Annotated in this window: 51 protein-coding genes and 1 pseudogene (1 of these 52 cut by a window edge); 26 read left to right on the top strand and 26 right to left on the bottom strand. The window is 65.1% G+C overall.

The features are described 5' to 3' along the window. A protein-coding gene (locus BLV07_RS10750; protein WP_091884088.1) for a glycosyltransferase crosses the window boundary here: on the top strand, positions 1–235 show its 3' end. The gene continues 854 nt to the left of window position 1, outside the view; the window shows 235 of its 1,089 coding nt (coding positions 855–1,089); the start codon falls outside the window, past its left edge; the stop codon is at positions 233–235. Further along, a complete protein-coding gene (locus BLV07_RS10745) occupies positions 232–1,299 on the top strand; it encodes an endo-1,4-beta-xylanase (protein ID WP_091884085.1) in 1,068 nt (355 codons plus the stop codon). The genes BLV07_RS10750 and BLV07_RS10745 overlap by 4 nt, the downstream gene beginning before the upstream one ends. 83 nt (positions 1,300–1,382) lie before the next feature. Here the strand turns inward: BLV07_RS10745 and BLV07_RS10740 are convergent, their stop codons facing one another. The 3 genes from BLV07_RS10740 to BLV07_RS10730 all read right to left on the bottom strand — a co-directional run bounded on the left by BLV07_RS10740 (position 1,383) and on the right by BLV07_RS10730 (position 6,688). Further along, positions 1,383–2,333: a DUF6492 family protein gene (locus tag BLV07_RS10740; protein ID WP_091884080.1), complete on the bottom strand. Its 951-nt coding sequence runs from the start codon at positions 2,331–2,333 to the stop codon at positions 1,383–1,385. A gap of 94 nt (positions 2,334–2,427) precedes the next feature. Beyond that, positions 2,428–3,222, bottom strand: a complete 795-nt coding sequence (locus BLV07_RS10735; protein ID WP_091884076.1) for a protein-L-isoaspartate O-methyltransferase family protein — start codon at positions 3,220–3,222, stop codon at positions 2,428–2,430. 1 nt (position 3,223) lies between these two features. Beyond that, on the bottom strand, positions 3,224–6,688 hold the full coding sequence (locus BLV07_RS10730; RefSeq protein ID WP_091884071.1) for an ATP-binding protein: 3,465 nt from the start codon (positions 6,686–6,688) through the stop codon (positions 3,224–3,226). Between the two features lie 136 nt (positions 6,689–6,824). On the opposite strand from BLV07_RS10730, the gene BLV07_RS10725 reads away from it, so the two are divergent. The 3 genes from BLV07_RS10725 (at position 6,825) to BLV07_RS10720 (ending at position 14,523) form a co-directional block, all read left to right on the top strand. Continuing rightward, positions 6,825–13,283, top strand: a complete 6,459-nt coding sequence (locus BLV07_RS10725; protein WP_091884065.1) for a non-ribosomal peptide synthetase — start codon at positions 6,825–6,827, stop codon at positions 13,281–13,283. 132 nt (positions 13,284–13,415) lie between these two features. Then, positions 13,416–13,589, top strand: coding sequence for a hypothetical protein (locus BLV07_RS47450; RefSeq protein WP_176945470.1), 174 nt, complete (start codon positions 13,416–13,418; stop codon positions 13,587–13,589). A 202-nt stretch (positions 13,590–13,791) separates the two neighbouring features. After that, positions 13,792–14,523, top strand: a complete 732-nt coding sequence (locus tag BLV07_RS10720; protein ID WP_091884061.1) for a 4'-phosphopantetheinyl transferase family protein — start codon at positions 13,792–13,794, stop codon at positions 14,521–14,523. Between the two features lie 103 nt (positions 14,524–14,626). Here BLV07_RS10720 and BLV07_RS10715 read toward each other — a convergent pair whose 3' ends face one another. From BLV07_RS10715 to BLV07_RS10705, 3 genes are all read right to left on the bottom strand, one after another. Beyond that, positions 14,627–15,652, bottom strand: a complete 1,026-nt coding sequence (locus BLV07_RS10715) for a histone deacetylase family protein (protein WP_091884056.1) — start codon at positions 15,650–15,652, stop codon at positions 14,627–14,629. 130 nt (positions 15,653–15,782) lie between these two features. Next, a complete protein-coding gene (locus BLV07_RS10710; RefSeq protein WP_091884051.1) occupies positions 15,783–16,721 on the bottom strand; it encodes an SMP-30/gluconolactonase/LRE family protein in 939 nt (312 codons plus the stop codon). Beyond that, positions 16,678–18,753 carry a PQQ-dependent sugar dehydrogenase gene (locus tag BLV07_RS10705; protein ID WP_091884046.1) on the bottom strand — a complete coding sequence of 692 codons (2,076 nt, stop codon included), beginning with the start codon at positions 18,751–18,753 and terminating at the stop codon, positions 16,678–16,680. Before BLV07_RS10705 ends, BLV07_RS10710 begins: the two co-directional genes overlap by 44 nt. A gap of 207 nt (positions 18,754–18,960) precedes the next feature. Between BLV07_RS10705 and BLV07_RS10700 the strand changes: the two genes are divergently transcribed. The 4 genes from BLV07_RS10700 to BLV07_RS47440 all read left to right on the top strand — a co-directional run bounded on the left by BLV07_RS10700 (position 18,961) and on the right by BLV07_RS47440 (position 21,641). Further along, complete coding sequence (locus BLV07_RS10700; RefSeq protein ID WP_091884042.1) at positions 18,961–19,194, top strand: DUF6894 family protein; 234 nt, start codon at positions 18,961–18,963, stop codon at positions 19,192–19,194. A gap of 9 nt (positions 19,195–19,203) precedes the next feature. Further along, entirely contained in the window at positions 19,204–19,380 is a 177-nt protein-coding gene (locus BLV07_RS47445; RefSeq protein ID WP_164934414.1) for a hypothetical protein, read from the top strand. A 287-nt stretch (positions 19,381–19,667) separates the two neighbouring features. Next, positions 19,668–21,257: a gamma-glutamyltransferase gene (locus tag BLV07_RS10695; protein ID WP_091884668.1), complete on the top strand. Its 1,590-nt coding sequence runs from the start codon at positions 19,668–19,670 to the stop codon at positions 21,255–21,257. Between the two features lie 159 nt (positions 21,258–21,416). Next, on the top strand, positions 21,417–21,641 hold the full coding sequence (locus BLV07_RS47440) for a hypothetical protein (protein WP_176945469.1): 225 nt from the start codon (positions 21,417–21,419) through the stop codon (positions 21,639–21,641). Positions 21,642–21,681: 40 nt separating this feature from the next. Here the strand turns inward: BLV07_RS47440 and BLV07_RS10685 are convergent, their stop codons facing one another. From BLV07_RS10685 to BLV07_RS10670, 4 genes are read right to left on the bottom strand one after another with little or no spacing between them, the layout of a single operon-like run. Then, the gene (locus tag BLV07_RS10685; RefSeq protein WP_091884039.1) at positions 21,682–22,968 is read right to left on the bottom strand and encodes an NAD(P)/FAD-dependent oxidoreductase; all 1,287 of its coding nucleotides are present in this window, start codon (positions 22,966–22,968) and stop codon (positions 21,682–21,684) included. Positions 22,969–22,980: 12 nt separating this feature from the next. Then, positions 22,981–23,712, bottom strand: a complete 732-nt coding sequence (locus BLV07_RS10680) for an amino acid ABC transporter ATP-binding protein (protein ID WP_091884032.1) — start codon at positions 23,710–23,712, stop codon at positions 22,981–22,983. Beyond that, entirely contained in the window at positions 23,709–24,362 is a 654-nt protein-coding gene (locus BLV07_RS10675) for an amino acid ABC transporter permease (RefSeq protein WP_091884027.1), read from the bottom strand. Before BLV07_RS10675 ends, BLV07_RS10680 begins: the two co-directional genes overlap by 4 nt. A gap of 34 nt (positions 24,363–24,396) precedes the next feature. Beyond that, positions 24,397–25,155, bottom strand: coding sequence for an ABC transporter substrate-binding protein (locus BLV07_RS10670; protein WP_091884022.1), 759 nt, complete (start codon positions 25,153–25,155; stop codon positions 24,397–24,399). A 24-nt stretch (positions 25,156–25,179) separates the two neighbouring features. Between BLV07_RS10670 and BLV07_RS47435 the strand changes: the two genes are divergently transcribed. Together BLV07_RS47435 and BLV07_RS10665 are read left to right on the top strand one after the other, a co-directional pair. Beyond that, on the top strand, positions 25,180–25,317 hold the full coding sequence (locus BLV07_RS47435) for a hypothetical protein (protein ID WP_176945468.1): 138 nt from the start codon (positions 25,180–25,182) through the stop codon (positions 25,315–25,317). Between the two features lie 19 nt (positions 25,318–25,336). Next, the gene (locus tag BLV07_RS10665) at positions 25,337–25,987 is read left to right on the top strand and encodes a helix-turn-helix domain-containing protein (RefSeq protein ID WP_176945467.1); all 651 of its coding nucleotides are present in this window, start codon (positions 25,337–25,339) and stop codon (positions 25,985–25,987) included. A gap of 311 nt (positions 25,988–26,298) precedes the next feature. Here BLV07_RS10665 and BLV07_RS10660 read toward each other — a convergent pair whose 3' ends face one another. Next, complete coding sequence (locus BLV07_RS10660) at positions 26,299–27,564, bottom strand: D-amino acid dehydrogenase (protein ID WP_091884015.1); 1,266 nt, start codon at positions 27,562–27,564, stop codon at positions 26,299–26,301. A 71-nt stretch (positions 27,565–27,635) separates the two neighbouring features. After that, the gene (gene aptA, locus BLV07_RS10655; RefSeq protein WP_176945466.1) at positions 27,636–28,964 is read right to left on the bottom strand and encodes an omega-aminotransferase AptA; all 1,329 of its coding nucleotides are present in this window, start codon (positions 28,962–28,964) and stop codon (positions 27,636–27,638) included. A gap of 148 nt (positions 28,965–29,112) precedes the next feature. Between aptA and BLV07_RS10650 the strand changes: the two genes are divergently transcribed. After that, positions 29,113–29,661 (top strand): cupin domain-containing protein, encoded by a 549-nt coding sequence (locus tag BLV07_RS10650; RefSeq protein WP_038972074.1) that lies wholly within the window; start codon positions 29,113–29,115, stop codon positions 29,659–29,661. Between the two features lie 211 nt (positions 29,662–29,872). Here BLV07_RS10650 and BLV07_RS10645 read toward each other — a convergent pair whose 3' ends face one another. From BLV07_RS10645 to BLV07_RS10635, 3 genes are read right to left on the bottom strand one after another with little or no spacing between them, the layout of a single operon-like run. Next, entirely contained in the window at positions 29,873–32,134 is a 2,262-nt protein-coding gene (locus tag BLV07_RS10645; protein WP_091884005.1) for a xanthine dehydrogenase family protein molybdopterin-binding subunit, read from the bottom strand. Further along, entirely contained in the window at positions 32,127–33,182 is a 1,056-nt protein-coding gene (locus BLV07_RS10640) for an FAD binding domain-containing protein (RefSeq protein WP_091884000.1), read from the bottom strand. Before BLV07_RS10640 ends, BLV07_RS10645 begins: the two co-directional genes overlap by 8 nt. Further along, a complete protein-coding gene (locus BLV07_RS10635; protein WP_091883996.1) occupies positions 33,179–33,676 on the bottom strand; it encodes a (2Fe-2S)-binding protein in 498 nt (165 codons plus the stop codon). The genes BLV07_RS10640 and BLV07_RS10635 overlap by 4 nt, the downstream gene beginning before the upstream one ends. A 251-nt stretch (positions 33,677–33,927) precedes the next feature. On the opposite strand from BLV07_RS10635, the gene BLV07_RS10630 reads away from it, so the two are divergent. Continuing rightward, the gene (locus BLV07_RS10630; RefSeq protein ID WP_176945476.1) at positions 33,928–34,569 is read left to right on the top strand and encodes a TetR/AcrR family transcriptional regulator; all 642 of its coding nucleotides are present in this window, start codon (positions 33,928–33,930) and stop codon (positions 34,567–34,569) included. A 55-nt stretch (positions 34,570–34,624) separates the two neighbouring features. Here the strand turns inward: BLV07_RS10630 and BLV07_RS10625 are convergent, their stop codons facing one another. Next, a complete protein-coding gene (locus tag BLV07_RS10625; protein WP_091883987.1) occupies positions 34,625–35,890 on the bottom strand; it encodes an MFS transporter in 1,266 nt (421 codons plus the stop codon). 150 nt (positions 35,891–36,040) lie between these two features. Here BLV07_RS10625 and BLV07_RS10620 point away from each other — a divergent pair, with 150 nt between their 5' ends. The 8 genes from BLV07_RS10620 to BLV07_RS10585 all read left to right on the top strand — a co-directional run bounded on the left by BLV07_RS10620 (position 36,041) and on the right by BLV07_RS10585 (position 43,457). Then, entirely contained in the window at positions 36,041–36,487 is a 447-nt protein-coding gene (locus BLV07_RS10620; RefSeq protein WP_176945465.1) for a hypothetical protein, read from the top strand. Positions 36,488–36,566: 79 nt separating this feature from the next. After that, the gene (locus tag BLV07_RS10615; protein WP_091883977.1) at positions 36,567–36,851 is read left to right on the top strand and encodes a hypothetical protein; all 285 of its coding nucleotides are present in this window, start codon (positions 36,567–36,569) and stop codon (positions 36,849–36,851) included. Between the two features lie 9 nt (positions 36,852–36,860). After that, complete coding sequence (locus BLV07_RS10610; protein ID WP_091883970.1) at positions 36,861–38,285, top strand: TolC family protein; 1,425 nt, start codon at positions 36,861–36,863, stop codon at positions 38,283–38,285. Between the two features lie 13 nt (positions 38,286–38,298). Beyond that, positions 38,299–39,636: a copper oxidase gene (locus BLV07_RS10605; protein WP_091884664.1), complete on the top strand. Its 1,338-nt coding sequence runs from the start codon at positions 38,299–38,301 to the stop codon at positions 39,634–39,636. 35 nt (positions 39,637–39,671) lie between these two features. After that, entirely contained in the window at positions 39,672–40,127 is a 456-nt protein-coding gene (locus BLV07_RS10600; protein WP_176945464.1) for a cupredoxin domain-containing protein, read from the top strand. A 16-nt stretch (positions 40,128–40,143) separates the two neighbouring features. Then, positions 40,144–40,446 carry a copper-binding protein gene (locus BLV07_RS10595; protein WP_091883961.1) on the top strand — a complete coding sequence of 101 codons (303 nt, stop codon included), beginning with the start codon at positions 40,144–40,146 and terminating at the stop codon, positions 40,444–40,446. Positions 40,447–40,820: 374 nt separating this feature from the next. Continuing rightward, positions 40,821–42,962 carry a flagellar biosynthesis protein FlhA gene (gene flhA, locus BLV07_RS10590; RefSeq protein WP_176945463.1) on the top strand — a complete coding sequence of 714 codons (2,142 nt, stop codon included), beginning with the start codon at positions 40,821–40,823 and terminating at the stop codon, positions 42,960–42,962. Between the two features lie 294 nt (positions 42,963–43,256). After that, positions 43,257–43,457 carry a hypothetical protein gene (locus tag BLV07_RS10585; RefSeq protein WP_091883951.1) on the top strand — a complete coding sequence of 67 codons (201 nt, stop codon included), beginning with the start codon at positions 43,257–43,259 and terminating at the stop codon, positions 43,455–43,457. A gap of 302 nt (positions 43,458–43,759) precedes the next feature. Here BLV07_RS10585 and BLV07_RS10580 read toward each other — a convergent pair whose 3' ends face one another. The 6 genes from BLV07_RS10580 to fliI form a co-directional block, all read right to left on the bottom strand. Beyond that, positions 43,760–44,980: an NAD(P)/FAD-dependent oxidoreductase gene (locus BLV07_RS10580; protein ID WP_091883947.1), complete on the bottom strand. Its 1,221-nt coding sequence runs from the start codon at positions 44,978–44,980 to the stop codon at positions 43,760–43,762. 116 nt (positions 44,981–45,096) lie between these two features. Continuing rightward, entirely contained in the window at positions 45,097–46,056 is a 960-nt protein-coding gene (locus BLV07_RS10575) for a helix-turn-helix transcriptional regulator (RefSeq protein WP_091883942.1), read from the bottom strand. 333 nt (positions 46,057–46,389) lie between these two features. Next, positions 46,390–47,451 (bottom strand): anti-sigma factor, encoded by a 1,062-nt coding sequence (locus BLV07_RS10565; protein WP_091883933.1) that lies wholly within the window; start codon positions 47,449–47,451, stop codon positions 46,390–46,392. Between the two features lie 37 nt (positions 47,452–47,488). Beyond that, positions 47,489–48,034: a sigma-70 family RNA polymerase sigma factor gene (locus tag BLV07_RS10560; protein WP_091883929.1), complete on the bottom strand. Its 546-nt coding sequence runs from the start codon at positions 48,032–48,034 to the stop codon at positions 47,489–47,491. A 318-nt stretch (positions 48,035–48,352) separates the two neighbouring features. Further along, positions 48,353–48,772: a flagellar export protein FliJ gene (gene fliJ / locus BLV07_RS10555; protein WP_091883925.1), complete on the bottom strand. Its 420-nt coding sequence runs from the start codon at positions 48,770–48,772 to the stop codon at positions 48,353–48,355. 121 nt (positions 48,773–48,893) lie between these two features. Then, positions 48,894–50,219, bottom strand: coding sequence for a flagellar protein export ATPase FliI (gene fliI, locus BLV07_RS10550; RefSeq protein ID WP_091883920.1), 1,326 nt, complete (start codon positions 50,217–50,219; stop codon positions 48,894–48,896). A 424-nt stretch (positions 50,220–50,643) separates the two neighbouring features. Between fliI and ctrA the strand changes: the two genes are divergently transcribed. The 5 genes from ctrA to BLV07_RS10520 all read left to right on the top strand — a co-directional run bounded on the left by ctrA (position 50,644) and on the right by BLV07_RS10520 (position 54,109). Continuing rightward, positions 50,644–51,345: a response regulator transcription factor CtrA gene (gene ctrA, locus BLV07_RS10545; protein ID WP_016848562.1), complete on the top strand. Its 702-nt coding sequence runs from the start codon at positions 50,644–50,646 to the stop codon at positions 51,343–51,345. A gap of 304 nt (positions 51,346–51,649) precedes the next feature. Continuing rightward, positions 51,650–52,054: a DUF350 domain-containing protein gene (locus BLV07_RS10535; protein ID WP_091883916.1), complete on the top strand. Its 405-nt coding sequence runs from the start codon at positions 51,650–51,652 to the stop codon at positions 52,052–52,054. A gap of 1 nt (position 52,055) precedes the next feature. After that, positions 52,056–52,466 (top strand): hypothetical protein, encoded by a 411-nt coding sequence (locus BLV07_RS10530; RefSeq protein WP_091883911.1) that lies wholly within the window; start codon positions 52,056–52,058, stop codon positions 52,464–52,466. An 85-nt stretch (positions 52,467–52,551) separates the two neighbouring features. Continuing rightward, the gene (locus tag BLV07_RS10525) at positions 52,552–53,712 is read left to right on the top strand and encodes a glutathionylspermidine synthase family protein (protein ID WP_091883907.1); all 1,161 of its coding nucleotides are present in this window, start codon (positions 52,552–52,554) and stop codon (positions 53,710–53,712) included. A gap of 13 nt (positions 53,713–53,725) precedes the next feature. Beyond that, positions 53,726–54,109 (top strand): DUF2750 domain-containing protein, encoded by a 384-nt coding sequence (locus BLV07_RS10520; protein WP_091883902.1) that lies wholly within the window; start codon positions 53,726–53,728, stop codon positions 54,107–54,109. A 50-nt stretch (positions 54,110–54,159) separates the two neighbouring features. Here the strand turns inward: BLV07_RS10520 and BLV07_RS10515 are convergent, their stop codons facing one another. From BLV07_RS10515 to BLV07_RS48750, 4 genes and pseudogenes are all read right to left on the bottom strand, one after another. Further along, on the bottom strand, positions 54,160–55,032 hold the full coding sequence (locus tag BLV07_RS10515; protein ID WP_091883898.1) for a CheR family methyltransferase: 873 nt from the start codon (positions 55,030–55,032) through the stop codon (positions 54,160–54,162). Continuing rightward, a complete protein-coding gene (locus BLV07_RS10510; RefSeq protein ID WP_091883894.1) occupies positions 55,029–56,222 on the bottom strand; it encodes a protein-glutamate methylesterase/protein-glutamine glutaminase in 1,194 nt (397 codons plus the stop codon). The genes BLV07_RS10515 and BLV07_RS10510 overlap by 4 nt, the downstream gene beginning before the upstream one ends. 75 nt (positions 56,223–56,297) lie before the next feature. Next, complete coding sequence (locus BLV07_RS10505; RefSeq protein WP_007600538.1) at positions 56,298–56,663, bottom strand: response regulator; 366 nt, start codon at positions 56,661–56,663, stop codon at positions 56,298–56,300. A 70-nt stretch (positions 56,664–56,733) separates the two neighbouring features. After that, positions 56,734–56,851 (bottom strand): annotated as a pseudogene (locus tag BLV07_RS48750) (chemotaxis protein CheW); the annotation flags it as partial.

Genomic DNA, 56,851 nt, shown 5'->3' with positions numbered 1-56,851 from the left:
CCCGAACAAAGTGAGGTTCGAGGGCGGCGTATCCTCGGTGCCCTATTTCGACGCACGCTGTGGCATGACCTTCACCGATGCGGACGGCTTCAGATCCGGCTGGAACGGCTTCTGGTCGCAGGCTAGCGCCGGCGACTTCGCGCCGCGCGACTATGTGCTGGACAATCTGACACTCGAGAAGGGCGCGCTCCACTATTACGAGATCGCCGAAGCTGCGATGCAGAACCACGCGTGACGAGGCTCGACAGACGCGAATTCCTGCTCGGTAGCGCCGCAACGCTCGCAGCGGGCGCATCCGCGTCAGCAGTGCCGGCCGCGAAACGTGCCCAGCGCCGTCCGGGCTATGGCGCTGCGGCCACGCTATGGGACCTGCAAGCCGATCCGCGGCTTGGGGACGCCATCAGCACCTATTGCACGCAGGTGGTGCCGGTGCTCGAGCTGAAATGGCCGATGCTGCGGCCGGACGCGCACACCTTCGCCTTCGAGCGCGCCGACGCGATCCTGGATTTCGCACAGGCGAACGATCTGACGATGCGCGGCCACGCGCTCGCCTGGTATCACGACATTCCGGACTGGACCAAGCAGATCAAGGACGGCAAGGGAGTCGAGCGCGCCTTCGTCGACCACATCGGCACCGTGGTTTCCTACTACAAGAACAAGCTGACGTCGTGGGACGTCGTCAACGAGCCGATCCCCGACAATCCGAAGAAGATCACCGATCGGCGCGACACGTTCTGGACGCAACATCTTGGTAGTGGCTGGATTCCGCTGGCCTTCCGCACGGCCGCCGCGGCCGACCCCTACGTGAAGCTCGCGATCAACGAATACGACATCGAGTCGGCCAAGGACTCCTTCATCGCCAAGCGCGCGGCCTACCGCAACCTGATCATGGACCTGCTCGATCAGGGCGTTCCGCTTCACGCCGTGGGCTTGCAGTCGCATCTGCATGCCGAGCTCGAGATCGACAGCCACGGGCTCGCCGAGTTCGTCACCGAGCTGCGTTCCTGGGGTCTCGAGGTGCTCGTCACCGAGCTCGACGTCGACGATCAGAAGCTGACGGGGAGCCCGGCCGAGCGCGACGCCATCGTCGCCAAGCGCGTCGACGATCTGCTGACGGCCATTTCAGCCAGCGGACCGGTGCGCTCGATCCTGACCTGGGGCATCTCGGATCGCTACAGCTGGATCAACGGCACCTTCGCCCGCAAGGACAAGCAGCCGAACCGTCCCCTGCCGCTCGACGGCGAGTTCAAGCCGAAGCCGTTCATGGACGTGATCAGCAAATTCACGAAGGATGCTTGAGCGCGCTATTGTTTGAGCATGATCTTTCCGGAAAACCGCTGCACACTTTGCGCGAACGCGGCCCTTCGGGTCCGGATCATGCTCTAGCGCGCCTTCGGCACCTCGAATGCGGCCACCTCTCCCATATGGTCGGGGGACAGGCTCGGACTGCGCCGGTCGCGCGAGCTGAGGCGGAACACATCCCGGATGTCGTCGATCGAGGTCGACGAATAGGACTGGATGCAGAGCGCGACCTGTTCGGGTGAGGCGGCGCACATCATCGCTTCGATGGCCGGACGGTCGAGGCGCGTGTCGTCCCAGTGCGAGACCGCGATGCTGTCTTCCGTGACCTGGTGAGTGGCCAGGTGCGCGGGCGAGCTCGCGACGAAATGGCCATAGAGCAGGTACTCGGAAAACTTCTTCTTCCGGCACAGCGCCAGGACCCAGTTCAGCCCCGTCGCCGCCTTGATGGCGCCGGTCATCGCGCGCGCGGTATCTCTGTCCCACACCAGCGCGTTGCCGACATAGTCGTCCGCGGGGAAGGACCGGTCCTTCACGCCGAGGAGCTGATCGATCGTGCGCAGCCACAGGCTGTGCAGCGGCGCATCGGCAGCGATGGCCTTCGGCGTGACGAAGAGCGGCGTCTTCTCACGGCCGGCGTATTGGCCGACGTCGAATTCGCGAAAGAACAGATTGTCGGAATCCAGGATGCAGACGCGCTGCTCCGGCGCGTTGAGGACGCCGGCGATCTTCAGGATCTGCTGGATGTGCCAGCCGTGCACCGGTGACGAGAGCAGCGAGAGCCAGACGCGGCGGCTGCTGATGAACTTGAGGGCCGGCGGCAGCGCGAAGAGCCATTTCGGCAGGTAACGCGAGGCCGGGACGATGACGCGCTTGTCGGAACCGAAGCGCTCGAACAGCGGCACGTCCTCATCGTTAACGAGAACATAATGCCGCGTGTATCCCGAGAGCCAGGTGTCGATGCTCTCGCTGAGCAGCGAAAAGCGCTCGATATCCTTGGCGTAGCTGGCGGTCAGCAGGGCAACGGAATGCATGGGCGCGCTCGAATGGCAGTCAGGCCGCAGTCATAGCCGCGTCAGGACGCGTTGGATACGTCCATTCGCAATCAAGGTAAAATGAAACGAAGTATTAGCCATCGGCCGGCAGCCCCTGTTCGAGCCTGCGAAAGCGCAGCGGCGCCAATGCGGAGGCGCGCTGCCACCAGTCGGCGACGCGGTCGTCGAGGGCGGACACGCGGCGGCCCTGACCGGGAAAGATCCGGATCTGCTGCACCGCCTCGGCCTCAAAACCCCTGCCCTTGCGCGTGATCTTGAGGGCGGCACCTTCGCGGTCCCGCTGCGTCAGCGGCACCAGGAGCCGCCCGCGCGGACGGAGCTGCTCGAGCCAGAGCGGGTGCGGGTGCGCGAAACCAGCGTGGACGATGATGACGTCGGCGGGTTCGCTGATCTTCTCACATCCATCGCCATGGACCACCTCGACATTGCGATAAGCGCGGAGGTGACCCGCAGCGCGCTCCGCAAGCCGCTCGTCGCATTCGATTGCAAGCACCCTGCCCTTTGGGCCGACGATCTTCGACAGCACCGCAGAAAAATAGCCGAGCCCACAGCCGATCTGGACCACCCGGTCCTTCTCCCCGATCTCGAGCACGTCGATGAAGTGCGCCCACAGGCTCGGCAGCCCGGTATCCAGCTTGCGGCGCGCGTCGATCGCGACCAGCACATTGTCGTAGAGATGTATGGGATCGGCGCCCGGCGTCAGCCGATAGCTGCGCGCCGTCGCGCTCTTGATGCGCCAGGGTCCCCTTGGCAGAAAACCCTCGCGCGGGACGGTGGCGAGCGCTTCGAGCAGGCGCTTTGAGGCAATCCGCTCGCGCTTTGCGATTGTCTCGGCGTAACGCGCACGCGCTGCGGCAAGATCGCTCATGTCAAGGGTCGACCTGCTCGCGGACGAGCGCGTCCGCACCGAGCTCGTTGACCAGCTGCATCGCCTGCTTCAGGTCCGGCGTGTAGAAACCTTCGCTGAACCTGCCGACGATGGGCACGAGCAGGAGCCTTGCGTGCTCGCGCCTGCCGGCCTGGTGCGACAGCCGCGCGAGGCTGACGGCGGTACGAAGCTCCCAGGACAATGCGCCCTGCTTGCGTGCGGTCTCCAGCGACAGGGCGAACATATCCTCGGCCTCCCGCACTGATGCCGGGTCGCCGTCCGACAGCGTGATCTCGCCTTGCAGGCGATAGACTTCGGCGAGGTAGGAGTGATCGCCGGTTCGTCTTGCGGTCGCGAGCGCACCATCCAGCGCGCGCAAGGCGGCATCGCGCATCCCGACCTTGGCATAGGCCTCCGCGAGCAGGCAGCGAAACCAGCAGCCGGCGAGCCAGGAATCCATCGCCTCATACTCGTCGAGGCCAAAGCGCATCTGGCTGAGGCCTTCGTCGGCTTCGCCGAGCTGAGCCAGCGCCCAGCCGCGCAGGATCGCCGCCTGCTGCTTCCAGTGCAGGAAATTGTGCTCGGTGGCGATGATCATGGCGCGGTTGGCGTGATCACGTGTGCCCTCGACGTCGCGCAGATGCTGGCAGAGATAGGCGCTGAACACGAGCGCGAAAGCGAGCGTGAAGGGATGGCGGATCTTCTCGGCGTTCGCGATCGCCTGCTCGCTGTGCTGGCGCGCCGCGTCGGGATGGCCGAGGAACCAGAGGAGATAACCGAGATAGGAGAGCGAGACGACGCCGGGATCGATGCCGTGGCGCTCCATCAGATCGGAGTGCAGATCGGGGCTGTAGAGGTTGATGCAGCGGTGCAAGTGATGCTGGGCGGCAGCAAAGCGGCCGCGATAGAGCATGGTCATTGCGATCGCGCGGTGCGCCTCGATCAGATAACCGGTTTGCTGCGACGGCTGCGCCCGCTGGTTCAGCCGCTCGCGCTTGGCGAATCTCAACAATTCGACGCTGAGATCGTGCGCACGCGTGAGATCGGCGCGGATGAAATGGCACACCCAGAGCCCGCGCGTGGCGGCGAAGGTCTTTTCGTCGTCGTCGAGCTGGTGGCCGAGCTCGAGCGCGCGGATGTAGTTCTCCTCGACCTCCTGCACGGCATAGCCCTTGGCGGCGATCAGCGCGTTGCCAAGTGCGATCCGCAGCTCGAGCTCCATCTCGTCGGCGCCCTGCATGCGCGCATTGGCCTGCACGACGCTGAGGCCGCGCCGCAAATGTCCGATCGCTTCCAGATTGGCGCCGCTCTTGGCCGCCTGCTTGCCGGCCTTGAGCCAGAAGCTGGCGGCGCCCTCGCTCTGCCCGGATTCGGTCAGGTGATGAGCGAGCAGCTCCGGTTCGCGCTCGGTCTTCTCGGGATACATCTCGGCGAGCACCTGGGCGATCCGGGAATGCAGCTTGCGGCGCTCGCTGTGCAGCAGACTCGCATGCGCGGCGTTCTGGATCATCACGTGCTTGAAGGAGTAGAGCGCGTCCGGCGGATGGCCGCGGCGCATGATCAGGCCCGCCTGCTCCAGATGATTGAGCGCGGCTTCGATCTGCTCGGCGGGCGTGTTGGCGACTGTGTGCAGCGTCTCGTAGGAAAACTCGCGACCGATTGTGGCGCCGATCTGTGCGATCCGCTTGAACGGTCCCATCCGGTCCAACCGCGCCATCAGCGAGTCCGTCAGGGTCGCCGGGATCGCGAGCTGCCGCCACGGGCCCGACAGCACGTAACGCCCGTGCCGCTCGGTCAGGAGGTTGGATTCCAGAACCGTCTTGGTCAGCTCTTCCAGGAACAGCGGCACGCCGTCGGTCTTGACGATGATCTCCTCGACGACTTCCTTGGGCAGCTCTCGCCCGGCGACGCGTTCGACCAGCGTCGTGCGCAACTGCCGGCTCAGACGGTTCAGCACCAAAGTCGTGACATGCGAATGCGCGTTCCAGCTCGGCTGGAATTCGGATCGCGCGGTAATGATGACCAGCATCGGCCGGTTCTGCACCCGGTCGACCAGGAGGTCGATCACCTCGCGCGAGGTCGGGTCGATCCAGTGCAGGTCCTCGAACACAATCACCAGCGGCATCTCGCGCGCAAGGCCGAGGAAGTGATTGACCAGCGCCGCGACGGTCGCATCCTTCTGCTGCTGCGGCGAAAGGTCGAGCCGCGGATAGCGGTCGCCGGTCGGTATCGACAGCAGCGCGGCAAACAGCGGCGCGACCTGATCGACGTCGCCATGCGCGGCGGCGATCGCGGTTTCCAGACTCGCCAGCGACTGCGTGGACGCATCCTCGCGGTCGAGACCGAGGGAGAATTTGAGCTGCTCGACGAACGGATGGAACGCCGTGGAGGTGTAGTAAGGCGAGCACTGGAGCGAGACTTGTCCATGCCGATCGCCGGATATCCGCTCGAAGATTTCCTGGATGATGCGTGACTTGCCGATGCCGGGCTCGCCGAACTTGACGACGACCTGGCCGTCGCCGTCCTTGGCCTGCTGCCAGCGCCCCATCAGCAGCGCGATCTCCTCCTCGCGGTTGACGAGCGGCGTCAGCCGCGTGCCCATGGCAGCGGCGAAGCGGGTCTCCACCCGCGAGGCGCGCATCACGTGCCAAGCTTGCGTCTTTTCGGAGATGCCCTTCAAGTCATGGACGCCGAGATTGCGGTAGTCGAACTTCCCCTTCAGCAGCGCTTGGGTCGAGGCGGAGATCACGACGCCGTTGGGCGGCGCCAGGCCTTGCAGGCGCGCGGCGAGATTGACGGTTTCTCCGACCGCGGAATCGCGCTCTTCGGTGCCCTGTCCGACGAGATCGCCGACCACGACGAGACCGGTCGCGATCCCGATGCGGACGGCGGGCGAGTGGCTCAGCGCACCACGTGGCTCGGTCGCGCGCGCGCTCGACAGCACTCGCACGATCTCGAGCCCGGCGCGCACCGCGCGCTCGGCGTCGTCCTCATGAGCGGTCGGATAACCGAAATAGACCAGGATACCGTCGCCGACGAAACGGGCGGCAAAGCCCTCGTAATGCTTGACCACGCGGACACAGGTTTCGCGGAAGCCCGCGATCATGTCGCGCACATCTTCCGGATCGAATTGAACCGAGAGCGAGGTGGAATCCACCATGTCGCAGAACATGGTGGTGAGCTGACGCCGTTCCGCGCCAACCTCCGCCCGCGCTTGCGGAGGCGCCACTGCCGCCGACGGCTCCGTCGTTTCAGCCTGGAATAGCGCCGACATGGCTCGCTGAAGCCGCTTGCGATCACCGAGCGGCAATCCGAGCTCGACTAGATCCGACTCGGTCAGGTCCGCCACGACGTCGAGATCGAGACGGTGCTGCGCGAACAGATCAGCGTAGTGGCCGAGACCGATGCCCTCGAGCCAGCGCTTCAGCCCGCCCTCCGTTCCCGTACCCGGCTCGTTCTCCAGCATGGTGATTTCTGCCCGACCATCACTCCGTCCTAGGGCTTTGGACCCCTCAACCACAGATTTTGGGGCCCGAACTTCACCTCAGACTGGACGCGTTCCCTAACTCCTGGAAAGAATAGCTCAATCAGATCAAAAGGGAATGGCGTTGTCGGACATTGCATCCGGAGCGAAACGGGAATCGGAAGGCGTAGGCGCCGAAATCAGGTCCTTTGCCCATATCGGCGGCCTTCTCGATTTCCATGCGCGGAAGATGCCGGCGGCACCCTCCCTCCTCGCCCCGGGCCGGCCGGCCCTCAGCTACAGCGCACTGGGCGAATTGATCCAGCAACTTGTCCGTACCTTACGTGGGCTCGGCATTGGTCCCGCAGACCGCATCGCCGTCGCGCTGCCGCGCGGCGCCGACAGCGCGCTGGCATTGATCGCAGTCGCCTCGAGCGGTGCCTGCGTCCCCATCAATCCCGATCTGACCGCGGACGAGCTGCAGCGCTATTTCAGCGAACTGAAGCTGACGGCGCTCGTGACCCGGGCCGACATGAACTCGGCGAGCCGCGACGTCGCCAGGACGCTCGACATCGCGGTCATCGATTTCGTGGCGGGGCCGGTGAACGATCTCGCTGGCTGCGCGTTCATCGGGCCGACGATCGGGCCGGCAAATTCCAGCGGCACCTCGCGCGGCGACGACCATGCGTTTATCCTGCTGACGTCAGGCACGGCGGCGCGGCCGAAAATGGTGCCGCTGACGCATCGCAATGTGTGCCTGTCCGCCCACAATGCCGGCCGCGTGCTGTCGCTCGCGTCCCACGATCGCCTGCTCAACGTCCTGCCGCTGTTTCACGCCCATGGTCTGATCTCCGGCCTGCTGACGGCGCTGGCCGCAGGCTCCAGCGTGATCTGCACCGAGGGTTTCGACGCGTCGTCCTTCTTCAGTTGGATGCGGGAGCTGCAACCGACCTGGTACACGGCGGTGCCGACCATTCATCGCGCGCTGTTGACGGCGGCGGAAGCTGATCCGGACCGCGTCCGGGCATCGTCGCTGCGCGTGATCCGCTCGGCCTCAGCTTCGCTGGCGCCGGCGATCCTCGAAGGGCTGGAAGCGACGTTCGGCGTTCCCGTGCTCGAGACCTACGGCATGACCGAGGCGGCCTCGCAGATCGCGGCCAACCCGTTCGAGCTGCGCAAGGTCGGATCGGTCGGCCGCGCGGCGGGCCCGGAGATCACGATCATGGACGAGACGGGCCGCGCAGTCGCGAGCGGCACGCATGGCGAGATCATGCTGCGCGGCCCCAACATGAGCCGCGGCTACTACAATGACGCGGCGGCGACAGAGGCCGCGTTCCGCAACGGCTGGTTCCGGACCGGAGATCTCGGCTATCTCGACGCCGACGGTTATCTCTTCATCGTTGGCCGCATCAAGGACGTCATCAACCGCGGCGGGCAGAAGATCTCACCGCTGGAGGTGGAAGAGGTCCTGCTCAGCCATCCGGCGGTGCTGGAGGCCGGCGTGTTCGCCGTCCCGCACGACAAGCTCGGCGAGAACGTTGCGGCCGTCGTGGTGCTGCGGCCGAATTCCGCGATGACCTCGGACCAGTTGCGCCAGTTCGCGCGAAAGCGGCTCGCTGCCTACAAGGTGCCGAGCCTGATCCGCAGCGTCACCGCGCTACCGAAAGGCGCCAGCGGCAAGGTCAAGCGCAATGCGCTGGCCGCGCTGATCGCAACATTGGACGGCTGCGACGAGGCCCGGCTACCGCGCAATGCGCTGGAGACCCAGCTCGCCGCGATCTGGGCCGGTCTATTGGAGCTGCCGCAGGTCGGCGCCGATCAGGACGTCTTCGCGCTCGGCGCGGATTCGCTCGCGGTGACGCAGATGCGCTCGCGCCTGCGCGAACGCTTCAACGTCGATTTCTCGTTCGAGGACATTTTCGACTGTGCCACGGTCACGGCTCTTGCGGCCCGGCTCGAGACCGCCGCAAGCCACCGCGAGGCGGCGCTGCCGGCATGGCGCAAGGCCATAGACGCGGACGCACCGCTGTCGTTCCAGCAGCAGCGGATGTATTTGCTCTCGCGGCTCGATCCGACCCGCTACAATTACAACGTCGCCGAAGTCGCGCTTCTCAAGGGCCCGGTCGACGTCGCGGCGCTTTCTGCGGGCCTCGCGGCGATCTGCGTGCGCCACGAGGCGCTGCGCTCGGTTTTCATCGAACGGCAGGGCGAGCCGGCGCAGCTTGTGCTGCAATCGCCACCGCAGTTCGAGCGGATCAAGCTCAAGCCGTGCCCTGCGGACAAGCGGATCGCAGTGATCCGGCGCGAGGCGCTCAAGCTCGCGCAACATCCGTTCGATCTTTCGCACGAACCGCCGCTCAAGGTGACGCTGCTGTCATTCGACAAGACGAGCCACGCGCTGGTGGTCAACGTCCATCACCTCGTGACCGACGGCTGGTCGCAACGGCTGTTCTGGGAAGAGCTTGCCGCCCATTATGCGGCCGCGCACAAGAGGAGCGCCGCCGCGCTGCCGCCACCCGCCTTCCAATATCGCGACTTTGCGCTGTGGCAGCAGAGCTGGGCGCAGACGCCAGCGGCAAAGGAACAGCTCGACTATTGGCGAACCCAGCTCGACGGCGTCACCATGCTGCCACTGCGAACCGACCGGCCGAGGCCGGAGATCTGGAGCGGGCACGGCGCCCGTCGCTATCTCGAATTCTCAAAGACTCTGTCGGCCGACCTGCGCACGCTGAGCCAGAACCAGGGCGTCACGCCGTTCATGACGCTGCTCGCCGTGTTCCAATGCCTGCTTTTCCGCCACACCTCGCATGAGGATGTCGCGACGGGATCGCTGATCGCCAATCGCAACCAGATCGAAAGCGAGCGCCTGATCGGGCTGTTCGCCAACACCCTGATCCTGCGCAACGATTTCAGCGGCGATCCGAGCTTCGGCGAGATGCTGCGGCGGGTGCGGCAGGTTACGTTGGACGCCTACCGCAACCAGGATCTTCCGATCGAGGAGGTGTTGCGCGCGCTCCAGGTCGCGCGCCGCAGCGACGGCAATCCGCTGTTCCGCATCATGTTCATCCTCCAGAACGCCTCGATCGAGGCGGCGCGCTTCCCGGGCCTCTCGACGCGGCGGCTGGAAGTCGATCCGAAAGTCGCGCGCTTCGACATCACGCTCGAACTGGTCGAGGCCGACGGCCGTTTCACCGGCTTCTTCGAATACGCGACCGATCTGTTCGACGCGGCGACGATCGACGGCATGGCCGCCCAGTTCAAGACCCTGCTCAAGGCGGCCATCGCCAATCCGGAGCAGCGCATCTCGCGCCTGCCGCTCCTGACCGAGGCCGAACGCCGGCAATTGCTGGCGAAAGGCCGGGGCGTGCCGGCCAATTTCACCACGCGCGGCAATTTGAGCGAACGCTTCGATCGTCAGGTCAGGACGACACCGAACGCTATCGCGGTGTCGGACGGACGCACGTCCCTGAGCTATCGCGAGCTGGCGCGCCGCAGCCAGGCGGTCGCGCGCTGGCTGACCCGCGAGGGCGTTGGTGCCGAGAGCGTGGTCGCCTTGCTGGCGGAGCGCGGGCCCGACCTGCTCGCCGCTATGATCGCGGTGCAGCGCGTGGGCGCGGCCTTCCTCAATCTCGATCCCGACCAGCCGACGGCACGGCTCGCGACCATACTCGGATCGAGCTGCGCCCGCGTGCTGCTGACCGGGCGGGCTCAGTCCGCCATGGTCGAGACGCTGATCGATCCGCTGGTCGAGCGCATCCATGTGGCCGAGCTCGAAGACGCGATAGCGCCAGGGACGACCAAGCCGGCCCGCGCCGCACCGCGCGCCGCCGGGAGCCTCGCTTATCTCGTCTATACCTCCGGGTCCTCCGGCACACCGAAAGGCGTCATGATCGAGCAGCGCGGCCTGTCGAACCATCTGGCCTCGCTCATCTCCGAGCTCGGGCTCACGGCCAGTGACGTGATCGCCCAGACCGCGCCGCAGAGTTTCGTCATCTCGGTCTGGCAGTTCCTGGCCGGGCCGATGGTCGGCGCACGCGTGCATATCTGCGGCAACGCGACCGTGCGGGACCCGATCCTGCTGGCGCAGAAGATCGAGCGCGAAGGCGTCACGGTGCTCGAGATCGTTCCCTCGCTGTTGCGGGTCGTCGTCGAACGGATGAACGAGGCGCAGATCCAACGCGCCTTCTCCAAGTTGCGGCTGCTGATCTCGACCGGAGAGCCGCTGCCCGTCGATCTCTGCCACGCCTGGTTCGCCCGCTGCCCGAAAGTGCCGCTGATCAACGCCTATGGCGCGTCGGAATGTTCTGACGACGTCTCCCTGCATCGCCTGACCAAGGCGCCGGCAATCGCGACCGGCAACGTTCCGGTCGGCGCGCCGCTGCCGAACACCCAGCTCTACGTGCTCGATGCAAACCTCCAAACGCTGCCGGTCGGCGTGACCGGCGAGCTCTGCATCGGCGGCGCCGGCGTCGGCCGCGGCTATATCAACGATCCCGCCCAGAGCCGCCACCGCTTCATGCCCGATCCGTTCACGCGCCGGGCGGGCGCGCGGCTTTACCGGACCGGCGATCTCGCCCGCCGCCGCGCTGACGGCACGATCGAATGCCTCGGCCGCGCCGACCATCAGGTCAAGATCCGTGGCTACCGAATCGAACTCAAGGAGATCGAGAGCGTACTTGCCGAGCATCCGAATGTGCGCGCCGGCATCGTCGAGCCGCGTCGCGAGGCGAGCGGCGATGTCAGACTGATCGCTCATATCGTCGCAAGGCCCGGCAGCACGAGCAGCGCCAGCGAGCTGCGCGAATTCCTGAAGGGCCGGCTGCCGGGCCAAGCCATCCCGTCCGCATTCCTGTTCCTCGATCAGGTGCCGCTCAATGCCCATGGCAAGCTCGACCGGTCGGCACTACTGGCGCCGGCGCAGCAGGACGTGTCCGGACCGGATGCGGCCGTGCCGGCGCGGCGCTTCACCGAGAAGGTGCTCGCCGACATCTGGATCGACCTATTGAAGGTCGAGAGCATCAGTGTGACCGACAATTTCTTCGATCTCGGCGGCCATTCGCTGCTCGCGGGACAGGTGATGGCGCGCGTCGCCCGTGCGCTCGGCGTGTCGCTGCCGATCAAGATCATCTTCGAGGCCCCGACGATCGAAGAGCTGGCCCGGCAGGTCGACGCGGCGGTGGCGGCGAAGCCGCGCAAGCCTGCCGCAAGCGGGATAAGGCAGACTGAAACGAGGCTGGCCGGCAGCAGTCCTCCGGCGCTCTCGATCGCGCAGGATCAGATGCTGCGGATCGAGCAGAACCTGCCGGGGCTGCCGCTGTTCAACCTGCCCTTCGCCTTCCGCCTCAAGGGCCCACTCGATCGGGACGCTCTGGCGCAGGCGATCGATGATATCGTCCGCCGGCACGAAGCGCTGCGGACCAGTTTCGACTGGAACGGCGAGGAGCCCGTCAGCCACATCGTCGCGCCCGGCGCCCTCGGCCGCGTCCTGGCCAATGAGGTCATCGGCGATGGTCTTCCCCACAACAACAAGCGGCGCAGGGCTCTGGAGCTCAGGAAGATCGATCTCCTGATCGAGCAGGAAACCTATACCCCGATCGACATCACGCGCGCGCCGCTGTTGCGCGCCCGGTTGTTGCGGCTCCACGATAATGATCATGTGCTGCTGCTGACGCTGCATCACGCCGTCGTCGACGGCTGGTCGATCGGCGTGGTGTTCGAGGAATTGTCGAACCGCTATGCGGCGCTGGCCGGATATCCGTCGGTGCCGCTGCCGAAACTGCCGCCGGCCTTTTCGGACGTCGCGCGCTGGCAGCGCTGGTGGTGCGGCACCGACGCGGCCCGCCGCCAACTCGCCGACTGGACCGAGAATTTGCGCGGCGCGGCGCCGCTCTTCGATGGCGAATCACGGCCGGGTGCGTCCACCGGGCATCATCCGGTGAGCCTCGAGCGTGAGCTGATCGGCCGGCTCACGGCTTTCGCCGGCCGGCATAACGCTACGTTGTTCATGTGTCTCCTCACCGGGCTGAAGGCGCTGCTGCTATCGCGGGCGGGCCGCACCGACATCTCGGTCGCCACCGCCATGGCCAATCGCGCCCAGCCGGACACTGACCGAATCATCGGCCCGTTCGAGAACACGGTGATCGTCCGCACCAAAATCACGCCGGAGCTGTCGTTCGTGCAAGCCTTGGCGCGGGTGCGCCAGAGCGTGCTGGACGCGCATGCCCGGCAGGAGCTGCCGTTCAACATCCTGGCCGACCATCTCGAGCAGGAGGGGGTAGATCCGGCCTCGCTGTTCCAGGTCTATTTCACCTTGCAAAATCCGCTGCGCCAGCCGCTCGATCTGCCCGATCTCGCGACAGAATCGATCGGCAACATCGCTCGCGAAGGCCAGCCGGTGCTGCCGATCGACCAGACCTGGCTGTCACTGATGCTCAAGGAACGCCCGACCGGAATCACCGGTTCATGCAATTACAAGCGGGAGCTGTTAGACGGCCGCATGGTCGGCGCCTGGATGGAGGATCTCGTCGCGTTGCTGGCGGCGGCGATCGCCGAGCCCAGCGCGCCTCTCGGCAAATTGCTCGACCGCAGAGCAGCCTGATTTCAAGCCGGAGGAAAACGCCGGCTCGTCGAAGCTGTGAATGATCCAGTTGCATCTTGATTATTTGGCGCCACCGCGCAAGATTGTTCGCGGGCTTTGATTTGCACGATTATTTTCAACCGGGGAAATGTTATGGGTTTCATCAAATTTACGAAGAAGACCTCGCTCAGCGAGGAGGACCGCAAGGCACTGCGAGAGCTGCTCAACTTCGAGAAAGACAAGCTCAAGCTCGCGCTGAAGGATGTCGACGACAGCCTTAAGGCTCTGCGCGGGGCCAAGAAGAAATCCAGGAAGAAGAAAAAGTAAGCGTCGGCCGGGGACGCGGCACGATTGTTTAAAAATCGACCACTCGCCTGTCGAGTTGGGGTCTCGCACAAGCTTGCGTCTGTAAACCGGCCAGCAATCGACAAGAATTCGCCCGAGTGGACCGCTAGAAGCGGTCTGCTCAATTGATTCTTGCGTCCCGCGCCGGGGGATTCCCTCCCGCCTGACGCCAAAGGCCTCATTGATGGCAGACGACGGAATTGAACTGTTTGTCGGACTGATCGAGACCATCGACGCGCCGGGGGCGGTCGATGCGTGCCGACGCCTGCTCTCGGTCGACGAACAGATCCGCGCCGACCGTTTCATGTTCGAGCGGCATCGACGGCAGTATATTTTCGCGCACGCCATGCTGCGCATGGCGCTCTCGCAGGTCGCCTCCAATGTCGCGCCCACCGACTGGTCCTTTGCGGCCGGCCGCTATGGGCGGCCGTTTGTCGCATCGCCCAAGACCTCGACCGCGCTGCATTTCAGCCTGTCGCATGCCGACGGCTGCGTCGCCTGCGTCGTGTCGCGGCATGAGGCCGTCGGCGTCGACGTCGAAACCGTGTCCCGGCGCGTCGCGCCGTTATCCACCGCGCTTCGCTTCTTTGCGCCAGAGGAAGTCGAAACCTTGCGCGGATTGCCGGAGCCCGCCGCGATCGACCGCTTCTTCGACTATTGGACGCTCAAGGAGGCCTACCTGAAAGCCAGAGGCTTTGGGCTCAACTTGCCGCTGGACGCCTTTGCGATGCAGGTATCGCGCGAGGGCATCGAGATCAGCTTCAAGCCCGATATCGCCGACGATCCGCATGGCTGGCGCTTCTCGCTGTGCTCGCCATCGCCCTCACATCGCCTCGCGATCGCCGACGGCTCCCGTGCGCACGGCGGCCTTCCCATCAGCCGCAATGCCTGGCCGCTCCAGGAAGCGGCTGAATGACGACCTCGCGGCCGCGCGTCTGTCGAGGCAATGACGTGTTTTCCGGCCTCTGCCCTAATCCGCCTTCGCCAAGGCTTCGGGCAAGGGCGGCAAGAGGCGGAGATCACCGCGCCTCTTCGAATCCTGCCAGCACAGAAGTCAGGTTCGCGCCCAAAATATCCGAGAGATAGCCGCCCTCCTGCACGAATACAGTCGGCAGGCCCATTTTCGCGATGGCCTGGCCGATGCGGCGGAAGCCCGGCGTGGTGACGGCCAGTCCCTTCAGCGGGTCGTGCTCGGAGGCATCGAGACCGAGCGCGATGACGAGGGCGCCAGGCGCAAAGGACTCGATCGCCTTGCGCGCGACGTCCAGCGCCTGGATGTAGCCGTCATCGCCGGTGCCGATGGCCAAGGGAATGTTGAGATTGGTGCCGAGGCCGGGGCCCTCGCCCCGCTCATGAGCATAGCCCCACACGAACGGATAATACGCAATCGGATCGGCATGGATCGAGATCGTGTAGACGTCCGGTCGCGCGTAGAAGATGCCCTGCGTGCCGTTGCCGTGATGGACGTCGACGTCGAGGATGACGACACGCTCATGCTTCTGCCGCAGATGCGCCGCTGCGATCGCGCTGTTGTTGAGGAAGCAGAAGCCGCCCGCCATGTCGCGATAGGCGTGATGGCCCGGCGGACGGCAGAGCGCATAGGTCGCATCCTCGCCGTCCATCACCATCTGCGCCGCGGTGACTGCAACGTCGGTCGCGGCACAGGCGGCCGCCCACGTGCCCGGCCCGATCGGCGCGGCGGTGTCGGCGGTGTGCCAGCCGAGCTTGCCGACGATGTGGGTGGGATAGGTCGCGGCGTGGCGCACCGGATGGATGTTGCCGATCATCTCCGGGCCGGAATCGCCAAGCGCAGTCCAGGCATCCCAAGCTTCGCTCAGGAACGACAGATATTCCGGACTGTGAATGCGCGCGCGGGGGCCCTGCCCGAATTTCGTCGGCTCGACCAGTTGATGCTTGCCGTCCTTCAATCCCTTGAGCAGGCGATCGGCGCGCTCGGGCTGCTCGGTGGTGCGCTTGACGACACCGCGGACCAGAAAGAATTGCGGATCATGGCTGCGATGCAGTTCGGTATGGACGGCTTTCACTCAAACACTCCGTGGGTCGCATGCTCTTTAGTGTGCCGCAGAGTCTTGATCTCCGCGGCGGCCAGATGCAAGCAAGAAGAATGCCGCCCCTGTCGCGCTGCCCTGCGCTGAAAGCAGATCGCCCGTGTGGTCAGCAACGCCCGCGCTGAAGACAGTGCTCGCGGCCCTGCTGGTCGGTGCGGAAGGCCTCAATGAAGCCGCCCTGGCGCTGCGAGACGAAGACGGTCTTGCCGTCGCCGCCGCCGAAGGCGAGGTTGGTCGGCTCCTTGGCCCTCAGCGCGATCTCGCGCTCGACCGCGCCGTTGGGCCTCATCAACGCGATCGTGCCCTTGAGAATGCGCGCCACATAGAGCCGACCGGTGACATCGGTGCGCAGGCCGTCGATGGTGTCGGGCTGGAACGACCTGACGAGCTTTGCATCGACGAGGTCGTTGCCCCGGATGCCATAGGACCAGATCTGGCCGCTGCTGGATTCGCCGACATAGAGCGTCTTGCCGTCAGGGCTGAGATCGATGCCGTTGGTAGTGCCCATTGCGCGCGGCGCAGCCATGACCTGTCCCTGCACCGATCCGTCCGCTGCCTTCGCGATGCGCCAGATGTGCCCCTCGCGGCCCTTCCAGTTCGGATCGCTCGCATAGATCGTGCCGTCGCGCGCGATCGTGATGTCGTTGGGCTGGTTCATCTCGTCGGAGTGAAACCAGAGGGACGGCTCCGTCGCGCCCTTGGGGATCGCGAAGACGTTGTGCTTCTTGTAGTCGGCAATGAACATAGTGCCATTCCGATCGAAGCGGATGGCATTGCCGACGCTGCCTTCGGGCAGCGCCGTGAATGGCTCCGACGCCGCCCCGCCGGCTGGCAGCCTGCCGATGGTGCCTTGCTTGCCGAAATTGACCACGAAGAGATTGCCGTCGAGGTCGGCGGCGGGCCCTTCGATGCCAAAGGTGTATTCGCCCGTGGGCGTCACCTGTGCGCTTTCGAACAGCTTTGTCTCGGCAGCGGCCGGCAGCGTCGTGACGAGCAAGATGCTACTGCACAGGCACCAGAAATTCCTGCCGGATGTAATAGCCATCGTCGTCGGTGCACTCGCCGTTCAGATAGGGATCGGCCGGCCGGAAGAAGCGGCTGAAGCCGGGTTTGTCTACAGCGCTCCTTTGTGTCACGACCACGACCTTGGCGGCCGGTATTTCGCCGCATTCCTTGCTGGTTTTGCCAAAGAACTTGCGCTGCGGCGGGCCGGATTTGATCCGCGTCCGCGTGCCCGGAACCATTTTCGCAACGAGCAGGTCCGCGGTGTCGAGCAGCCGCCTGTAACCCGGCTCGGTCTTCGGCAGGCCTTCGCCGCCCGGCGGCATCAGCTTCTCCGCACCGAGGCCGCGCAGTCGCGTGCGCAGCTTGCCGGCGTCGGGATCGCCCGGATAGATCCAGCCGTCCTGCGACAGCATGAAGCGGAGCACCGTCGAATCCTTCTCTGCGTCCGATTGTCCTGGTTTCAGGCCGAAATCCGAGTGGCAGCCGACGCAATGCTTCTCGACGAGGCCCTTGCGCAGCGTCGTGAGTCGGACGCTGTTCTGCGCGTCTCTGGCGACGAACGCCGCGAGCTGGTCGATCATCGCCTGGCTGCGCATGTCGCAGGGTAGCGGCGCCGGCGCGTCGCCCGCGGCGCGATCGATGCGGATCACGGTCTTGTTCTTGTCCTCGACCAGCCAGATCGCGCCATCTTCCGCCACCGTCATGCCGACCGGGGCGCCTTGCGGTCGCGCGCCGTTGACGCGGTGCCAGCCTGAAATCAGCTCCTCGAACGGCGCGGCGGCCACCTCGCCAGCATCGGTCAAGAAGCTGCGGGTCGGGTCTGCGGCGCAGCTGACGTGATAGTGCACCGGCGCCGGGACAGGCTTTGGGAAGCCGTGGTCGTCGACGTCATAGATGAGGACGCGGCTGCCGGTCGGGCGATAGCCGTGCAGACCGACCAGCAGCTTACCCTCCAGCTCCGGGAATTTTGTGCCGTGATAATAAAGCATCGCGAGCGGCGCACCGTGCGGCGGCATCAGCGAGAGCGGCGGCTTGTAGAGTGCATTGGCGGTGCAGAGCGATTTATAAATCCCGGACTGCAGCACGCCCCTGAATTCCGGGCTCGGCGTCGACACATCGTAACAATAGGGCCAGCCATAGTGCCTGCCCTGCTCGATCGCGTTGATCTCCTCGTTGGGCTTGATGATGTCTGGCAGGTCGCGGCCGTTCTCGCCTTGCAGGAGGGCGTAGCCGGCATCGGGAAAGCTCGGATGCAGCGCCAGCGCCATCGAATTGCGCAAGCCCCGCGCATAGACGGTGTGCGGCGGATCGGCATCGTTCGGCTTCAGCGCCGGGAAGACGCCACCCGCAGGCGGCGTATACAGCCAGATCGATGCCATCGCGGACGCGCCCTCGGCGGCCGCGCAAGGCTTCGTGATCGGTGCTGGCGTGATGCAGTCGTCGCTGTGCGAGCCGATATTGACGAACAGCCGCCCGTTCCTGTCAAAGACGAACTGCTTGAGCGGATGCGCGCTTTCGTCGAGCCTGGTGCCGTCGGGCAGACTGATCCGCCGGCCGGGCATGCGACGGATGATGGTCTCGACCGTGCCGCGCGGATTGTCCGCAAGCGGATCGAACCGGAAGATCGTCTCTGCGGTCGAGGCATAGAGCTTCCTGTCGGGACCGATCACCAGGCCGAACGGATACTCGACGCCGGTCAGCATTTCCCTCAACCGCTGGCCTTGGGGCGCATGCGGATCGAGCAGCAGCAGCCGTCCGTCGGTATGGCCCCAGCCGCCCATGTCGGCCACCACGAACAGGTCGCGGCCCGGCAACTGGATGATCGAGCGCGGGAATTTCAGGCGGTCGTCCTCGCTGGCGACGAGGCCGGCGCAGAAGCCTGCCTTCATGTCGATCTGGATTCTGGGAAAAGCGAGATCGCCGCTGCCGCAGACGTCCGTGCCGATCGCATAGCCGCCTCTCCTGACGAGCTCGGATGATGCCCCGGGGGCAAGACCAAGCAGGAACGCGGCGAAGGCGGCTGCACACGCGCGCAGCCTCCGGCCTTCCCTGCAGATTGTGAGATGTTTCACTGCCGCCTCCCCCGACTTTCGTCGGAGGTTGTTCCATGCCGCCGAAGCGCGGTCCAGCTGATCATCACCCGCCTGTGATTAAACCTGTAACGACCTCGGAGGCGACCAATCTCCGTAAATTCCCTTACCGGGTTCGACCCGAATGTTTCGCGAATGCCTCGGGTGGTATCAGTTTGCCATCCCAATCGCTCCCTACAGGAGGCGTATATGGTCCAGGTCTATTTTCACTGCTCCAATACCGAGGGCACACTGATCGATCGCTACGGCGCCGCCGTCTCCAATCTCACCGAGGCCCGCGACCGCGCCGCCCAGATCATGCGGTCGATGATCCTGACGCCGAGCAACGAGGATTGGCGCGACTGGGTGATCCATGTCAGCGACGACGATGGCGAGGAGATTTTCGATCTCCCCTTCACGGCCATGCTCGGCAAGCCGCATTGAGGTGATGCCATGCTGCTCGCTCCCTTGACCCTGCTCCGCCACCCCCTGAGCTTCGTCGCCACCAAATGGCAGACCTTGATGAGGGTCGCAGGCGATCCTTACCGCCCCGAGCTTCACTACATGCGCGGGCCCGGCCCGAAATGGCGCGCCAAGTATCAGGCCAGCCGGCTGACCCGCCCACTCTGAGCGCTCCGGCTCGTCGCTTTCCCATTGATCTCCGTCGTCATGGCCGGGCTTGTCCCGGCCATCCACGTTTTTGGAGCACCCGCGGAAGACGTGGGTGCCCGGGACTAGCCCCGGCACGACGAGCCAGTATCCCGACCGCGCCATCCCGCGCCTGTTTCACACCAGCCATGTCGCGCCTCCCTTTCGATGTTCTCGTTGGCGGCAATGTGCCATTGTCTGCGCGCTTCGCCAATTGCGGAGCCTCGACGTCAACGCAGCAAAGCCACGACAAACATCAAGACGACATCATGCCTCACCAGTTCAGTCGCGCCCAACAGATCCGCAAACCCGCAGTCAAAACCAAGGGCGGTATCGTCGCCGCGCAATCGCGCCAGGCCGCCGAGGTCGGCGCAGAGGTGCTGGCGGCAGGCGGCGACTGCGTCGACGCCATCGTCGCGACGACGTTTGCGCTGAACGTGCTGGAGCCCTGGATGAGCGGCATGGGCGGCGGCGGCGCGATGGTGCTCTACCGCGCCAAGGACAATCGCTACGAGGTGATCGACTACGGCATGTGCGCGCCGCAGAGCCTGCGCGTAACCGATTATCCGATCACGGGCGAAGGCGCGGCCTCCGACCTGTTCCCCTGGCCGCGGGTGAAGGACGATCGCAACATTCACGGGCCCGGCTCGATCGCGGTGCCCGGCGTCGTCGCCGGCATGGAGGAAGCGCATCGCCGCCACGCCAGGATGCCTTGGAAAGATCTGGTCGCGCCCGCCGCGACAATCGCGGGCGAAGGCCTGCTGGTCGACTGGTGGACGACGCTGATGATCGCGAGCACGGCCGCCGACCTCAGGCGCTATCCCGCCAGCGCGGAGATCTTCCTGAAGGACGGTCTGCCGCCGAATGCCCCCTGGGGCATCAAGGCCGAGACGCGGCTGCCGCAGGACAAGCTGAAGGCGACGCTGGCCCATCTCGCCGCGGCCGGCCCGCGCGATTTCTATGAGGGCGATCTCGCCAAGAGCATCGCCTCCGACATCAAGGCCGATGGCGGTTCGCTGTCGGTGGAGGATCTCGCCGCGTTCCGCAGCCACCTGCGCGAGCCGCTGGCGATCCCCTATCGCGGCGGCAAGGTGTTTGCGACGCCGGAGCTCACGGCAGGGCCGACGATGGCGCATGCGCTACGCCTGTTGCAGCAGAACCTGAAGCCGGGCACCGCGCCGGATGCGATCGCCTACGCTGAATACGCGCTCGCTTTGCAATCGGCCTACCGCCAGCGGCTGGGCGACATGGGCGATGCCGACGGCAAGCGCTCGCTCGGGGCGGAATATCTCGCGCCGGCCTGCACCACGCATTTCTCTGTGGTCGACCGTCACGGCAACATGGCCGCGGTGACGCAGACGCTGCTCTCCACCTTCGGCTCGAAATATGTGACGCCGCACAGTGGCATCCCCATGAACAACGGCATCATGTGGTTCGATCCGACGCCTGGCACCACCAACTCGCTCGCCTCCGGCAAGCGCTGTCTCACCAACTACACGCCCGTCATCGCCGAGACGAAGGACGGCAAGCGCCTCGCGGTCGGCGCCTCCGGCGGCCGCCGCATCCTGCCGGCGGTGATGCAGCTCGTGTCCTTTGCGATGGATTTTGGCATGGACCTCGATGCCGCCATCCACCAGCCGCGCATCGACGCCAGCGAAGGCGCGGTCGTGATCGGCGATGCCCGCCTGCCGGCGGAGGCGCGCAATACGCTGGCGGCGCGGTTCGACTATGAGGAGACGCAGGTGCAGGCACTGCCGATGAAGTTTGCTTGCCCGAGCGTGGTGATGCGCGAGGGCGAGACCAATTCGGGCGCGGTCGAGATTTTCCAGCCGTGGGCCGAAGCGGTGGTGGAAGGCTGAGCGCACGAATCGATGCGAGCTTGTGCCAGCGCTCGTTGAGTTGTCGCGCCATTGCCGAATTTCCGCGAGCGTCATGACTCCTCCACATTCGCAGGGAACTTACCTACCCGCCGTTCGTTCAGTGAACGGACAAATGCGCTCGCCCCAGTGGAGGACATGATGAAGAAACTTGCGCTCGCCGCGTCGCTGATCGTTGCGGCCGGCCTCACACTTACCAGCCCTGCACTGGCCAAGGGTGGGCATGGACATGGGCACGGCTACGGTCGTGGCCACGCGATGGGCTATCATTACCATGGCACGCCGCCGGGATGGTACCACGGGCGCAAGGTCGGCTGGCGCGGCATGGGCTGCCCGCCCGGCCTGTGGAAACAGGGCCGCTGCTGAACATCGGATCGAGCAAGGCGCTGCCTCGGCAGCGCCTTTTCTATATCCCTAACCGATCTCTCACCCGCCCCGCGATCACCGCTGTAGTCACCCCGATCGGCCAGAACGCGTGCATCGGCATCGGCTTGATGCCCGTGATCGGCATGTCGATCTCCACCTTCGGCCCGCCGATCAGCCGGCGCGCCAGCTGCGCGCCCATCGCGGTGGAGAGCGCAACGCCGCGGCCATTGCAGCCGAGCGAGATCAGGATGTTCTCCGCGGGCTCATGCACATGCGGATAATGATCCACGGTGATCGCGAGCCGGCTGTTCCAGCCATGCGTCCAGGCGACGCCCTTGAGCTGCGGCCATAGCCGCTCGGCGTAACGCATGAGGTAGGCGACGTCGTTGGGCGACTTGATCCAGCGCATCGGGCCGCGGCCGCCCATCAACAGGCGGTTCTGCTGATCGATGCGATAATAGACCGTGATGTGGCCGCTCTCGTAGAGCACGGGACGCGTCGGCATGATCGAGCGCGCGATAGCGTCCGAGAGCGGCGCGGTGGCGGCGATCGAGGAAAACACCGGCACGATGGTGCGGCGAAGTGCCGGCCAGAGATCGTCGGTAAAGCCGTTGGTGGCGAGCAGGACTTTTTCGGTATGCACGATCGCGCGCGGCGTCTCGATGCGCCAGCGCGTGCCCTCGCGGCGCAGTGACAGCGCGGGCGTTTCACCAAAAACCTTCGCGCCGGCGGAGATCGCGGCGCGCGCGAGGCCGCGGGCATAGCTGAGCGGATGCAGATCGCCGCCGCGCGTGTCCAGCATCGCACCGATATAGCGGTCGGTGCCGGTCATCTCGCGCAATTGCTCGCGATTCAAGAATGACACCGGCATGCCACGGCGGATGCATTGCTGCGCGGTGTTTTCGATCGCGGCGGCGCTGGCCCCGTTATAGGCCGCGCGCAGCGTGCCGTTCTGCCGCGCTTCGCAGGGAATCTGGTAGCGGCGGATCAGGTCGTGGGTGAAGTTGGTGGTGCCGTAGGAGAAGTCAATCATGCGGCGGCCGAGATCTGTGCCGAAATCGGCCTCGATCTGATCGGGATCGTGCTTCAGTCCGGGATTGGTGTGGCCACCATTGTTGCCGGACGCGCCCCAACCGGGCTCCTGCGCCTCCAGCACCAGCGCCTCGACACCCTGCTCGGCCAGATGCAACGCCGTGGACAGGCCGGTGTAGCCGCCGCCGACGATCGCGACGGAGACGGTCTTGTCGACGTCGAGCGGCGGCGTGGCGACCGGCGCGACGGCGGTGTCGGCATAGAGCGAGGGCGGCAGAGGCAGGCGCGTGGTCATGGCGAGGACCGATCAGAGCGGATGCAACACGCGGCGCAGAAAATCCTGCGTGCGCGGATGCTGGGGTTGATTGAGCAGCGCCTTGGCCGGCCCCTGCTCGACAATGACGCCGCCGTCGATGAACAGCACGCGATCGGCGACATCGCGGGCAAAGCCCATCTCGTGGGTGACGACGACCATGGTCATGCCGTCGTCGGCGAGCTTGCGCATCACGCCGAGGACGTCGCCGACCAGTTCGGGATCGAGCGCCGATGTCGGCTCGTCGAACAGGATGGCCTTGGGTTGCATCGCGAGCGCACGCGCGATAGCAACGCGCTGCTGCTGGCCACCGGAGAGTTGCGGCGGATGCGCATCGGCCTTCTCGGCGAGCCCGACCTGGGCGAGCAGCGCGCGGCCGCGCTCCAGCGCCTGCGCACGCGGCTCCTTCTTCACATAGAGCGGTCCCTCAACGACGTTCTCCAGCGCCGTACGATGCGGAAACAGGTTGAAGCGCTGGAACACCATCGAGACCTGGGTGCGAATGTTCACGATCGACGGTGCATCGCGATCGACCTTCAGACCTTCGACGCTGATCTCGCCGCGGTCATAGCTCTCCAGCCCGTTGATGCAGCGCAGGATTGTAGACTTGCCCGAGCCGGACGGGCCGATGATGCAGACCACCTCGCCCTTTTGCACCGACGCATCGATGCCCTTGAGCACCTCGACCTTGCCAAAGCTCTTGTGGACGTCGTTCAGCTCGATCATCGCTTGCCAGCCCGCTTCTCGAAATGACGAACGAGCAGGATCAAGGGAATGCTCATGGTGAGATACATCAGCGCAACAAGGGTGAACACGCTGGTGTTCTTGAAGGTCGAGGACGCGATCAACTTGCCTTGCAGCGCGAGCTCGGCGACCGTGATGGTCGAGGCCTGCGAGGAATCCTTCAGCATCATGATCATGACGTTGCCGTAAGGAGGCAGCACGATGCGGACGGCCTGCGGCAGCACCACGCGGCGCATGGTGAGCCACCAGCCCATGCCGATTGTCTGCGCCGCTTCGATCTGACCCTTGTCGATCGCCTCGATGCCGGCGCGGAAATTTTCCGCCTGATAGGCCGAATAGGCGATGCCGAGCCCGAGGATCGCGGCCTGCAACGCCGACAGCGTGACGCCGAGATCGGGCATCACGAAATAGAGGTAGAACAACAGCACGATGATCGGGATGCCCCGGATCACGTTGATCAGGCTGGCGCTGAGCATCGACAGCACCTTGATGCCGGAGACCCGCATCATCGCCCAGACGAGGCCGAGCACCGTCGAGAGCAGCAGCGAGCCGACCGTGACGATGATCGTCAGCGCGACGCCGTTCAACAGGATCGGGAAGAACTCGACGGCGTCGCGCCAGAAGCCTTTCATCGGGCAGCCTTCATCGATCAGCCTCCTCTAATGATCAGCCTTGTGCCTTCAGGCCCCATTTATCGAGGATCTTGGCGATGGTGCCATTGGCCTTGAGCTTCGCCAGCGAGGCGTTGATCTTGCCGAGCAGCGCGGTCTCGCCCTTGCGAACGCCGATGCCGACCGAGCCGACGGTGACGGGCTTGTAGCCGTCGACGAGGCGCACCTCGGGGAAGCCGCCCTGCTTCAGATTGTAGGCGAGGATCGGATAGTCGGCGTAGCCGGCCTTGAGGCGGCCGGTGTTCACGTCGCGCAGGATGTCGGGGATGGTGTCGTAGGCCTTGACCTCGGCGAACAGGCCGGACTTCTTCAGCGCATCGACGAAGGCGGTGCCGACCTGGGCACCGACCGTCTCGCCCTTCAGATCGTCCTGCGTGGCATAGGCCTTGGTGTCGCTCTTCGGCACGACGAGGCCTTCGCCGTAAGTGTAGATCGGGTCGGAGAAGTCGACCACTTCCTTTCGAGGCGCCGTGATGAACATCGCGGCGGCGATGATGTCGATCTTGCTCGAAGTCAGCGACGGGATCAGCGCCGAGAACTGCATCGGCTCGATCTGCACGTTGAAGCCGGCGTCCTTGCCGATCTCGGTGACGAGATCGACCATGATGCCCTGGATGGTGTTGGTCTTGGTGTCGAGGAAGGTGAAGGGAATGCCTGTCGGTGTCGAGCCGACTTTCAGCACCTGTTGCGCCGAAGCCGGCACCACGGCTGCAATTGCGAATGCCGCGATCGCGGCCAGACCAAAACGCTTCATCGCATCCCCCTTTGGGTCTGGCCGATGGCGGCGCTGGCGCGTGTCATGGGATCAGACGTTGCGGGCCAGACCGTTTCGGCCTATTTTCACCAATATGAAAATTTGGTCACACTTTCGCGGATCGCGCAAGCGGTTTTCATGCACATGAAGGAAGCGGTCTGACGTGAGCGGTGGCAAAAGAATGCGCAAACCGGCCGCGAGGCCGGCGAAGAAGCTGAAGGCCAAAGCCAGGACCAAGGCTGTCACCAGACCCGCAGAGCCCGCGATGGACGTCGCGGTCGGCCGCCGCATCAGGGATCTCCGGCGCGTCAGGCAGTTTTCGCTGGAAACGGTCGCGGCGCGCACGGAGCTGTCGATCGGCTTCCTCAGCCAGATCGAGCGCGGCCTGTCATCACCCTCGCTGCGCGTGCTGGCGACGCTGGCCGACGTGTTCGGCGTTGGCATCGCTGCGCTGTTCGGCGCGAGCCCGAGCGCTGACGGCGGATCCGACCAGGTCGTGACGCGTGGGCTTGAGCGCCCCGAGCTGAAGCTCTGGCGCACCGGCGTATCCAAGCAATTGCTGAGCCCGGCGAGCGCCGACAACAAGCTCAATCTGTTCCTGGTGCATCTGGAGCCCGGCGGCTCCACCGGCGACGAGCTCTACACCCATGACGGCGAGGAGGCCGGCCTCGTGCTCCAAGGCGAGATGATGCTGACGGTGGACAGCGAAACGTGGTCGCTGAAGAGCGGTGACAGTTTTAGGTTTGCGAGCCGGCGGCCGCACCGGTTTTCCAATCCGGCGCAGGATGCCAAGGCGGTGGTGCTGTGGGTGAATTGCGTGACGGGGGCGTAAGCTTCCCTCCTTCCACGCGCACATTCTCAGCTCCGTCATCCTGAGGCGCGAGTGGCGCGATGCAATAGCATCGCGCCGGGAGCCTCGAAGGATGCACGGCCCAGATGCAGCCGGGCCGTCGCCCTTCGAGGCTCGCTCAGCGGCGCTGTTGCGCCGCCGCGCTCACGCCTCAGGGTGACGGTGATAGATTAACGGCGCGCTGCCTCCACGCCGTCATTGCGAGGAGCCCTTGCGACGAAGCAATCCAGACTGTTTCCGCGGACGGATACTGGATTGCTTCGCTGCGCTCGCAATGACGGGCCGATAGAGTCTTACCCGAACCGATGTTTGTACCGGTCCACCGCCAGCGCGCTTACGTCGATGTCCGGCTTCTTGCCCGACAGCATGTCCGCGAGCACGCGCGCTGAACCGCAGGACATGGTCCAGCCGAGTGTGCCGTGGCCGGTGTTGAGGTGGAGATTGGCGTATTGCGTCGGGCCGATCACGGGCGGGCCGTCCGGCGTCATCGGACGCAGGCCGCTCCAGAACGTCGCCTTGGCGAGATCGCCGCCGCGCGGGAACAGGTCGGTCAGCGAATGGTCCAGCGTCGCACGGCGCGCATCATAGAGCTTGTCTGAATAGCCGGAGATTTCGGCGGTGCCGCCGACGCGGATGCGATTGCCGAGGCGGGTGATCGCGACCTTGTAGCTCTCGTCCATCACGGTCGATTCCGGCGCGCCGGAGGCGTCCTTGATCGGCACCGTGATCGAATAGCCCTTCACCGGATAGACCGGCAGCGAGATGCCGAGCGGAGCGACGAGCCGTGACGACCAGCTTCCGAGCGCGAGGACGTAAGCGTCTGCCTGTAACAGGCCGGCACTGGTCGCGACGCCGCTGACACGCGCGCCGTCGGTGACGATGCGATCGATGCCTGTGTTGAACATGAAGCGCACGCCGAGCGCCTGGGCATGCTTGGCCAGCGCTTGCGTGAACATGTGGCAGTCGCCGGTCTCATCCTGCGGCAAGCGAAGCCCGCCGACGAACTTCTCCTTCACGCCGCCGAGCGCCGGCTCGACCGCGATGCAGCCCTCGCGGCTCAGCACCTCAAAGGGAACGCCGTACTGCTTGAGCACAGCGATATCCTCGGCCGTGCCGTCGAGCTGCGCCTGATAGCGGAACAGCTGGAGCGTTCCCTTCGAGCGCTCGTCATATTGAATGCCGATGTCCCGGCGCAGATCGCGCAAGGAATCGCGGCTGTATTCCGCGATCGGGATCATCCGGCTCTTGTTGACCGCGTAGCGCGCGCTGGTGCAGTTGCGCAGCATCTTGAGCAGCCAGACCCACATCACCGGATCCAACTTCGGCCGGATCACCAGCGGGCCGTGCTTCATCAACAGCCATTTGACCGCCTTCACCGGCACGCCGGGGCCGGCCCAGGGCGAGGAATAGCCCGGCGACACTTCGCCGGCATTGGCGAACGAGGTCTCCAGCGCCGGCTCCGGCTGGCGGTCGACGACCGTCACCTCATGACCCGCACGTGCAAGATAGTAGGCAGAGGTGACACCTATGACACCGCTGCCGAGGATCAAGACTTTCACGATTCGTCAAACTCCCGCGGCATCACGCGCGCCGCTGCAAAAAGAAACTCCGTGAACCGCGGGAGCAATTATCAGGCCACCTTCTTGATGGCGTCGCCGAGGATCGAGACCATCTGGTCAATGTGGCTCTTCTCGACGATGAGCGGAGGCGACATCGCGAAGCTGTCGCCGCTCATGCGCAGGTAGAGGCCCGTGTTGAAGCAGTCGACCATGACGTCGTAGCCGCGGGCACCGACGGCACCGTCACGCGGCGCCAGCTCGACCGCGCCCATCAGGCCGCAATTGCGGATGTCGACGACGTTCGGCAGCCCCTTCAGCGAATGCAGCGCATCGCGCCAATATTCGGCGATCGCCGCACCGCGGGTGAGCAGGCCTTCGTCCTTGTAGATGTCGAGCGTCGCGATGCCGGCGGCGCAGGCGGTCGGATGCGCGGAATAGGTGTAGCCGTGGAACAGCTCCATCTGGTTCTCCGGGCCGACCATCAGGCCGTCATGCACCTTGCGGCTAGCAAACACCGCGCCGCAGGGAATGGTGCCGTTGGTGATGCCCTTGGCCGTCGTCATCAGATCCGGCGTGACGCCGAAGAAGTTGGCGGCGAACGGCGTGCCGAGGCGGCCGAAACCGGTGATGACCTCGTCGAAGATCAGGAGGATGCCGTGCTTGTCGCAGATCTCGCGCAGGCGCTGCAGATAGCCCTTCGGCGGCGGCAGCACCGCGGTCGAGCCCGGCACCGGCTCGACGATGACGGCGGCGATGGTCTCGGCACCGTGCAGGCCGACCAGGCGCTCGAGATCATCGGCGAGCTCGGCGCCGTACTCAGGCTGGTCCTTGGCGAAGGCGTTGCGGGTGAGATCGTGGGTGTGGCGGATGTGGTCGACGCCCGGCAGCAGGGTCGCGAAGGCGCGGCGATTGGCGACCATGCCGCCGACCGAGGTGCCGCCGAAGCCGACGCCGTGATAGCCGCGCTCACGGCCGATCAGGCGGGTGCGGCTGGCCTGGCCGTTGGCGCGGTGATAGGCGAGCGCGATCTTCAGCGCGGTGTCGACCGATTCGGAGCCGGAGTTGGTGAAGAAGACGCGATCGAGGCCCTTCGGCGCGATCTCGGCGAGCCGCTCGGCGAAGTCGAACGCCAGCGGATGGCCCATCTGGAACGACGGTGCGAAGTCCAGCGTCATGAGCTGCCGCTCGACCGCAGCAGCAATCTGCTTGCGGCCGTGACCAGCATTGACGCACCACAGGCCCGCGGAGCCGTCGATCACCTTGCGGCCGTCGACAGTGGTGTAGTGCATCCCCTCAGCCGAGGAGAACAGGCGCGGCGCCTTCTTGAACTGCCGGTTGGCCGTGAACGGCATCCAGAACGAGTCGGTCTTGATAGTGTTCGGAATCTGATGAAGGGTCACGGCCGCGCTCCTTTGCTGACCTGCTAGCAGAGCCACGGCTTATAAAGCGCAACAAGTCCTTTTCTGATCAGCTGCAAGCCATTGATTTAACTGGGGCTGCCGGTCCATATTTACGCGATCCGCAACACCTGCAACACGGGACCAAGGCATGAGTGTCGACATCGGTGGACGGCTGCGATTCATCCGGGCGCGCCACAAGCTGTCGCAGCGTGAGCTGGCAAAACGAGCCGGCGTCACCAATTCGACGATCTCGCTGATCGAATCCAACCAGATGAACCCGTCGGTCGGCGCGCTCAAGCGCATCCTCGACGGCATCCCGATGGGGCTCGCCGAGTTCTTCGCGCTGGAGCCGGAGTCTAGGCGCAAGATCTTCTACCGCGCCGAGGAGCTGACCGAGGTCGGCAAGAAGCCGATCTCCTACCAACAAGTCGGCGACAATCTGTTCGGCCGCAGCCTGCAGATCCTGAAGGAGCGTTACGAGCCCGGCAGCGATACCGGGCGCGTCCACCTCGTCCATGACGGCGAGGAAGGCGGCATCGTGATTTCGGGCAAGCTCGAAGTGACAGTCGAGGACGAGCGCCGCATCCTCAATCCGGGCGATGCCTATTATTTCGAGAGCCGCCGCCCGCATCGCTTCCGCTGCGTCGGCGGCAAGCCGTGCGAAGTGATCTCGGCCTGCACGCCGCCGACGTTTTGAAATGAGCCCGCGTCGGCCCGCCAGCCTTCTTGCGCTAACTCAAGGAATTTGGTCCCGCTCGAATTCTCAGCGCGCTTGAGCCACCTCAATGTCCGCTGGCCGAACCTGGCCTAACTGTCATCACGTAGCCGAGCAGCCTCGCGCAAAAGGTGCTGAGGTTATGGCCCCGGACTCCTAGGCACTCCGGGGCCGCTTTGTTCCGGGACGGCAGCTAGAACTGCGTCAACAACTCCTCGATCCTGATCGGAAAGCGGCGGACACGCACGCCGGTCGCATGCCAGACCGCGTTGGCGACCGCGCCGGCGCTGCCGGTGATGCCGATCTCGCCGACGCCCTTGATGCCGAGCGCATTGACGTGGGGGTCATGCTCCTCGACCGTGATCACGTCGAGCGGCGGCACGTCGGCATTCACGGGGATGTGGTACTCGCCGAGATTGGCATTCATGATCCGGCCGCTGCGGCGGTCGGTGATGGCCTCCTCGTGCAGCGCGAAGGACAGACCCCAGATCATGCCGCCAAACAGCTGGCTCTGCACCATCCGCGGATTGACGATGCGTCCCGCCGCGAAGGCGCCGACCATGCGGGTGACCCGGACCTGGCCGAGCTCGGGATCGACCTTCACCTCCGCGAACACCGCGCCGTGGGCGTGCATCGCGTATTCCTCCATCGCCGCAGGGTCCGGCGCGCCGGTGCCGCGCGCCTCGACCTCGGAGACGCCAGCGCGTGCCAGGATCTCGGCATAGCTCTCGCCGCGGCTCTCGTCGTCACGCCGGATCAATCGGCCGTCGCGCGCGATCACGCCGGCATTGCCGGCGCCGAACAGCGGCGAGCGCTCGTCATTGGTTGCGAGATCGGCGAGCTTTGCAATCACGGCCGCGCCGGCGCTGTGGATCGCCGCACCGGCGGTTGCCGTGTGCGCCGAGCCGCCGGCGATGCCCGCGTCGGGCAGGTCGGACGTGCCGGCCTTGAACGTGATGCGGTCCATATCGAGACCAACGGCATCGGCGGCAATCTGCGCCAAAGCCGTCCAGGCGCCCTGCCCCATGTCATGCGCGCCGATCTCCATCACGCCCGAGCCGTCGCGGCGGATCACCGCGCGCGCCTCGGCCTGGAACATCAGCGCCGGGAAGGTCGCGGTGCCCATGCCCCAGCCGACCAGCAGGCCGGCATCGTCGCGCATCTGCCGCGGCTGGAGCGAGCGCTTCGCCCAGCCGAAGCGCGCCGCGCCCTGCTCGTAGCAGGCGCGCAGCGCCTTCGAGGAGAACGGCTTGCCGGTGATCGGCTCGACCTCGGCGTAGTTCTTAAGGCGAAAGGCCAGCGGATCCATGCCGCAGGCCCAGGCCATCTCGTCGATCGCACTTTCGAGCGCGATCGATCCGGTCGCCTCGCCGGGCGCGCGCATGAACAACGGCGTGCCGGTGTTGACGCGCACGGCGTCATGCGAGGTGCGGATTGCAGGGGCCGCATAGAGCGAGTGCGAAGCGCCGGCCGCGGGCTCGTAGAAATCGTCGAACGTGCTCGACACAGTGCGGGCATGATGATCGAGCGCGGTCAGATGCCCCTCGCCATCGGCGCCGATGCGCAGGCGCTGGCGCGTCGGCGCGCGATGGCCGACCGGGCCGTACATCTGCTCACGGCGCAACACGAGCTTGACCGGCCTGCCGACCAGCTTGGCCGCCATGATGCCGAGCGTCGGTGGACCGGCCATCAGCCCCTTGGAGCCGAAGCCGCCGCCGAGGAACGGGCTGCGGATGTGGATCTTGTCGTGCGCGATGCCGAACAATTCGGCGATACGCGCCAGCGACATTGCCAAACCCTGGGTCGGCATGTCGATCGACAATTTATCGCCGTTCCAGCTGGCGACGATCGCATGCGGCTCCATCGCGTTGTGATATTGCGGCGGTGTCTCATAGACCGCGTCGATCTGCTTCTCGGCAGAGGCAAGGCCCGCCTCGACATCGCCGTGGTGATGCGCCGCGGGGTTGCCGACACCGACGACCGGCGGCACGAAACTTTCGCCGGCATCGAGACCAATCAGCGCCGGCAGCGTCTCGTAGCGCGGCGCCAGCAGCGCCGCGCCTTCCGTTGCGGCCTCCAGCGTCTCCGCGATCACGACGGCGATCGGCTGGTTGGCGTAGCGGACTTCATTGCTCTGCAACACCTCCATCCGGAACACGAATGGATTGGTCTTGATCTCGGGGTCAACCGCGAGCTGCGGCTTGTGGTCCGGCGTCATGACGTCGACCACGCCGGGATGGCGCTTGGCGGCATCGATATCGAGCGAGGCCACACGGCCGCGCGAAATGCTGGCGACGGCCATCACCGCAAACAGCAAGCCGGGCGGATGATTGTCCGCGGCATAGATCGCCTGACCCTTGACCTTGAGGATGCCGTCACGGCGGGTCAGCGGCTGGCCGATGTTCGAGCCGTGGCGCAGATGGGCGGGCGCACTGGTCAGGTTGAGCTCAGGCATGGATGGCTCCGGAGGTCGAGGCAAAGGGAGAGGCCGGCAGCGCCGGCAGGCGCGCCGGCGTACCGGCTGCAGCCAGCGTCAACGCGCGCACGAGAACGCGGCGCGCGAGCTCGATCTTGTAAGCATTGTCACCGGACGGCTTTGCATCGGTGAGCGCGTGGCTGGCGGCTTCCCGGAAGGCGTCGGCCGTGGGCGCGACGCTCCTGAGAACATCCTCCGCGTCGCGGGCACGCCAGGGCTTTGCCGCGACGCCGCCAAGCGCGAGCCGCGCCTCCACGATCTTGCCGCTCTCGATCCGCAGTGCGGCCGCAGCCGATACCACGGCAAAGGCATAGGACGTACGTTCGCGAACTTTGAGGTAGCGCGCATGCGCGGCAAAGCCGCGCGCCGCAGGCGGCAGGCGCACCGCCGTGATGAGGTCGCCGGGTTCGAGCGCCGACTCGCGCTCCGGGGTATTGCCGGGCAGGCGGTGCAGCTCGTCGAGCGCGATCTCGCGCCGGCCGTTCCTGCCCTCGATCTCGACGACGGCATCGAGCGCGACCAGCGGCACGCAGAAATCGGACGGATGCGTGGCGATGCAGTTCTCGCTCCAGCCGAGCACGGCATGGCTGCGGTTCTCGCCCTCACGCGCATCGCAACCGCTGCCGGCCTCGCGCTTGTTGCAGCGGCTGGCGGTGTCGTAGAAATACGCGCAGCGCGTCCGTTGCAAGAGATTGCCGCCGACCGTCGCGGCGTTGCGCAGTTGCGCGGATGCACCCGAGAGCAGCGCTTCGGCGACCGCGGGATACGATCTGGCGAATTCGACATCATGTGCGAGATCGGCGTTGCTGACGAGCGCGCCGATGCGCAACGACCCGTCGGCGAGGCGCTCGATCCCGTCGAGTCCATCGAGATGCGTGACGTCGACGAGACGATCCGGACGGCTGACGCCGCCCTTCATCAGGTCGAGCAGATTGGTGCCTGCGGCGAGATAGACGGCGCCCGGCTGGGCCGCGGCGGCAACGGCCTCAGTGACCGTAGCGGGCCTGACATAATCGAACGGTTTCATGCGGAGCGCCTCTGATTGGATTCGTCGATGCGTCCTTGCGCCTCGAGCACGGCATCGACGATGCCGGCATAGGCGCCGCAGCGGCACAGATTGCCGCTCATGCATTCGCGGATGCGCTCGGGATCGTTGCCGGCCTGCGCCTCACTCATCATGCCGATGGCGCTCATGATCTGGCCGGGCGTGCAGAAGCCGCACTGAAAGCCGTCATGGGCGATGAAGGCGGCCTGCACGGGATGAAGCTGGTCGCCGCGCGCAACGCCTTCGATGGTGAGGATGTCGGCGCCGTCATGGCTGATGGCGAGTGCGAGACAGGAATTGATGCGCTTGCCGTCGACGAGAATGGTGCAGGCGCCGCACTGGCCGCGGTCGCATCCCTTCTTGGTTCCGGTCAGATGAAGGCGCTCACGCAGGAGATCGAGCAGCGTGACGCGCGGATCGTCGAGGACGAATTCGCGCCGCGCACCGTTCACGGTGAGGCTGATGGAGTGGTTCATACAAGGCTCCGATCAGATATGGACATGAGTCATCGCGCAGCGCGCCACCGCCGTGGCCGCTGTCGAATAGCGCCGCCCGACCACAATCCGAGCCGGCACATCCACGAAGATACGGAGGCACCCTCCGCTTAACAAGGGCCGGCGGAAAAATATTGGAATTGGTCAAAAGCCCGTGCGCCACCAACGCGATGCAGGCGGCCTAGGGTTCAACAAGGGTTCAATCTAACCAATTCGTGATCTACATTACCGACATGGACGACCACAGCGACCAGACCCGAAAGCCCCGCGCCGATGCCGTGCGCAATCGCGAGCGCGTGCTCGAAGCCGCGAAAACCGTGTTCAGCGCCGGCGGCCCCGAGGCCAGCCTCGAGGCCGTCGCAAAGCGCGCCGGCGTCGGCATCGGCACGCTCTACCGGCATTTCCCGACACGTGAGGATTTGTTCGAGGCGGTCTACCGCCGCGAGGTCGAGCAGCTCAGCGAGCTTGCCGAGCAGCTGAAGAATGCCAAGGACCCGGTGGATGCGCTGCGGCGATGGCTGCGCTCCAACGTCGAATTCGTGGCCACCAAGAAAGGCATGTCGGCTGCACTGGCGCTGACGTTCCAGAGCTCATCGGAGCTCGCGGCGTTCTCGATGGACCGGCTGACCAAGGCGATCGGCTCACTGCTCGATCGCGCGGTCGCAGCCGGCCAGATGCGCGGCGATGTCAGTCCCGAGGACCTGCTGCGCGCATTTTTCGGGATGTGCTACATGCACGATCAGCCGGGGTGGCAGGCCTCGGTGCTGCGCCTGCTCGACGTGTTCGTGGACGGGCTGCGGGTGCAGCCCGTCACGAAAGCCAAGCCGCGCGCCGTCGCCAAACCTGCGAAGCCCATCGCGAAGCGCAAGCGATAGCCGGCGGCGGCCAGAAGATCACCGGAAGCTCGCTGCTGAAAGCTGGACGGGAGGCCTAAGTCGCGAAGCCCGGGCCGGTCTTCGTCGCGTTCATCCGCGAGCGGATCAGCAGCAATACGACGATGCCGATGTTCAGCGCGTTCCACGCCACGCCGTTGGCGAACGCCGCGGCATACGAGCCGGTGGCATCGAAGATGACGCCGGACACCCAGCCGCCGAAAGACATGCCGAATACGGACGCAAAGATCACGATGCCGACGCGCGTTGCGGCTTCGCTCGCCGGCATCGCCTCGCGCACGATGATGGCATAGCTCGGCACGATGCCGCCCTGGAACAGACCGAACATCGCCGAGATCAGATAGAGCGAGGTGAGGCTGTCGAAGAACAAATAGAACACCAGCGCAAAGCCCTGCGCCAGCGATCCCACCAGCAGCGTGCGGATGCCGCCGATCTTGTCGGCGAGATAGCCCGACCCGATCCGGCTGACGATGCCGCAGCCCATCATCAAGGACAGCATCTCGGCACCGCGCGCCACGCCATAACCGAGATCGCCGCAATAGGCTACGATATGCACCTGCGGCATCGCCATGGCGACGCAGCAGGAAATGCTGGCGATCGAGAGCAGCACCGTCAGCGTGTTGGTCGACAGCTTGAGATCGACCCGCGGCGGCGGTGCATTGGCATGGTCGCGGATATGGTCGTCGCCCATCTGCGCGCGCAGGACGAGGACCAGAAGTGCCATCGTGCTCGCGCAGACGAGGCCGATGCCGATATGGGTGTAGCGCCAGCCGGCGGTCTGCGTGCCCCAGCTCACGATCGGCGGCCACATCGTGCCGGCGACATAATTGCCGCTGGCGACGATGGTCACGGCAAGTCCGCGATAGCGCTCGAACCAATGCGAGGCTTCCGCCATCAGCGGCGCGAAAGTCGCGGAGGTGCCGAGCCCGATCAGGAAATACGCCGCCACGAACTGCCAGAGTTGCGTCGACAGCCCCGCGAGCACGTTGGCGATGCCGAGAAAGGCGATGCTGATCGCCATCGCCAGCACGATGCCGAACCGGTCGGTGATCTTGCCGGCGATCACGCCGCCCAGCCCGAAACCGAACATCATCAGCGTGAAGGCCAGCGACACCGCGCCGCGTGTGGCACCGAATTCCGCCTGCACCACGGGAATGACGACCACGACCGCCCACATGCCGACGGCGCCGATCGAGCCGATCAGGAGCGCAATGACCAGCCGCATCCAGGCCTGACGCGAATCAGGTGTGAATGAAGCCGGGGTCTGTCCTGGATGATTTGGCGCGTGCACGGAACGGACCATGTTCGTTGATTGCCACATGGTCAAGCATCGTGGCGCGATATTGGGCATGCGCGGTGCACTGCGGTAAGAAGGAGCTTGGCGAACGCGGGTTTTGCCACTAGTTTGCAATCAGCGTGTGCAACATTGCCGCGCGGGGAACATGTCGGCGGAATGCTGTTGCGATTGACACGATCGATGCGGATCAGGGTGGGGCGCCTCGTTGTCCTCGCCTATCTGTTTTGCGTGCTCGCGCCGGCAGCAGCGCTTGCCTGGGGCAGCGGTCCGGCACCGTGTCTTGCGGACGAGGCCCCGCTCGCCGATCTCGCGCCGGCGCACCACCAGATGCATGCAAGCCATCAGCATGGCGCTCCCTCGCATGACCACGCGGGAGCGCATGCGCATCACCAGACCGCTGCGCAGGACGCGCCCGCTCCGCATCATCATGACGGCAAGGGCACGGCCGGACCGTGCTGCGGGATGATGTGCGCGAGCGCGCTGCCGGCCGATCTGCCCAGCGTCGCCAAGCCGCTTCAGCCCATCTCCGCCTGCGCGCCCGAGATCGTGGCCAGCCTGCACAGCGCGACGCCCCCCCTGCACTACCGCCCTCCCATCGCCTGATCTGACGCGACGACGTCAGGCCGAGCGCGCGTCTGCGCGCTCGAACCTGTGGTCTCTACGGACAGATCAGGGATGAATCATGTTGACGCTTTCCGGGGCGAAGTCCGCCGCCGCATCCGCGGCGCGTGGACGATACTTTCTATTTAGTTGGCCGCTGCTGGCCGTGATTGCGCTGGCGTTGGCCGGCTGCATGCCGGCAACGACACACATCGCCGCCGCGGATCCTGCCGATCCCGCGGCCAAGATGGCGCCGACCATCTATCGTTCGACGATCCCGCCCTACAGCAGCCTGCGGCCGGCGACGCCGGCACCATGGCGCGAGCGCAACGAGAATGTCGCGCCGCAGCCGAAGCAAGACCGGTAGGAGCGCGCCATGGCACATCATTTCGCGCGAAGCCTGCTCCTTCTCGCCGCGCTCAATCTGTCTGGCTGCGCCGCGTTCTCGCCCGACAGCGGCATGACCACAGTCTCGGAGCTGACGAGCCAGAGCATCAACAAGGACGTCGCCTTCGTGCGAACGACTGAGGGAGAGGGCGCAGTTGACGGGCGCGTGCGCCAGCTGCTGTCGCGGACATTGACCGCAGACACGGCCGTGCAGATCGCGCTGCTCAACAACAAGGGGCTGCAGGCGGCCTATAACGAGCTGGCACTCGCCGAGACCGATCTGGTCGAACAGAGCCTGCCGCCCAATCCTGTGTTCTCGATCTCGCGGATCTCAGGCAATGGCGCCAGCGAGATCGAGCGCCAGGTGGTGGGTGACATCCTCGCGCTCGCCACCCTGCCGTTCCGCTCCGACATCGCCCGCGATCGTTTTCGCCAGGCCCAATTGCGCGCGGCACTGGCAACATTGCGGCTCGCCGCCGACGTCCGCCGCGCTTATTGGCGCGCCGTTGCCGGCAACGAGATGGTGGTGCTGCTGACGGACGCGAAGGCGACGGCGGAATCGACCGCGCAGCTCGCGGTCAAGCTCGGCGAGACCGGCTCGCTCAACAAGCTCGACCAGGCGCGCGAGCAGGTGTTTTACGCCGAGACCACCGCCGACCTCGCCACCGCACGGCAGACGGCAGCGAGCGCACGCGAGAGGCTCGCACGCCTGCTGGGGCTGTGGGACGGCGGCCTCGACTTCCGTCTGCCGAACGCGTTGCCGCCGCTGCCGCGCCGGCCGCACACGTTGCCTTCGATCGAAACCGACGCGGTCGCCCATCGCATTGACCTGCAGATCGCGCGGCTGGAGCTGACGGCGCTGGCGAAATCGCTGCACCTCACCGAGGCGACGCGCTTCGTCACCCTGCTCGATCTCGCCGGCATCTCCCGCCGCACGCAGGATCCGGAAGGTGCGCCGTTCCGCGAGCGCGGCTTCGACGTCCAGTTCCAGATCCCGATCTTCGACGGCGGCGAGGTGCGCGTGCGCCAAGCGGCGGAGACCTACAATTTCGCCTTCAACCGCCTGACCGAGCGCGCCGTCAACGTCCGTTCGGAGGCACGCGACGCTTATCGCATCTATCGCTCCACTTACGACATCGCCAGCCACTACCAGCGCGAGATCATCCCTTTGCGAAAGATCATCACGGAGGAGATGCAGCTGCGCTTCTCCAGCATGCAGGTCGATATCTTCGCGCTACTGACCGAGGCACGGCAGCGCCTGGCGTCGCTGCGCGGCGCCATCGATGCCAAGCAGCGCTTCTTCCTCGCGCAGTCCGACTTGCAGACCGTCGTCAATGGCGGCGGCTCGCCTGCGGCCGGCAGCGACAATCCAACCACCATCGCCGCGGCAGCGCCTGCCGATGGCGGCCACTGACATGGAGGCCGACATGTTTTCCCGCCGAGGATTTTTAGGCACAGCCGCGCTTGCCAGCGCCTCAGCCATCAGCGGCCGCGTCCAGGCCGCATCGATTCCAGAGGCCCCGCACATGGACAAGGTGGTGATGCAGCCGCCGCTGCATCCGAGCAGCGGTCCGGACTACCGGCCCGTGGTCACGCTGAACGGCTGGTCGCTGCCGTTCCGCATGAACGGCGACTGGAAGGAATTCCATCTCGTCGCCGAGCCCGTGGTGCGGGAGTTCGCCGAAGGCATGAAGGTGAATCTGTGGGGCTATAACGGCCAGTCGCCGGGCCCGACCATCGAAGCGGTGGAGGGCGACAAGGTTCGCATCTTCGTCACCAACAGACTGCCCGAATACACCACCGTGCACTGGCACGGCATGATCATTCCGAGCGGCATGGACGGCGTCGGCGGGCTGACCCAGCCGCACATCCAACCGGGAAAAACCTTCGTCTACGAATTCGAGATGAAGAAGAGCGGGACCTTCATGTACCACCCGCACTCCGACGAGATGGTGCAGATGGCGATGGGCATGATGGGCATGGTCGTCGTGCACCCGCGCGACCCGAATTTCCGCCCCGTCGACCGCGACTTCGTCTTCGTGATGAGCACCTATCGCGTCGACCCCGGCACCTATCTGCCGCATGTCAACGAGATGACCGACTTCAACATGTGGACCTGGAATGCGCGGGTGTTTCCCGGCATCGATCCGCTGCCGGTCAGGCTCGGCGACAAGGTGCGCGTGCGCATCGGCAATCTCAGCATGACCAACCATCCCATCCACCTGCACGGCCACAGCTTTGCGGTGACCTGCACCGACGGCGGCTGGATTCCTGAGAGCGCGCAATATCCGGAGACGACGACCGACGTGCCGGTCGGGGCGGTGCGGGTGTTCGACGTGCTCGCCGACAATCCCGGTGACTGGGCCTTCCACTGCCACAAGTCGCATCACACCATGAATGCGATGGGACACGAGGTGCGCAATCTGATCGGCGTGTCGCGCAAGGATCTCGCCAAGGCCGTCGGCAAGCTCGCGCCTGACAGCATGGCGATGGGCTCGACCGGCATGGCGATGGGCAACATGGAGATGCCCGCGCCCGACAACACGCTGCCAATGATGACCGGCACCGGCCAGTTTGGGCCGATCGAGATGGGCGGCATGTTCACGGTGATGAAAATCCGCGAGGACCTCGCGCGCGACGATTACCGCGATCCCGGACCTTACAAGTTCCCGCAAGGCACCGTCGCCTACGAGGTCACGGCGCCGGCCACAGAGCCGGCACGGCAAAAACCGGGCAGCCCGCCGATGAAGAACATGAAGATGTGATCGTTTCGATGAACCACCCCCAACTGGAGACCACAATGAAGAAGACCGTCACATTCGTCCTCGCGCTGGCAGCGCTCTCGATCTCGTCCGCCGGTGCGCACGAAAATCACGGCCATACATCCTTTTCAGCGGGCGAGCCCGGCGATCCCAAAAAGCCGGCGCGCACCATCGAGATCGCGCTGAGCGAGATGTCGTACGAGCCGTCGAACATCAACGTGAAGCGCGGCGAGCAGATCCGCTTCGTGCTGCGCAATGTCGGCAAGGAGGACCACGAGTTTCTGCTCGCCACACCCAAGGAGAATCTCGCGCATGCCGAGGTGATGAAGAAGCATCCGCACATGGAGCATGACGATCCGAACGGAGTGCGGCTTGCCCCGAACAAGACAGCCGAGATCGTCTGGAAATTCAGCAAGGCCGGCACGTTCGAATTTTCGTGCCTGATTCCCGACCACCGCGAGTACGGCATGGTCGGCCACGTCACCGTGAATTGAGCCAAAGGAGAGAGTCATGAACAAGATCATCCGCATTGCCGCAGCGCTGGCGCTGACCATCGGCCTTGCCGCCGGAGCGCTCGCCGCCCAGGGCGCCTCGATCATCGGCGAGGTCAAGAAGATCGACGAGGGCGCCGGCAAGATCACGCTCAAGCACGGACCTGCGAAGAGCCTCGGCATGGAAGAACCCATGACCATGGTCTACCGCGTCAAGGACACAGCGATGCTGAAGCAGGTGAAGGTCGGCGACAAGGTAACCTTCGAGGCCGAGGAGGCGGCATCGGGGTACACGGTGACGAAGATGGAGAAGGCGAAGTAAGGGCCCTCGGCATTCCGTTGTGGTCATTCCGGGGCGCGCCCTCTTGGCGCGAACTATGATGCGCAATTGCGCATCAGAGAATCCATGTCTCCACGTCACTTACCGCAGGATGGATTCCGGGTTCGCGCTGCGCGCGTCCCGGAATGACGGGCAAAACACCCGTCCCGCACTCCTGCCCCCACCCCTCCGTTAACCCTTTGCTAACCATACACCGGGCAAAAATTGCCGGGTGAAGTCGAGTGTCGTCAGCCGGGTAGAACGGGAGATCCCCCGTGGACGCCAGTGCGGTGCCTCACTTTCGGAACGGCGGCCCTTCGGCCGCCGCGCAGACGTTTGGGGCGCGCGGACGGCAGTCGCGCGGGGAGGCAGCTACCATGGTCGACGTCACCGCAGGACAGGGCGTAGGCGCAGCAAGGCCCTCGATCCCCTCCCTCAACGAGATCGTCACCATCCTCAAGCGCGGCGACATCGCGCTGGCGCTCGGCATCCTCACCATCCTGGTGGTGCTGATCCTCCCCCTGCCCGCGATCGTGCTGGATCTGTTCCTGGCGATCTCGATAACGCTCTCGATCCTGATCCTGATGACGTCGCTGTTCATTCAGGCGCCGCTGGAATTCTCCGCCTTCCCGACCATCCTCCTGATCTCGACCATGCTGCGCCTGTCGCTCAACATGGCCTCGACCCGGCTGATCCTGTCGCACGGCCACGAGGGCACGGCTGCCGCCGGTCACGTTATCGAAGCGTTCGGCAGCTTCGTGATGGGCGGCAATTTCGTCATCGGTATCATCGTCTTCGCCATCCTGATCATCGTCAACTTCGTCGTCATCACCAAGGGTTCGGGCCGTATCGCTGAAGTTGCCGCCCGCTTCCACCTCGACGCCATGCCCGGCAAGCAGATGGCGATCGATGCCGATCTCTCCGCCGGTCTGATCGACGAGAAGGTCGCCAAGGAGCGGCGCAAGGAGTTGGAGGACGAGAGCGGCTTCTTCGGCGCCATGGACGGTGCCTCCAAGTTCGTCCGCGGCGATGCCATCGCCGGCCTGCTGATCGTCTTCATCAACGTCGTCGGCGGCATGATCATCGGCGTGGCGCAGCAGGGCATGTCCTTTGCCGACGCCGGCCGCAGCTACACGCTGCTGACCGTCGGTGACGGCCTCGTCACCCAGGTGCCGGCGCTGATCGTCTCGACCGCGGCCGGCCTGCTCGTCTCCAAGGCCGGCGTCTCCGGCGCCGCCGACAAGGCGCTGATGAAGCAGTTCTCCGGCTATCCGCAGGCCCTGGCCATGTCCTCGGCGGTGATGCTGGTGCTGGCGGCCCTGCCGGGCATTCCGACCATCCCCTTCCTCGCGCTCGGCGCCGGCGCCGGCGCGCTGGCCTGGCACGCCCGCAACCACAAGAAGACTGCCGTCAAGGCCGAGGAAGCCGCCAAGGCCGCGCCTGCTCCGGGCATGCCGGGTGCGCCGGGCGCGGCTGCGGCCGAAGAGCCGATCTCGGCGGCGCTCAAGATCGACGACCTCAAGATCGAGCTCGGCTATGCTCTGCTGCCGCTGGTCAACGGCCCCGATGGCACCGACCGCCTCACCGAGCAGATCAAGGCGCTGCGCCGTTCGCTCGCGATCGAGATGGGCTTCGTGATGCCGGCGGTGCGCATCCTCGACAACGTCCAGCTCGAGGCCAATACCTACATCATCAAGATCAAGGAGGTCGACGCCGGCACCGGCAAGATCTGGCCGAACCAGTTCATGGTCATGGACCCCGGCGGCAGCCAGGTGCAGGTGCCCGGCATCCACACCACCGAGCCGACCTTCGGCCTGCCCGCCACTTGGGTCGATGCCAGCCTCAAGGAGGAGGCCTCGCTCAAGGGCTACACTGTGGTCGATGCTGCGACCGTGCTCTCGACCCACCTCACCGAGCTGCTCAAGGCCAACATGTCGGACCTGCTCTCCTATGGCGAGGTGCAGAAGCTGCTCAAGGAGCTGCCGAAGGAGCAGAGCGAGCTGGTCAAGGATATCGTGCCGGGACAGGTCACGGTCTCCGGCATCCAGCGCGTGCTGCAGCTCCTGCTCGCCGAGCGCATCTCGATCCGCGACCTCTCGACGATCCTCGAAGGCATCGCCGACTCGCTCGCCTTCTCGCGCAATCCCGCGACCATGGTCGAGCATGTCCGCGCCCGGCTGGCGCGGCAGATCTGCGCGCAGAACACCTCCTACAACGGCTATCTGCCGCTGATCGCGCTGTCGGCACGGTGGGAGCAGGCCTTCGCCGAATCCATCATCGGCCAGGGCGAGGAGCGCAGCCTCGCGATGCAACCCTCGAAACTGTCGGAGTTCATGACCGCCGTGCGCGAAGCGTTCGAGCGTGCCGCCCGCGAAGGCGAGGCGCCGGTGCTGGTGACCTCTGCCGCAATTCGTCCGTTCGTGCGTTCCCTGGTGGAACGGTTCCGAGCCCAGACCACCGTGCTGTCGCAGGCCGAAATCCACCCTAGGGCGAGGTTGAAAACGGTCGGAAGCATCTGATTTGCCTCAAGAAGCCGTGTGTTTTTCGGCCACAGGCAAATGGTTTTTGAGTTCCTGGCGCCTTGTGGACCAAGCATCGAAAAGACAACCCGCAGGCACATTACATCTTTGAAATAATTATATAATCGAACGATCCAGGGACGTTTTTGATCGCGACGTTTCACGTCCTTTCACGCCCTTGTGATCGCCTCTTGGGAACGAATCCTCCCAATACTAGGTTGTTAGCCACCGGAAACATGAACCGGCCTGAAAGGGCTGGCGACTACTTCGGGTAGATGGCGGCAGGAGGCTTCCATGAACCACTCGATCTACAGCGCTGATCGCGCGACCCATTTGAAAATTGTGGTCGTCGCCCTCGTCGCAGGGATCGCGGTGGCGGGCCTCGGCATCACCGCACGCACGGATTCGGATGAAGGTCTGACCCAGACCGCCCGCGTCATCAAGGCCGACAAGCCGGTCGTTATCACCAGTTCGAACGCGTCTCTCGTTCGCTAAGGAGATCTGACGAGTTTTGTGAATTCACGCGGCTCTTTACCAGCCCCCCAAAGTCGCCACGTGGATATGTAGACGACCCCAACCCCAAGTCGACTACAGAAAGCGCCCGCCCCCCACGGGCGCTTTCTCACGTCTGGGGTATGTTTGCATTGTGGGTGTGGCGCCAGCAGTCCCACAAATTCCGCTGTCATTCCCCGCGGAGGCGGGGAATCCAGTACGCCGCGGCTTCTCCGTATCCCACTATTGTCTCTGGAATACTGGATCGCCCGCTTTCGCGGGCGATGACACCGAATCTTTGGCAACTACCGCCCCCCATAGGTCGGCGGCGGCGCCTGTACCGTCGGCGCGGCCGCCGCGAACAGCTCATCCTTGCTGCCGGTGAGCGGCGGATAGATGCGCCTGCGGTTGATCGTCTCCTTGGTCACTTTCGCCGCCGCGCCGGTGGCGCGCACCTCGCGGTCCCAGCCTTCGGTATAAAGCGCGCCCCAGCCGCCGAGATCGAGCACGGTCACGTACCAGTCGATCCGCAGCGGCAGCATCGGCAGGCCGGCGAGATCGGCCACCACGTTGTGGCCGGCGAAGCGGCCCATGGGCCGCGCGAACTGACAGGACATCACGGTCGGATGCAGCCCGTCGATCACGCTCGAGGCAACGTCGCCGGCCGCGAACACGCCGCCGACATCCGCAACCTGCATGAAGGGATCAACCAGAATGCGCCCGAGGCGATCGCGCGCGTCCGGAAAGCTCGCCGTTAAGGGGCTTGCACGCATCCCTGCGCACCAGATCACCGTCTGCGTCGCAATGAACTCGCCCGAGCTCAGGTGCATACCGGCGGCCTCCACGGAGACCACACGCACGCCGAGGCGTGTCTCGACGTCGAGCGACGACAATGCCGTCTCGATGACGGGGCGCGCATGCGCGCCAATGGTGGCGCCGACCGCCGGATTGGGATCGACCAGGATGATGCGGCGGCTGCCGCTGATGCCCGCACGCGTCAGCCTGGCGGGCATCTCGGCCGCGACCTCGATGCCGGTGAAGCCGGCGCCGACCACCACAACCGTCGCACGCCCCGGCGACGGGGCGCTGCGTCCAAGCGAGACGAGATGATCCTCGAGGCGAAGTGCCGCAGCATAGGTGTCGACGTCGAAGGCGTGCTCGGCAAGGCCTGGAATGTCGGGACGCATCACCTCGCTGCCGAGCGCCAGCACGAGGCGGTCATAGTGCAACGTCTCCTCGCCGCCGCTGGTGACCAGCGAGATTTCGCGATGTGCCGGATCGATGGCTTCAACCTCGCCGAGACCATGGTTGACGCCGATCGGATCGAGCAGTTGCGGCAGCGGCAGCGCGATCTCGCCGAGGTCGATCTCGTAATTGCGCACGCGGATGTTGTGATAGGGATTGCGGTCGATGACGCGGATCTCGATGTCCCGCCCGCTCGCGCCGATCTCGTCGCGCTTGCGCGCAGCGCCGATGGCCGCCCACAGGCCTGCAAACCCGGCGCCGAGCACGACGATACGCGCCATGTCCGCCTACACTACTTTCCAAAGCAATCCCGCGGTCTGCCCGCGCAGGTAGATATAGCTCAACAGCCCGCATCCACCAACTACGGCAGCGCCGCACCGCTGCACAAAATCGCGACTTACGCCTCGCGCAGCTCCGACGGCGTCGCGCCAAAACGCTTGCGGAAGGCGCGGTTGAAATAGGACAGATCGGCGAAGCCCGAGGCGTGCGCGATGTCGCTGATCTTGCGCGCCCTGGCGCGGGGATCGCCGAGCAGCTTGCGGGCCTGTAGCAGGCGCTGCTCCAGCACGAATTCGGTGAAGGTCGTGCCGGCCTGCTCGAACAGGCGCTGCGCCTGGCGCGGGCTGAGGCCCGAGCGCGTCGCGATCTCGGACAGGCAGAGATCGTTACGGCCGAGCGCGGCCATCACGTCGGCGCGCATGAGATCGAGACGCGCCGCGGCATGCCCGCGTCCGCGCGCAAGTCCGGCATGCTCGGCGTCGGTCCCGAGCAGGAGGCCGACGAGATCGACCATGTGTTGCGCGGTCAGACGCTGGCCGACGGCATCGAGATGCGGCGCCTGATTGGCGGCGAGCGCATGGTAGCGGAAGATGGTCTCGGCGACCGCGCCGTCGGAGAGCACCTGTGACAGCTTGTCCTCCGCGCGCGGATTGATGTCGAGCAGCGCGCGGCGCGGCATGCGGATGGTGGTGAAGCGCTCCTCGTCGGTGTGGCCGACGGTGCCGGTGATGCTCATGTCGACGAGCACCATCTGCGCCGGCGCGAGCTCGACGGTATGGCCGTTCTGCCCGACGCGGACGAGGCCCGCATGTGCTGCAATCAGCACGAGATCGTCGCTGCCGTCGGCAAGGTGGCTCTGCGTGCGTGAATATTGTGCGGAAGCGCCTTCGGGAATGGCGAGCGCGATGTTGTCGACGACGCTGACCTGGAGCCGGCAGTCGATGCTGTCGCCCTGACTCGGGCCGATATCGAGGCCGCAGGAACCGAAGGCCCGCTCGCGCCAATGCTCGAACGCCGGGCCGTGCGGCAGCCCCGCATATTGGTGAATGAAGATGCCTGGCGTTCTCGCTGCATCCATCTGATTTCTGGCCCCTCTCCGGCACCATGATCGGCGGCGCCGACTGCAAATTCCGGGGATTTGACGCCGCCAAGTGCGGGGAGGTTCAAATCAGGGGCGGATTCGGCAGGACTTGTCGGGATGCGACGGAGGGTGGACCGTGGCGACAATTTGCCAGCGTGCTGGCCGTCGTTTGGGATTGGGCAATGCCTCTACAGGTCGTCCTGGCGAAGGCCAGGACCCATAACCACCGTCGCCAGTTGGCGCACGAGGACGTTGCTCGTGCTGAACGCAACAATATTCACTTGGGGTAATGGGTCCTGGCTTTCGCCAGGACGACGATGAAATGTTCGTCTACTTCTTCGCCGGCGGCTGCGTCGGCGGCACGGTCTCGATCAGCTTGCCGGAAAACACCGGCGCCGAGGTCGGCTGTCCGTTGGGCGAACCGCCGGCCTGCTCGACGGTGACGGCGTAGGTCGCGCCGTTGACGACGTCGGCATCGTAGGAAGCGAGCAGCGGACGCGCGGTGAAATCGCTCGCACCGATCACGCCGAGCGAACGCGGCCGCGGCAGCTTGTCGGAGATCAGCCAAAGCTCGAAGCTCTTGCCGGGCTCCGGGGTCGCGCCGACCTTCCGGACCGTGAAATTCCGCGTCGCACCGTCGATGGTGAGGATAAAGGCGGGGCCGCCACCCTGGCCCTGCAATAGGGCAACATATTGCGCAGAGGCGGTGAGCGGGGCGGCCGGTGTCTTCACTTCCACCGTCTGGATGCGTGGCGCAGGACGCAAGGCGCCCGGCAGCGCATCAGGCAGGAATATCTGGAGCGACAGCGTCATGAGCAGCGCGGCCGCAAGTGCGCCAACGGCGGATGCGATGTTGCGCCAGCGCTTCACGCGCCCCTCGAGACGGATCACATTGCCATCGTCGACGACCAGCGCCTGCGGCGCGCGGACGACATTGAGATCCGGAGCATGGACCTGCGGGATGAACTGCGGCGCGATGTCCGGGATGGCGTCGGGCTCGGGACGCGACGGCTGCGGCTGCTCCGCTTCGGGTTGCTGCGGCTCAGGGGACTGCACGCCCTCCGTCGCGGATTCAGATGACGCAGTCTCCGGCGAGGGCAACTCCGGTATGGGCGGAGGTGGCGGCGGCGAAGCCTCGGCAGGCGCAGGTGGCTCCTGCGCAAGCGCCGTGCGCGCGATCTCGGACCTGATGTTCTCCCACACGATCGGACGCGGTTCGACCGAGCCGACCATCTGGTTGAGGACGCCGAGCCGATGGGCCCAGGCCTGCACGATCTCGGCGAACGCCTCATCCACCGCCATCATGGTCTCGACCTGCGCGCGCTCGTCGGCGTCGAGCGTACCGAGCGCATATTCCGCGGCGAGCGCGATATGGTCCTCCGTGTAGGCCATCAGTTGCAGTCCGGAACCATCCTCACCATCCAAGCCATCAGAGTCCGAGACACTCGCGGATATCCAACATGCTGCGCCGAAGCCACGTCTTCACCGTGTTGACGGGCGCCGCGAATTTCTCCGCCAATTGCTCGCGGCTCCAGCCGTTGTAATAGGCGAGAAGCACGAGGCGCTGGCGATCCGGCTCGAGCCTGCCGATACATTCCAGGAGCCGCTTCAACTCCTCGGTCATCTCCCTCCGCGCCAGCGGATCAGGACTGTCGGCTGCCACCTCCATCGCCTGAGGCTCTTCCTCGATTGAGACTTCGGACTTCTTGCGCACGATGTCGATCGCACGGTTGCGCGCGATCGACGCCATCCACGTGATCGGCGAGGACATAGCCGGATTGAACTGGCCAGCGCTGTTCCAGATCTTGACGTAGGTCTCTTGAATGACCTCCTCTGCGAGATCCTGCCGGCGCAAGATACGGAGCACGACGCCATAAAGTTTCGCGCGCGTGGCGACGTAGAGCCGCTCGAACGCGGCCTGATCGCGCTTCGCCACCGCCTCAATCAGCCCGACCAGCTCTGCTGGCGTCAGCATTCAGCCCCCTGAAACGCGGCCCGTCGCTTCCCTTCACCTCTCCCCGGCGGGGAGAGGTCGATTTGCGCAGCAAATCGGGTGAGGGGGCGCAGGACTAACGGGAGACCGTCACCCCTCACCCGGCGCTCCGCGCCGACCTCTCCCAAGGGAGAGGTGGGCACCGCCGTCGCTGGCACAGCATTCATTCCCGCTACCATAGCGCGCGACAAAGCCGACCACCAAGGGGCGCAGCGCCACACTGTGGACAGCACATACGAAAACCCGGACCTTGCGGGTCCGGGTTTGGCAGATTTCTCGGCGGTCTTGCTGCTGGCGCCGTTAGGCGACGGCGCCGATGCGGGCGCGCATCAGGCCGATGCTGTCGAGGTCAGCCTGCTCGCGGGCGTTCTCTTCGGCGCGTTCGCGGGCCTGGTCGCGCTCGTCCAGCAGCTCGACCTTCTTCAGCTCCTCGAAGGCCTCGGCCAACGCAGCCTTGGCTTCGTCGAGCTGGCCCTTGAGCTCGTCGGCCGAGCGGGTCAGGTTCTCGCGGCGCTGGATCGCGGCCTTGGCGTAGGTCGGGTAGGCGAAGTGCGAGGGATCGTTGATCCCGGCGCGCTCCTGCTCGGTCTGGATCTCGCGTTCGAGATCGACCGACATCCGCTCGAAGTCGGCGATCATGGTCTCGATCTGGGTGACCCGGCGGCGCTTCTCGTCGACCTGAAACTTCTTCAGGCGGATGAGGGTATCTCGTGACTTCATCGACTCGTACTCCCCAGAAGTCCCCTCGCTGCACGTGGGACGGCACCGGTCTGCCCACAGCCCCGATTGCGGCCAAGACCGGCTCTGCTACTCTGTGGGGTCGGATGATGAACTGACAAAGTTAGCGTTCCGTTTCCAAATCACCGAGGATTTGCGCCAGCTGGCGATAGCCGTCCGCGAGTGATGCATTTTCGTCCTTGCGCTGGCGCAGGAAGGCCTCGAGCGGCTCGTGCAGGCGGATCGCCTCGTCGACCTCGGGACTGGAGCCGGCCCGGTAGGCGCCGAGCCGGATCAATTCCTCCATATCGGCATAGGTCGCCATCACCTGCCGCGCCCGCTGGATGGTTGGCCAGAATTGCGGATCGGCCGATTTCGGCATGGTGCGGGAGACAGATTTGAGGATGTTGATGGCGGGGTAGCGGCCGCGCTCGGCGATCGAGCGCTGCATCACGATGTGGCCGTCGAGGATGCCGCGGACGGCATCCGCAATCGGCTCGTTATGGTCGTCGCCGTCGACCAGCACGGTGAAGATCGCGGTGATGGCGCCCTCCCCCAGGCCCGGTCCGGCGCGCTCCAAAAGCTTCGGCAGTTCGGTGAACACGGTCGGCGTGTAGCCCTTGGCGGTCGGCGGCTCGCCGGCGGACAGGCCGATCTCGCGCTGGGCCATGGCAAAGCGCGTCACCGAGTCCATCAGGCACAGCACATCCTTGTCCTCGTCGCGAAAATACTCGGCGACCGCGAGCGTCAGATACGCGGCCTGACGGCGCATCAGCGCCGGCTCGTCCGAGGTCGCGACCACCACGACGGACCGCGCAAGGCCCTCCTCGCCGAGGTCGTCCTGCAAGAATTCCTGCACCTCGCGGCCGCGTTCGCCGATCAGCCCGATGACGCTGACCGCCGCATCGACGTTGCGCGCCAGCATCGACAGCAGCACCGACTTGCCGACGCCGGAGCCCGCGAAGATACCCATGCGCTGGCCGCGACAGCAGGTGAGAAAGGTGTTCATCGCGCGCACGCCGAGATCGAGCGGGGCGCCGACGCGCTTGCGCGAATGCGCGGGCGGCGGCGTATTGCGGAACGGCATCGGCGAGGAACCTTGCGGCAACGGCCCCTTGCCGTCGATCGGCTCGCCCAGCGCATTGACGACGCGGCCGAGCCAGGCCGCTGACGGTCGCACTTGATTGGCGGCATTGGCGATGACTGCCTTGCAGCCGCGGCGCACGCCATCGAGACCGGCGAACGGCATCACGACGGCATTATTGCCGGAGAAGCCGATCACCTCGCAGGGAATGGAGCGGTTGGCGCCGGTTTCGATCACCAGCCGCGCGCCGACCGACATGGCGTGAATGGGACCGGCCACCTCGACCATCAGGCCGCGCACGCCGACCACGCGGCCGTAAATATTAATGCCGTCGATGTCGCCGATCTGTTCGGCCAAAGCCTTCATCGGTGGGCCTTCATAACCTTCATAAAGTGCGCACCTTCGTCATCCGGGGCTTCACGGTGAAAACCTTAAGTTTCGCCATATTTCTGAACGGCGCTTAACTTCGTGTTTACCCGCATCATTAATCATTGCGTCACTGTCTTTGAAACTGAGCGTGACTTCCCTTCAGAAGAAGGCTGAGTCGCGGGAGTCGGTTAGGCCCGTCTCTTAAAGTGGAGCTTGAACGGAATCGGGTTACGAAAGCTGCTTCGTACGCAAGACCTTAGGGCGATTCGACAAAAATTGCACCGGGGGGACTTGCGTTCCAGAATCAGAGTTTGTTAACCATCTGTTGTCAGGATCCGAATCAGTTGTTCAAAGGCGTTTTGTTGAGTGCCGCGAATGCGGCCGACCTGACGCCCAGGAGCGGCGACTATGGGGAACTGGCATGCGCGTTTTGCTGATTGAAGATGACAGCGCCGTCGCGCAGTCGATCGAGCTGATGTTGAAGTCGGAAAGCTTCAACGTCTACACGACCGATTTGGGGGAAGAAGGCGTCGATCTCGGTAAACTATACGATTACGACATTATTCTCCTCGACCTCAACCTGCCCGACATGTCCGGCTACGACGTGCTCAAGCAGCTCCGGGTCTCCAAGATCAAGACACCTATCCTGATCCTCTCCGGCCTCGCCGGCATCGAGGACAAGGTCAAAGGTCTCGGCGTCGGCGCCGACGACTACATGACCAAGCCCTTCCACAAGGACGAGCTGGTGGCCCGCATCCACGCGATCGTGCGCCGCTCCAAGGGCCATGCCCAGTCGGTCATCCAGACCGGTGACCTCGTCGTCAACCTCGACACCAAAACGGTGGAAGTCGGCGGCCAGCGCGTGCATCTGACCGGCAAGGAATATCAGATGCTGGAGCTCCTCAGCTTGCGCAAGGGCACGACCCTCACCAAGGAAATGTTCCTTAACCATCTCTATGGCGGCATGGACGAGCCGGAGCTGAAGATCATCGACGTCTTCATCTGCAAGCTCCGCAAGAAGCTCGCCAACGCTTCCGAGGGCCGCAACTTCATCGAGACCGTGTGGGGCCGCGGCTATGTGCTGCGCGAGCCGCATGAGGCCGACGAGCGCATCCCCGCCTGATCCTGGGTTTACGTCGCGAGCCCCTCGGGGCTCGCTCCTCCCAGCCTGGACCCCGCCGCAAATGGCGGGGTTTTGTTTTTTGGACGTCTTCTCCCTCTCCCGCTTGCGGGAGAGGGCGGGGTGAGGGTGTCCCCGCATCGGGATAGCCCCCGTGTGGAGAGAGCCCCCACCCGGCGCTTCGCGCCGACCTCCCCCGCAAGCGGGAGAGGCACAGCAACCGTGCTGATAGGACTTCATCCCTCTCTAACGTTTGAACCGCTACCCTCCGCCAGCCGACGAATGGTCGCTGCACGATGGGGGAACGATGATCCTGCAATCACTCGCCGGCCTGCCCGCCTTCCTGGTTTATTTCTGCACCGGGCTGATCGCGATCGTGGCCTATCTGTTCGTCTACACCCGCATCACGGCGCATAACGAATTTCAGCTGATCCGCGACAATGAGCCGGCCGCGGCGATCGCGCTCGGCCTCAGCCTGCTCGGCTTCGTCGCACCGCTGGTCAGCGCCATCGCGCATTCGGCCAACGTGCTGGACTGCCTGATCTGGGCGACTATCGCACTGGTCGTGCAGGTCATCGTGTTCTTCCTCGTGAAGGTCCCGGTGCCGGACCTGTCGGCGCGGATTTCTGCCGGCGAGCTTGCCCCGTCGATCTGGCTCGGCCTGTCCTCGCTCGCGGCGGGCCTGCTGAACGCCGCCTGCATGATCTACTGACATGGCCGACAAATCCTCCAAAAAGGAGTTCGGCAAGCGCCGGCCGGTGACCGAGCCACCGCCGCCGCGGCCACCGATGAAGCGCTCCGGCCATGTTGCGCTGCTGGTGATGGGCACGATCGCGGTCGGCACCACCGCCTACACGATGACGCCGCGGCAGACCTGCGAGCCGCCTCCTCCCGGGGCGACAGTTTCCGGAACGGAGACGCCGGCACAGGCGAGCACCACGTGCAGCAGCAGAAGCAGCTCCTCGAGCGGTGGCAGCAGCTCGCGCTGGTCGTCGCGATCGAGCTTCTTCAGCAGCGATTCCTCGAGCCATTCCTCGTTGGGAACGTCGTCCGACTCGGGCTCCCAAAGCGTGAGCCGCGGCGGCTTCGGTTCGTTTGGCCATGGCTTCTCGAGCGGCGGCTAGCGCATGATCCGGAAAAGTGGCCACCGGTTTTCCATCGCGACAAACGCGAATCGCGTTTGCGCGGAGATCATGCGCAGGAAATGACATGCAACGCATCGTTTGTCTCGAGCGCGACGACTGGCGAGAGACCGCAGCGCAATGCGGCTTCGCCTTCCACACCATCGACGGCGAACGCTATTGGGACGAGCGCGCCTATTACGGCTTCACCCTCGACGAGATCGAGCGCGGCATCGAGACGCCGACCGGCGAGATCGACACGATGTGCCTGGAGCTCGCCGGCCGCGTCATCAGTGACGAGCGCCATCTGCGCCGCTTGAAGATTCCGGAAGCATTCTGGAGCTTGATCGCCGAGAGCTGGAAGCGCAACGACCGCAGCCTCTACGGCCGGCTCGACCTGAAATTCGACGGCAATGGTCCGGCAAAACTGCTCGAATACAATGCGGACACGCCGACCTCGATCTTCGAGGCTGCGGTGTTTCAATGGACCTGGCTCGAACAGGCGATCGAACGCCGCATGATCCCGGCGCGTGCCGATCAGTTCAACTCGATCCATGAGCGGCTGATCGCCGCATGGAAGGAGATTGCAGCAGGCCGCCACGTCCATCTCACCGGCATCACCGGCAATGAGGAAGACGCCGGCACGCTCGCTTATCTCGAAGACACCGCACGCCAGGCGGGGCTCTCGACCAGGCTGCTCGACATCGAACAGGTCGGCTGGCGCGATGATGGTGGCGGCTTCGTCGATCTCGACGATTGCGACATCGCGCTCGCGTTCAAGCTCTATCCTTGGGAATGGATGTTCCACGACGCCTTCGGTGCGAAGCTCAAGGACGCACCGACGCGCTGGATCGAGCCGCCGTGGAAGGCCGTGCTCTCCAACAAAGGCATCCTGCCGCTGCTCTGGGAGATGTTTCCGAACCATCCCAACCTGCTGCCGGCCTTCTTCGAGGACGATCCGCGCGCGGCTGAACTCGGCACGTCCTATGTGCGCAAGCCGCTGCTGTCGCGCGAAGGCGCCAACGTCACGCTGGTATCGGGCGGCATGCCGCTCGACGAGCAGGCAGGCCCCTACGGCGCTGAAGGTTTCGTGCGGCAAGCGCTGTCACCGCTGCCGAATTTTTCGGGCTTCTATCCGGTGATCGGAAGCTGGCTGGTGGACCACGAGCCCTGCGGCCTGTCGATCCGCGAGGACGAGAGCCCAATCACGGGCAACCGCTCGCGCTTTCTCCCGCACGCGATTTTGTAGTAGGAGCAATCTCATGAGGGCGCCTCCGAAGCAGATGGCGGCAGTGCTTACATTGCCTGGCATCAAGCGCTTCGAACATTTTGTCAAAGTTGTTGCCGATCGGCAGGCGCTATGGGGACTTTACCGGGATGGATGGGCTCTTGCGGCGGCGGATGATGGAGCGACCGTATTCCCACTTTGGCCCGCAGAGGAATATGCCGAAGTTTGCGCTTCGAACGAGTGGAGTGGGTATGAACCACGCTCTATCACCTTGAGCGACTTTATAGAAGTGCTCTTACCCAAGTTGCAGCAGGATGGTGTTTTGCCGGGCGTCTTCTTCACGCCGGCGAGCAAGGGGGTAACGCCATCAGCAGACGAGCTGAAGTCAGCCCTTGAGGCAGAACTGCAAAAGTACTGATGCGCGGCCTATACCTCGCCCCGCCAGCGGGGCGAGGTAAGAGCTCCACCTCACCTCGCCGCGGCGACCTTCAGTGTCGGCGGCATCAATCCCCCCATCGGGCGGCTGGAGCGCGCAGGGTTGAGCTGATAGAGCCCGCGGCGGTCGGCGATAGGACGGAAGGCATCGGTGATGCCGACAACGGATTCGGCGGCGCCGAGCAGCAGCGTGCCGTCAGCCTCCAGCGACTTCGCCATGCGCTCGAAGATCACGGCCTTGGTGTCCTGGTCGAAATAGATCAGCACGTTGCGGCAGAAGATGATGTCGAACGTGCCGAGATGGGAGAAGTCCTGCAACAAATTGAGCTGGCGAAACTGCACCATCGAACGGATGTCGGCATTGAGCTGCCAGATGTCGCCGGACTGCGTGAAATACTTCACCAGGAGCTGGATCGGCAGGCCGCGCTGCACCTCGAACTGGCTGTAGACGCCGGCCTTGGATTTCTCCAGCACCTCCTGCGACAGGTCTGTGGCGACGATCTCGATGCGCCAGCCGGCGAAGGCCGCTCCCATCTCCTTCACGCACATTGCGATCGAATAGGGCTCCTGCCCCGTCGACGACGCCGCCGACCAGATGCGCAGCGATTTGCGCGCCGCGCGTGCCTGGATCAGCCCCGGCAGGATGGTATTGCGCAGATGATCGAACGGGATCTTGTCGCGGTAGAAGAAGGTTTCGTTGGTGGTCATCGCTTCGACCACGTCGGTCGCAAGCCGGCCATCGCCGTTCCTGATCTTCAGCACGAGATCGGGAATGCCAGATAGGCTCGCCTTGCGGGCGAGCGGCAGCAGCCGGCTCTCGACCAGATATTGCTTGTCGGCGGACAGGTCGAGACCGGAGCGCTCTTTCAGAAACTTGCGCAAATAGTCGTAATCGACCGGCGTCACGAGCGGTCTCCCGCGAACAGGCGATTGACCTTGGCGCCGATCTGATTGAGGGGCAGGATCGCCGCGCAGATGCCGGCATTGGCGGCCGCGCCCGGCATGCCCCAGACCACGCTGGAAGCTTCGTCCTGCGCGATGACACTGCCACCGGCAGCGACGATGTCCTTGCCGCCGCGCATGCCGTCGGAGCCCATGCCCGTCAGGATCACGGAGAGGATGCCGCCGTGCCAGATGTCGATGGCGGAGGTGAAGAGCGGATCGACCGCAGGCTTGCAGAAATTGACGGCGGGGCCGTCGTCGAGCGCGATCACGGTGTCGGCGCCGCTGCGCACGACGCGCATGTGCTTGCCGCCGGGCGCCAGATAAATCCGTCCCGGCTTCACCGGCTCGCCGTCGATCGCCTCGGCCGCCGGCTTGCGGCTCGAGCGCGCCAGATGCTCGGCAAGAATGGTAGTGAAGGTCGGCGGCATGTGCTGGGTGATCAGCACCGGGACGCGGTCGATCACCGGGCCGAGCTCGGTGACGAGTGCCATCAGCGCCTGGGGACCGCCGGTCGAGGAGCCGATCAGCAACACCTTCGGCGTCTGGGTCGAGAACGGGCGCATCGCCAGCGCGCCCGACGACGGCGCGGCCGGGGCCGGCGCAGGCGCGGCGGATCGCGCGACGGCCGGTGCACGTACGGCCGGAGCCGGGCTCGCGGGCGCCAGTGGCGGGCTCGCAACCGCGGGTTTCCTGCGCAGACGCGCGCCGAGGTGACGGATCTTCTGGATCAAATCGTGGTGGAAGGTGTCCGCGGCGGAGGCCTCGCGCGTCGACTCCGGCTTCGGAATGTAGTCGGCCGCGCCAAGCGACAGCGCCTTGAAGCTGATCTCCGCGTTACGGCGAGTCAGCGTCGAGGCCATGATGATGACGAGATTGCGCTTCTTCGCCAGCAGTTGCGGCAGCGCCGAGAGGCCGTCGAGCTCGGGCATTTCGATGTCGAGCACGGCGACATCGGGATTGATGCGTTCGATCTGGTTGACCGCCTCGAGCCCGGTGCGCAGCGAGGCCGCGACCTCCATGTCGTGCTCGGCGCCGATCCAGCGCGAGATCAGACCGCGGATGACGACGGAGTCGTCGACGATCATCACCCGCAGCGGCCCCGCTTCGCGCGACGAACCCGTGGTCGAACTACCTGCGAACGCAGTACCCATTACTCACCAACTCAGACTGAAACGGTTCAGTTGAAAACAAGCGCCGAAGGATCCGTTCAGCCTCCGGGCGATCGCTCAGATAAGGCCGACTTCCTGGAATTTCGCCGTCACGATGTCCTTGTCGAAGGGCTTCATGATGTACTCGTTGGCGCCGGCGTGCAGCGCGCGCGCGATGTGCGCGACGTCGTTCTCGGTGGTGCAGAACACCACCTTGGGCTGGTCGCCGCCGGGCATGCGCCTGAGATGGCCGAGGAACTCGTAGCCATCCATCACGGGCATGTTCCAGTCGAGCAGCACCGCGTCGGGCAAGCCACGCTTGCAGGCCTCCAGCGCCTTCTCACCGTCTTCGGCTTCGAGGATCTGGAAGTCGAGGCCCTCCAGGATCCGGCGCGCAACCTTGCGGATGACGCTGGAATCATCAACGACGAGACAAGTTCGCATGTGAACCTCTGCTTCCTCCCCTTTGCCGGGGCACTTCCATTGCAGGCCCGATGACGGCGATGCCGCCGTATCAGGCCGCCATCATCTCGGGCGCGAGCTCGAGGACGCGATCGACGTCGAGGACGACCATGAGCTGGCCGTCGAGGCGGTGGACGCCGCCGGCGAGCTTGGCCATGCGCGGATCGAGG

The sequence above is a fragment of the Bradyrhizobium sp. Rc2d genome (genome assembly GCF_900099855.1).
Taxonomy (GTDB): Bacteria; Pseudomonadota; Alphaproteobacteria; order Rhizobiales; family Xanthobacteraceae; genus Bradyrhizobium.
The sequence above is the reverse complement of the archived record's forward strand: the minus strand, read 5'-3'. Positions and strand labels throughout refer to the sequence as shown.

Excerpts from the sequence above, each read along its gene's own strand:
- BLV07_RS10725 (WP_091884065.1), top strand. The coding sequence starts at position 6,825 with ATGGCGTTGTCGGACATTGCATCCGGAGCGAAACGGGAATCGGAAGGC.
- BLV07_RS10520 (WP_091883902.1), top strand. The coding sequence starts at position 53,726 with ATGAGGGCGCCTCCGAAGCAGATGGCGGCAGTGCTTACATTGCCTGGC.
- BLV07_RS10600 (WP_176945464.1), top strand. The coding sequence starts at position 39,672 with ATGAAGAAGACCGTCACATTCGTCCTCGCGCTGGCAGCGCTCTCGATC.
- BLV07_RS47440 (WP_176945469.1), top strand. The coding sequence starts at position 21,417 with ATGAAGAAACTTGCGCTCGCCGCGTCGCTGATCGTTGCGGCCGGCCTC.
- BLV07_RS10605 (WP_091884664.1), top strand. The coding sequence starts at position 38,299 with ATGTTTTCCCGCCGAGGATTTTTAGGCACAGCCGCGCTTGCCAGCGCC.
- BLV07_RS10735 (WP_091884076.1), bottom strand. The coding sequence starts at position 3,222 with ATGAGCGATCTTGCCGCAGCGCGTGCGCGTTACGCCGAGACAATCGCA.
- BLV07_RS10640 (WP_091884000.1), bottom strand. The coding sequence starts at position 33,182 with ATGAAACCGTTCGATTATGTCAGGCCCGCTACGGTCACTGAGGCCGTT.
- fliJ (WP_091883925.1), bottom strand. The coding sequence starts at position 48,772 with ATGAAGTCACGAGATACCCTCATCCGCCTGAAGAAGTTTCAGGTCGAC.
- ctrA (WP_016848562.1), top strand. The coding sequence starts at position 50,644 with ATGCGCGTTTTGCTGATTGAAGATGACAGCGCCGTCGCGCAGTCGATC.
- BLV07_RS10630 (WP_176945476.1), top strand. The coding sequence starts at position 33,928 with ATGGACGACCACAGCGACCAGACCCGAAAGCCCCGCGCCGATGCCGTG.
- BLV07_RS10635 (WP_091883996.1), bottom strand. The coding sequence starts at position 33,676 with ATGAACCACTCCATCAGCCTCACCGTGAACGGTGCGCGGCGCGAATTC.
- BLV07_RS10680 (WP_091884032.1), bottom strand. The coding sequence starts at position 23,712 with ATGATCGAGCTGAACGACGTCCACAAGAGCTTTGGCAAGGTCGAGGTG.
- BLV07_RS10505 (WP_007600538.1), bottom strand. The coding sequence starts at position 56,663 with ATGCGAACTTGTCTCGTCGTTGATGATTCCAGCGTCATCCGCAAGGTT.
- flhA (WP_176945463.1), top strand. The coding sequence starts at position 40,821 with ATGGTCGACGTCACCGCAGGACAGGGCGTAGGCGCAGCAAGGCCCTCG.
- BLV07_RS10675 (WP_091884027.1), bottom strand. The coding sequence starts at position 24,362 with ATGAAAGGCTTCTGGCGCGACGCCGTCGAGTTCTTCCCGATCCTGTTG.
- BLV07_RS10670 (WP_091884022.1), bottom strand. The coding sequence starts at position 25,155 with ATGAAGCGTTTTGGTCTGGCCGCGATCGCGGCATTCGCAATTGCAGCC.
- BLV07_RS10625 (WP_091883987.1), bottom strand. The coding sequence starts at position 35,890 with ATGGTCCGTTCCGTGCACGCGCCAAATCATCCAGGACAGACCCCGGCT.
- BLV07_RS10665 (WP_176945467.1), top strand. The coding sequence starts at position 25,337 with ATGCGCAAACCGGCCGCGAGGCCGGCGAAGAAGCTGAAGGCCAAAGCC.
- BLV07_RS10620 (WP_176945465.1), top strand. The coding sequence starts at position 36,041 with ATGCTGTTGCGATTGACACGATCGATGCGGATCAGGGTGGGGCGCCTC.
- BLV07_RS10615 (WP_091883977.1), top strand. The coding sequence starts at position 36,567 with ATGTTGACGCTTTCCGGGGCGAAGTCCGCCGCCGCATCCGCGGCGCGT.
- BLV07_RS10575 (WP_091883942.1), bottom strand. The coding sequence starts at position 46,056 with ATGGATGCAGCGAGAACGCCAGGCATCTTCATTCACCAATATGCGGGG.
- BLV07_RS10585 (WP_091883951.1), top strand. The coding sequence starts at position 43,257 with ATGAACCACTCGATCTACAGCGCTGATCGCGCGACCCATTTGAAAATT.
- BLV07_RS47435 (WP_176945468.1), top strand. The coding sequence starts at position 25,180 with ATGGCGGCGCTGGCGCGTGTCATGGGATCAGACGTTGCGGGCCAGACC.
- BLV07_RS10580 (WP_091883947.1), bottom strand. The coding sequence starts at position 44,980 with ATGGCGCGTATCGTCGTGCTCGGCGCCGGGTTTGCAGGCCTGTGGGCG.
- BLV07_RS10730 (WP_091884071.1), bottom strand. The coding sequence starts at position 6,688 with ATGCTGGAGAACGAGCCGGGTACGGGAACGGAGGGCGGGCTGAAGCGC.
- BLV07_RS10560 (WP_091883929.1), bottom strand. The coding sequence starts at position 48,034 with ATGCTGACGCCAGCAGAGCTGGTCGGGCTGATTGAGGCGGTGGCGAAG.
- BLV07_RS10535 (WP_091883916.1), top strand. The coding sequence starts at position 51,650 with ATGATCCTGCAATCACTCGCCGGCCTGCCCGCCTTCCTGGTTTATTTC.
- BLV07_RS10565 (WP_091883933.1), bottom strand. The coding sequence starts at position 47,451 with ATGGCCTACACGGAGGACCATATCGCGCTCGCCGCGGAATATGCGCTC.
- fliI (WP_091883920.1), bottom strand. The coding sequence starts at position 50,219 with ATGAAGGCTTTGGCCGAACAGATCGGCGACATCGACGGCATTAATATT.
- BLV07_RS47450 (WP_176945470.1), top strand. The coding sequence starts at position 13,416 with ATGGGTTTCATCAAATTTACGAAGAAGACCTCGCTCAGCGAGGAGGAC.
- BLV07_RS10740 (WP_091884080.1), bottom strand. The coding sequence starts at position 2,333 with ATGCATTCCGTTGCCCTGCTGACCGCCAGCTACGCCAAGGATATCGAG.
- BLV07_RS10695 (WP_091884668.1), top strand. The coding sequence starts at position 19,668 with ATGCCTCACCAGTTCAGTCGCGCCCAACAGATCCGCAAACCCGCAGTC.
- BLV07_RS10610 (WP_091883970.1), top strand. The coding sequence starts at position 36,861 with ATGGCACATCATTTCGCGCGAAGCCTGCTCCTTCTCGCCGCGCTCAAT.
- BLV07_RS10720 (WP_091884061.1), top strand. The coding sequence starts at position 13,792 with ATGGCAGACGACGGAATTGAACTGTTTGTCGGACTGATCGAGACCATC.
- BLV07_RS10530 (WP_091883911.1), top strand. The coding sequence starts at position 52,056 with ATGGCCGACAAATCCTCCAAAAAGGAGTTCGGCAAGCGCCGGCCGGTG.
- BLV07_RS10510 (WP_091883894.1), bottom strand. The coding sequence starts at position 56,222 with ATGGGTACTGCGTTCGCAGGTAGTTCGACCACGGGTTCGTCGCGCGAA.
- BLV07_RS10650 (WP_038972074.1), top strand. The coding sequence starts at position 29,113 with ATGAGTGTCGACATCGGTGGACGGCTGCGATTCATCCGGGCGCGCCAC.
- BLV07_RS10700 (WP_091884042.1), top strand. The coding sequence starts at position 18,961 with ATGGTCCAGGTCTATTTTCACTGCTCCAATACCGAGGGCACACTGATC.
- BLV07_RS10645 (WP_091884005.1), bottom strand. The coding sequence starts at position 32,134 with ATGCCTGAGCTCAACCTGACCAGTGCGCCCGCCCATCTGCGCCACGGC.
- BLV07_RS10685 (WP_091884039.1), bottom strand. The coding sequence starts at position 22,968 with ATGACCACGCGCCTGCCTCTGCCGCCCTCGCTCTATGCCGACACCGCC.
- BLV07_RS10525 (WP_091883907.1), top strand. The coding sequence starts at position 52,552 with ATGCAACGCATCGTTTGTCTCGAGCGCGACGACTGGCGAGAGACCGCA.
- BLV07_RS10595 (WP_091883961.1), top strand. The coding sequence starts at position 40,144 with ATGAACAAGATCATCCGCATTGCCGCAGCGCTGGCGCTGACCATCGGC.
- BLV07_RS10710 (WP_091884051.1), bottom strand. The coding sequence starts at position 16,721 with ATGGCTATTACATCCGGCAGGAATTTCTGGTGCCTGTGCAGTAGCATC.
- BLV07_RS47445 (WP_164934414.1), top strand. The coding sequence starts at position 19,204 with ATGCTGCTCGCTCCCTTGACCCTGCTCCGCCACCCCCTGAGCTTCGTC.